This window comes from Bartonella machadoae (assembly GCF_022559585.1).
GTDB classification, from domain to species: Bacteria; Pseudomonadota; Alphaproteobacteria; order Rhizobiales; family Rhizobiaceae; genus Bartonella; species Bartonella machadoae.
In genome coordinates this window covers 2,280,858-2,338,528 of sequence record NZ_CP087114.1, presented here as the reverse complement: position 1 = coordinate 2,338,528, position 57,671 = coordinate 2,280,858, and the positions used below count along the sequence as shown (strand labels likewise).

Below are 57,671 nucleotides of genomic sequence, written 5' to 3'. Positions count from 1 at the left end.
GGCAGACAAATGAGATTGTCTCTCATTTTTATCTTCTGAAAACGTCGTATCTTCGTAAAGGTACAATGGGAAACATTGACTAGCAACCAACGCATTAATATCGGACAAACTGTTAATCATAAGAGCATAAAATCCACTGTTTGCTCCCGTTCCGGGAACTTGTATCACCTTATTTTCAACCACTTTTCCCATAGGGAAGATACGTGGCATTTGATACACCATTTCATTAAAGGTGCGATTATAATAGAGCCACTGTCGTGTAAAAGGGCGATAAAGACTCTGAGTAAGACATGTATCTTCAAATTCAAAAACTTTCCTTTTTGCTAATTCTTGTTTGATAGAACGGCTCCAACTGATTTTTTTTGCATCTGAATTGACGAAATTATTTACGGCATTACCTCGTGTCTTGCGGTCAGCATGTGGATAGGTACCATTAAAACGTTTTACTTCACTATTATAGAAGGCAATCATATTCTTCATATTTTTTGCTAAAACTTCACGGCTTGAATTATAGACCCATGCATCACGATTGGTGACAATACCGAGTGAAAAATTTTTAAAGAGCTTTTTATCACTGCCTTTTTTATCTCCTATGGCTAGGAATTTTTCAAAATCACTGTTGCGCTGCTCCAGCCAATCACCATGGTCATCTGGTGTAATCACCTGCCAGCCGTGTTCACGCTTGAGACCTCCAACACTGCGCAATCTCTGAATCTCATGAAGCTTCTCTTTTGTGGTAAGATTATCGCCAATGTCATGATAGTAAATTTTACAAGGTTCCAAAACATGAGGATTTTTAACAAACAATGTCACGGTAATTCCTGTCATGCTACCACTACCAAAAATATTTTGCCCTTCTTGAGCTTGTCCTTTGCTCATCATATTTTTGCGAATATCCCCCCGCAAATTGAGGACATAAATACTGGAAAATTCTTTGGTTAAAGCTTTTCGTAATCCATCTGTAGAATATCCATTGATAAAACCTGCATTTGTGACAAAACCAATAATACCACAGTCTTTTATACGATCACTTGCCCAGCGAATGGCACGAATATAACTATCATAAAGTCCATTAAAATTGCTCGCTTTAGATTGAGCAGCATAGGTTTCACGGATGCGGCGATCCAATTTAGGATACTCAATATTTTTCGCATTGTCGTTTTCACTTTTTTGTCCAGAAGAATAAGGGGGGTTGCCAACAATAACACGGATATCCAGTTCTTTCTGGCGTGACCGACGCGTGCTGTTATCCACCAGCAAATCACTGATTAGGTCTTTTTCTTTCTCATAAAGCTGAAATGTATCGGTCAGACAAATTCCCTCGAACGGAACATAATCTCCTCCCATAAGACTATGATATATTGTCTCAATATTAATGGCTGCAATATAATAGGCTAACAGCACGATTTCATTGGCATGAATTTCATGACATAATTTGTGCTTCATTTCTTCTGATGTAATCAAGCCTGATTGTAAAAGCAGTGTGATAAAAGTCCCCGTTCCAGTAAAGGGGTCCATGATATGAACACCGGACGAGCCAAGTGTTTGACCAAATTCATCCTGTAAGATATCATTGACAGAGTGCAAAATAAAATCCACAATCTCAACGGGCGTATAAACAATCCCGAGTTTTTCTACAGTGCGCGGAAAGGCATAACGAAAAAATTTATCATAAAGCTCGACAATCAACTTCTGCTTTGCTTTTGGATCAGTAATTCCACTTGCTCGTAATTTCACACTTGCATAGAAATTCGTCAGATCTTTGGATTCCTTCTCAAGATTTGCCTCATCAAGCACATCAAGCATAGATTGCATTGCACGCGATACAGGGTTCTCACGCGTGAACTGATACCCTTCAAATAACACCTGAAAGACCGGACGCGTAATAATATGCTGCGCCAACATCTCAATGGCATCACTCTCTGTAATCGTATCATTTAAATCATCACGCAGTTCTGTCACAAACCTCTCAAAGGCTTGACGTGCTTTGCTATCTGGCGCAGCAAGAATACCTGTTAAACGTGTGATATGATTTTTAGCAATCTGCGCAATGTTGCTCGCCCAATCCTCCCAATAATCACGGGTACCGCACTTCTTGACAATCTTTGCCATAATGGCGCAAGAAAGTTCATCAACAGGGAAAGAAAGTTCCCCTTGTGGTGCATCTGTAAGAGTATAATTATATTCCGGCGTTCCAATTCCTGAGAGGGCAGGTTGCGAGGGTAGAGGAAGATTTTCAACAACAGTCGTCACTGCCTGTAACTCAGAACTATGTGTAACACCAATGATCTCAATCATATTGCTGACATCTTGCCCTAGCGATGCCTTATTAATCGTAGCATCAAAACGATCATCATGGGCACGCAAAGCATTCAAAATTTGCCAAACAACCTGATATTTTTCATTTTCGTTTAAAGCCTGTTCCACAGGTTTGCCCGGCGGAATCCCAATCGGCAAAATGACATAGCCCATCTTTTTGCCCTCATAGCGACGCATCACTCGCCCAACCGATTGAACAACTTCAATCTGACTCTTGCGTGGATTTAAAAACATGATTGCATCTAAAGCCGGCACATCCACGCCTTCAGACAAACACCGTGCATTGGTCAAAATACGGCAAACATCCTCACCGGCATCAGCTTTCAGCCAATCGAGCAAGACACCGCGATCCTTCGCATTGAAAGCACCATCAACATGTTCAATTTCACACTTTAGAAATGGCTGATTTTGGGTATAATCAAGATATTCTCCCATAACCGCTGAAAATTCATCACGAACCAGTTTAGAAGTTCGAAGATTTTTACAAAACGCTAAAGCACGATGCATAGGATAGGGATCAGCACCAATATCCGCCTTCATATTTTGTTTTGTAAGCGCCTTATAACATCCGATAATCTTGGTTGCATCATCAAGAATAAGTTCAGACTGACAATCACTCAAGCGCTTTTGCACAGCTGAACTGACCAATTGTTCGTCCATGACTAAGACAATAACCTTATAATCCGTTAAAAGATCATTTTGGACGGCCCATGAAAAACCCCGATAAAAAAGTGTTTTACCAAAAAGTTTCTCATCATCCATCGAAGCAAGAACGACATTTGCTTGCTGTGCGCGATTTTTCGCGTTATCACCAAAAATGCGTGGTGTCGCTGTCATATAAAGACGCTTTTTGGCCCGAATAACATCATTGGAATGCACCTTAACAAAATGCGACTCATCCTCTCCAACCAGCGTTGCGCCTGTGGTACGATGTGCTTCATCACAAATGATTAGATCAAATGTTGGCAGACCATAATTTTTCTGAGCATCCGCAACAACCTGAATAGATTGATAGGTTGCAAACACCACCGTCATCTTATCTAAAACAACATCGCCCACACCTTCAGCAAGTTGAGCTGCATTGGTTGTGGTTGGAAAAGCAAGATCAAAAACTTCAATTTCAGCAATATCATCACTGCTTTTACGACGCTTTCCAACCTGTATATCTGAACATACAGCAAAAGATCGTAATCCAATTTTTGTATCCGTTGTCCATTCACGTACCACCTGTGACATCAAAGCCAAGGAGGGCACAAGAAACAAGACAAGCTTTCCTTCACCTGCTAAATCCTCAGCAATTTTAAGACTGGTAAATGTCTTACCGGTCCCACAAGCCATAATCAGCTTACCACGATCTGTTTTAGTAAGCCCAGCACACACACAATGTAATGCATCACGCTGATGTGGATGCAGTTCCTTTTTATCTTCCAGCACAACTTTACCGGTGGCGGCAAAAGTTTTCCAATGAATTGGACTTTGTTGCAAATCGGCAAGACCAATTCGTATAACAGGAATATCCTGCCCCCGTATCATTGTTTCCGCATTTTCGCTCCAAGCACCTTCAGTACTGTCTATCACCACACGCCGCTTAAACGGAGCTTTCCCTGATGCCGCAATAAAACTATCAATATCTGCTTTTTTTATCCGATAGGCTGCATCATAAAATTTACATTGGATTGCTGCAAAACCATCTTCATTACGAATCTTTGCTACAAGATCAATACCGGTATCGCGGCCATCCCAACCATTCTCATGCGCCCAATCTTTAAAGTTTTGAACCTTTTCATACTGTTCAGATTGAAGAGGATCATGCATGAGATAAGCAACAGCAAAATGCTCAAAATATGTCCCCTTATCTCGCTCGGTACGCGCTTCATTACGATATGTCTGTAAAAGCGATTGCAACGTCATGCTTTTCCCCCCTTAAAAACATTTTTAGTTATCGAATCGAGACAAAGTGATTCATGTCTACTCTTCTACCCAAAATTAGATTATTTGCTTTACCCAATGAACGAATTCTTTACAATGGAATATTAATTGCAACAAAATGGTAGAATCTGCTCTTCTCCCCAACCATGATCAAGAGCATCATTATAACCCATTAAATATAAAGATTTATTTTATTATTTTTTTGAACTTCTTTTTAACATGCATCTCTTGAAAAAATCCATGTTCCTATTCAAGAGGTGATATATAAAGTCATGACTTATAAAGATAACCCATTGTTTTGTCTTTTAAATGAGAGCCAAAAACATTGTCAGATTCTTTCATTGCAAACCTTCTCATCTTGGATCAAGTCAAATCACGTGCCTACATGAAACAAGCAGCACTGATATATGGATAAAAACGAGCAAGAAAAGGATAAAGTGCCTGTTATAAAGCATCTTAATGCAAATCTGTCGCAACATTGGGGGCGGAAAATATGATGATCGTGTAGCCTTGCTCCTTGATAAGCGTAAAGACAGCGCAAAATGATTGCCTATGAATATTTTAAATTCCACTGTCATAGAACCAATGGATTACGACCAAAACCCTTATCGTTTTTTATCACGCTGGTTACAATCAAACCTGATGAATGCACTTGAAAAAGCCAAAACGCAATGTCTCAGTGAGGTTGCATAAAAAATCTTGTCACATAAGGACAGACAAGGCTTTTTCAAATGATCACGAATTGAAGAGTGCAGAATCCATCCTATGACACAATGTCTAAGGATGAGAAATATGTATAATTCTAGAAATACTCAGGGCATTACAAAATTAACTATTGTAAAAAATTCAACACTCATGTTTTCGCTTCACGTGCTTTTTTAGTATTCATGTATTGCAGTGTCGGTCGGTGTACAGGTTCCCTTGAGAGCCCCATTAGCAGTGTAACAGCGGTTTAGTATTTTAGCATAGAGTAATAAGTGCGTAAAAACATATCAATAGAGCACACCACGAACGTAAGCATTACAAACTCTCGTTGAAAGATTTGAATATAGGTATATCATGGCAGGTAACAACTACTAAATCATGGAGAATTTATGAGTAATATCCCTTCTTATCCAATTACCCCAAACCTACAGTTGGTATACGTATCAAACATGGAGTATTCTACCGCTTTTTACAAATTCATCTTTAAGAAAGAGCCTGTATTCGTTTCGCCACGCTATGTTGCATTTTCTTCTTCAGGTGATGCACTCTTTGCTCTCTGGTCTGGGGGCGATGCGCCTGAGGAAAATATACCTCGTTTTTCAGAAATCGGCATTATGTTGCCTCATGGGGAGGATGTAGATAAGCTCTATGCAGAATGGCAAGAGCAAAATACCGTTGAAATAAATGTCTTGAAGGAACCGTATACTGATGTTTTTGGACGTACCTTCCTCATCAAAGATCCCGACGGTCATATTATTCGTGTTTGCCCACTGGATTAAAAAAACTTAGACCAGATCTTTAATCGCCTAAATTCTCTTTGTCTGTTTTCGAAACCTATAAAGCTATGGACAAGAGAGGCTTACTTACGACACATAGCTTATCCGTTTAGTCCTGTATTAAAATTCTCTACGCCTTTAACGATCAATATTAAGCTGCACAAAGTGCTTTTTTTGCTGCAGAACATTGTAATAAAAAAACATTTATAGATTGAGCGATATCATAAAGAACGCATAAAAAGCTGCTTATTTTGAGGAACAATGGAGCTGGTAAATCAACTTTTCTGCAGCTTCTTGCGAGGTTGATTGTGTCTTATGCGAACACACTTTATAAAGCTCGGCAAATTTGCTGTAAATTACTTGCGCAAGATATAAGCTTTTCAAATCTTCAAGCGCCACCGCGCTTTCTATATGAGCAGAATACCAATAACAGCGTGCCCTTACTTACTGAACTCTTGGCTTTTATTATTACCCAGCCGTCGCGTATGCCGCTTTTAGATGAATCAACCCAATCACCTGTTATTAAATTTGGTTGAGAAACGAGAAGATACTTTCCAGCTTAGTACGGGGGCGATGATTATTGCTTTGCATGATCGCTGGTTGCAGCATCAATAGCAAGGTAAAAGCTTAAAATTATCTCATAGAGATTTTTAGATACAAATTCTACCAAGCTAAGCTCTTTTACATCTCCCAATAACACAAAATAATCGTAACCGTTAATGACTAAAAAGGCTAAATTAAATGCATAATACTCTCAGTATATTTTAAATGGCGTTTTACGTATTTTGCGTGCGCTTCACACAAGGAAAAAATTTCCTTAACCAATTGTATTTTGATCTATTTGTATAAAAGCGCTCTTTAAACGCTTTTTGACGCTTTGCTGCAAAATAACATGACAATTTGTTTCTTACTTTTTCAAGCTTCATAGGGATCTGTTTCGGCTTTTCACCAGTACGGCAAGCTTTACGCCTTGATCCTGTTGTTGCTCTCTCGCGTGGTTAGGCATCAACCATTGAGGTGAATATGGCTTTTTCCTGTGTTCTGTTCATACTGTATGAATATGTTTGTGAAAAGAGGGATATTGATGAGGAAAATAATGTTCACATGAAATATCTAAACAGGATGGTGAGCGGTTGGATGAAGTATATACTTTTTCTGTTTCTCTTTGAGAATGGTGATAAGAAGCGCGCTGAGTGATCTTCACAAGGTTTCTAAGACTTTATTTTTAATGGTGAATATTTATTATAGATTCTCTTTGATGAAAAAGCTTTTGTTATGAGATATTTTCCCAATGGTTTTAGCAACTGAACATGGAAAACTGTTATTATAGCTTAATTTGCACAAGATGTCGTAAACAAAATTTATGCAAGAAACAGCATTTGTGTTTTATGCAGTAGTTTTTTAATTTCTTAGAATTATATCTATAATTAGATAATTGGAATTGATTACTTTTTGGTTCTTCTCTGATTTCCCCACTTTATCATTGTAAGTAAAGTTGTATCCTTTTAAAAGTGTGGTTATAACAGGATTTATGACTATTTTAGTAATGAACACTTGCGAAAGTATGTTAATGAATTTATAATTCATTATAATACGATTTGTAAATCTTGATGGACACTTCGGGTATCTATTTAAAATAACTGTAGGTTGAAAAATCCAATACTCGGAGCTGGTAGTATGAGAAAAATAACAATTCAGAAAGAGCAAATAGAAGATTCTTTTGAAAACCTAGTATTAACGTCTTTAGAAAAAAAAAATCTTATTGACAAACCTATCATAAAGTCTCCTCTTCGTTATCCAGGTGGGAAAAGCCGTGCTGTTCCTATGATTATTGATAACTATATAAGGGAACAAAAAACTTTATGTTCTCCTTTTATAGGTGGTGGTTCAATTGAGTTAACTTTAGCAAAAAGAGGAACAAGGGTTTATGCTTATGATGCTTTTAAGCCGCTCGTTATCTTTTGGCAAATGCTCTTGAAAGATGCTTCAGTTCTTGCAGAAAAAGTTAGAGAATATGAGGATATGAATCCTACAATATTTTATAATCTTCAAAAAAATTTTGGAAATATTAGAAATCAATTAGAGATTGCTGCTGCTTTTTTTGCTCTCAATCGCTCCTCTTTTTCTGGCACAACACTTTCCGGCGGTATGTCTCCAGGGCATCCCAGATTTAATCGGCGTTCCATTGAACGACTTAGAGATTTTGAGATTGAAAATTTTACAGTGGAACATTTAGATTTTAAAGAAAGTATCCCTAGGCATTCTAACGATTTTCTTTATTGTGATCCTCCGTACCTGATTAATCAAAAACTTTATGGTGAAAAAGGCGATAAACATAATTCTTTTGATCATAAAGCTCTTGCTGAACTTTTAAAAAATCGTCAAGGGTGGGTCTTATCCTATAATGATTGTGTAGAAGTTAGAGAACTTTATAAGGGGCATACAATACTTAATCCTGAATGGACCTACGGTATGGGAAACAATAAGAAGTCAAATGAACTTTTAATTTTGAGTAGGGATTTTTTGGGAATTGTATGAATCAGGTAGAAAATGGGAAAGCTTTTGAATATGCTTTAGCTATGGGGTTTAAAAAGGTAACAAAAGCTCCTATAAAGTTTAATTCATCCTTTCAAATAGCGGAATCTTTTTATAATTTACTTAATGATAGTAAAAAAAGACTTTTGGATCTTGCTTCTATAGAAGCAGCTGTTTTCCTACAGTTACATGATAAGAATATTAGGGGTACTAAAACTATTATCCTTCAAGAAGATTCTGTTGGTATTAAAGGAGATGTCCGTGATATTATTTTAGAAACTCCTGAAAACCCTGTTGGTGTTTCTGCAAAACATAATCATAATGCTATAAAGCATCCTCGTCTTTCCAATAAAATAGACTTTGGTAAAGAATGGACGAGATATCCTTGTAGTAGTCTTTATTTCAATGAAACTAAACCCATTTTTGATTATTTAGCAGAACTTAGAAATAAGAAAATGCTTTTTAGAGATATAGATGATAAAGAGAATAGGATTTACCTTCCAATCTTAAAAGCTTTCTCTAAAGAACTTCAAAGACTTTGTTTCGATTATCAAGATAAGTTTGTGAAATCATTGTTTCAGTATATTATAGGTTCTTATGATTTTTATAAAGTTATAGTAGATACAAAATCTAAACAAAAACAGGTTATTATTCAGTCTTTTAATTTGAATGGTACTCTAGGATATGGCCGTAAATGGAGAATTCCAAGCAGAATCTTATCTTTAGAAATAAAACCGGAAAGCAAAAACAAGCTCATTATAATTTTTGAAGATGGATGGAGCATTTCTTTTAGAATTCATAGTGCATCTAGTAAGGTGGAATCTTCATTAAAATTTGATATTCAATTTGTAGGATTGTCTTCTCAGGTAATTAGTCACCAAATTCCAGTTGTCTAGTTAACTATATAATATCTAATTTTTACATAAAACTAGATTTCAGAAAAGAATTTTATCTCAAAAAGGTGGTATCGATAGTTAAAGTGGAAGAGATTTCAGAAATCGAAATGCTAAACGGTGAGTGTTGTATAAGTGTCTGTCATGCCTATAATCTCAAATGCTATATAAATATGTCTTATGGCGTGAAGAGCCTTGAAAGATTTTGAGAAAACCAATATGAAAAAATTAAACGATGGTTCTGATATAGACCTCAAGTGTTTTGATATATTGGAATATAAGAATGCGTATGTGTTTGATCTGTTGTGTTGTACTTTCATGGTCGTTCTTTTTAACGGGATAAGCAATAAAATTGACTTCAGGCATTAAATGCCTAAGTTCACGTAAAGAACGCCACATGTGGTAGTCATGGGTGACAATATAAACTGTTTGATAATGGTGTTTTTTGATCCAAGTCGCACTTTCTTCAGCGTTTCCTGTTGTGTTCATTGCTTTATGACCAATATCAACACAACAGGTAAAGAGCTGTGGGGTGATATGCGTGCTGTGCATAAAACTTTTCAGATTGGTTGAGGCGTTGACTCCACTGATTAAAAGCCGCGAACCAAGCCCTTGCTGTAAGAGATCCAATCCGGTCTCTATTCGGTTTTTTCCCCCAGTAAAAACGATGAGAGCATCTGCTTTTGGCAATGGATTGGGCGGTTGAAGTCGTTCGGTTTTTTCAGAAAAAATAACAAAACCAACACAAAAGAGCACAGTGATTATTAAAAGAGAAAATGCGGTTGGTGGCACAGAGCGAAACAAATAGCGCAGAGAGCTTAGAATGCCTCTGGGATGCTTTTTTAGGGAATGCTCTTGATTGTCTGGCATCGGTGATTGAGAATTATATGCTTTGTGGGTCATAAAATTAAAACAAGCCGTTTTCGCATTGATCAATTTTTTTCAGTTGCGCTAAAATAGTCATGCGGTTTGTAAACACAGTCAGAAAAGAAACGAAAAAAATAAGACCGATGATTTTTCCATAAGGAATGGAACTTATGGAAAGATGCCCAAATAAAGCAGTGACTTGGCTGGCTTCTACTCTCCCTATGTTATAATTTGTCCAAAAGCTAAAAGCAGCAAATAACAATGCGCTTGTGGTACCACCATAGAATGCACCGCGCAAGGCGGTTTTAAAAAAATGCCAATCAAATTGTCGTGCAATGAAAACGGTTTCAGTCCCGAGAAAGTATAAGACATTAATAATATGCGCATTCTCTGCTAAGGCATTGCGTGCGGCAAAAATAACTGTGAGAATTAATGAACCTAAGACCAATATTAAAATTGCAAAACCAATAAAAACAGTTGTATGCGCCATTGTTGTCAAACGATTTACCCAAACATGGTGGTCGTCAAATTGACCTCCTGGAATTTGTGTTTTTATGGACTGACTTATGGCACGAAAGTCAATTTCTTCTTTTTCATTTAATGTTACGATGATAAGGCGGGGAAGAGGCAGTTCCTTTAAGCTTAAACCTGTGCCAAGCCATGGTTCAAGCAGTTTTTCAGTCGCTGTTTGGTCAACAATGGTGGCATCTTGCACACCATGAAATGTTTTAACCAGTTTAACCGCATCATGAAGGGCTTTTTCGATGTTCACATTTTCAATGGGACGTATTTGAATGGTTGCTTCATAGCTAATTTGATTACTCCAGCTGTGAGCGGCACGTTGTACAAGATCAACACCAATTAATGTGAGACTGGAGAGAAATGTCATAATAGCAACGACTGCAACCAGTGCTTGTCCGGAAATATTGCTACTTGGAATAATCGCCGTGCTGTTTTTTTGACCGCTTGTAAAAAGGGAGAAAAATTTATTCATGAATTGTCATCCGTCCATTATGGAGCAGCATGCGTCGTGCCGCAACCTGTTCCATCAGTGCGATATCATGCGTGGCAATGATGACAGCTGTTCCAAAACGATTTAATTCAATAAACAAGCGGAGCAGACGTTTTGCTAAAGGGGGGTCAACATTTCCTGTTGGTTCATCCGCTAAAAGAATTTCAGGTTGGTCAATAAGTGCGCGGGCAATTGCTACCCTTTGTTTTTCTCCACCAGAAAGAACGGGGGGTAATACATGAATATGATCTCCAAGACCTACCCAACAAAGAAGATCTTCGACCTCACTGCGATAGGTTGCTTCTTCTTGTCCTTTAATGCGTAAAGGTAAAGAGACATTTTCATAAGTGGTCATGTGATCAAGCAGACGAAAGTCTTGAAAGACGACACCAATACGTTGCCGCAGTGCTGGAAGCTCTTGTCGTTTGAGTAATGCTGTATCGTTGCCAAACAGATCAATATGACCACGTGTTGGCTTGAGCGCTAAAAACATCAGGCGCATCAACGATGTCTTTCCTGCTCCAGAGGCACCAGTGAGAAATTGGAAAGATCCAGGAGGAATATGAAAGCTGATATCACGAAGGACCTCTGGGCCCATTCCATAGCGCAAACCAACATTTTCAAAATGAATCACTTTTCGTTACCACTTCGTTGTTATAGTGCATCATTCTAAGAGTTTTTTCTTTCATTGCTTTAGGTTCTTGGTCGTTTTTATAGGATATTGTTTTTAATATTTTCTTCCACCTTTTCTTGTTTGTTATTGAAAAACATTGTTTGTAAGAATATAATTCTTTTCTTGAATTTCCTCTTTAATTTATGATTTTAACAGGAATTCCAAGGTGTTGCTAGCAGAAACATAAAAGAAAGCGGGCTCGTTTTTACTCAGCAACCGTCTTTTCTGTTTGATGGTTGTGTGATTACTTTGCTTCTCTCTTTTAGATTTTCTTAAAATTGATACTCCTTGGGATGTTTTTTCAATCCGTTTGTGTTGGCATTGAAAAAGACTTTCTGTTTTTAGAGCGTTTGAATGACTCCATAGAATGTTTTTTCCTTTACTGGTGACTTTAGAATGTCGAGATCATTTTGACAGGAAAGATAAAGTCACCATTCTTGTTTGATATTAAGCTGCGGACTCTCTGTTTTGCCGGTTGGCAATCAGATCTTCAACCACTTGTGGTTCAGCAAGGGTTGAAATGTCTCCCAAATTGTCAAAATTATTTTCAGCGATTTTTCGCAAAATACGCCGCATAATTTTTCCGGACCGTGTTTTCGGCAGTTGAGGGGCAAATTGCACTTTATCCAAAATGGCAATGGAGCCAATTTCCTTTCTAACATGCTGAATAAGATCTTTTTGCAACTCTTCACTTGGGGATGTTCCTTCCATTAAGGTGATAAAACTGTAAATACCTTGCCCTTTAATGGGATGAGGATAACCAACAATCGCAGCTTCTGAAACGGAGGGATGAGAAACAAGTGCTGATTCAATTTCGGCTGTTCCTAGCCTGTGTCCAGAGACATTGAGAATATCATCAACCCGTCCTGTAATCCAATAATAGTCATCGCTATCGCGTCTACAGCCATCACCTGTAAAATATTTGCCTTTATATATAGAAAAATAGGTTTCAATGAAGCGCTCATGATCATTGTAGAGGGTACGCATTTGACCTGGCCATGAGTCAATAATACAGAGATTGCCTTCTGCTTTGCCTTCTAAAATATTTCCTTGCTCGTCGACAATTTGCGGTTGAACACCGAAGAATGGGCGTGTAGCTGATCCTGCTTTGAGTGGTATTGCACCAGGTAAGGGGGTGATCATATGCCCTCCTGTTTCCGTTTGCCACCATGTATCGAGAATGGGACAGCGGTCATCGCCAACGGTATGATAAAACCATTCCCATGCTTCTGGATTAATCGGTTCACCTACCGTACCTAAAAGCCGCAAGGATGTTCTTTTCGAGCGTTCGACAAAGGAATTACCCGCACCCATTAAGGCGCGGATAGCTGTTGGTGCGGTGTAGAGCGTATTCACTTGGTGTTTATCGACAATTTCCCAAAATCTGCCTTTGTCAGGAAAGGTTGGGGTTCCTTCAAACATCAAAGTGGTCGCACCGTTGCACAGAGGCCCATAAATCATATAAGAATGACCAGTGATCCAGCCAATATCAGCCGTGCACCAGTAAATTTCTCCAGGATGATAATCAAAAACATATTGATGTGTCATTGATGCATAGACAAGATAGCCTGCTGTTGTATGCAACACACCCTTTGGCTTTCCTGTCGAACCGGAGGTATAGAGAATAAAAAGGGCATCTTCAGCATTCATTGGTTCTGCTGGACAATCCGTCTTAGCATTGGAAACTTCCTCATGGTACCAAAAATCACGCTCCTCTACCCAATTGATTGCTTTACTGGTGCGTCGTATAACCATCACTTGATTTACATTGACGTGTTGGCGTGCTGCAATCTCAATGGCATGATCAACATTGTCTTTTAAGTTAATCTGTTTGCCTCCACGCAAGCCTTGATCCGCGGTGATGATGAAAGTCGATTGGCAATCAACAATCCGTCCTGCTATTGCTTCAGCAGAAAAACCAGCAAAAATAACTGAATGAACGGCACCAATGCGCGCACAAGCAAGCATGGCGTAGGCGGCTTCCGGAATCATCGGCAAGTAAATGGTAACCTTGTCGCCTTTTTTGATACCATGGTTCTTTAAAATATTGGCAAAGCGACAGACATGTTCATAAAGTGCGTTATAGGTTATTTTTTTATCATGGTAAGGATTATCCCCTTCCCAAATCAATGCAATTTCCTCTCCATGGTTTTTTAAGTGACGGTCAATGCAGTTATAGGTAACATTTGTTATACCATCTTCATACCATCGGATGGGGACATCTCCATTAAAGGACGTATTTTTTACTTTTGTATAAGGTTTAAACCATTCAATGCGTTGACCATGTTTTGCCCAGAAGCTTTCTGGATCATGGATACTTTCCTGATACCATTGTTGATAGGTCTCTTCATCAATCAAAGCATTTTTTTGATATTCTCTGGTATTGGATGGATTTTTTCAAACATGGGTTCCCTCTCTTTATAATTTATTCTTTGGAAAAATCAGCGGTTGTATTGTTGTGTTTTTGGCAGGATTTTCCCAAAAGTCTTTTCTTAAATGAAAAGTCTCTTTTGGGGATTAGACTAAATTAAAAAGATTAGTATAGTCAATTTTAAAATCTGAGGCGTTTTTATTAAAGAGATGTCTTAAACAGAGACTCTTTTTACACTGTTTTACGGGGCTTAAATACAGCAAAGCATATTATAAATATTGTAAAAATACGTATTGTTATGGATGGTTTTTTATAAGCGCATCAAGAAATGAACGTTTGAAGAAATTTCATATAAAGTGTTGTACGTCGATGGGATGTGGGTGATAGATTATCGACAGCATTTGTAAAGTCATTTACGAAAGGCAAATATTACGATGGTAGAGATTTGTTCTTTGCGTAAATGTAAAAATGTGTTCTTTAGTGCTTTGTGTTATAGTGTTTACAAATAATTCTAGGGGGGTGATGCTGGGAGATGGGGAAAAAGAGACATGTTTCTTAAAGATTTCGATAAGTGAGCAATGCATTGAAAATAGGAATATTAACATCTTTTTTTGTTTTTTACGACAAAAAAATCAAATGAACTCTTTGACGGTGCACGCCCTAAAATATCCTCTTTTAAAGTAGAGATATATGCTGGATAATGTATCGATTTGTATGTTCTTTGTGTTGCTGTGTTGTCTTATAAAAGAAAATTTTATTAAGACTTAATATAAATTGAAATATCTCCGTAAAAAATCAATACTAAAGCATATAACACTTAAAAATAAAGAAGATCTGATAGATGACTTCCGATTGTACCTAAAATTTTTCTATAAAAAATAAAAAAAACAGAGGGAAATATAATTATTGCGAAAAACAAATTTGCGATTTCATAATGGATATTCATTATAACAAAACCCTGATTACACTGTATGAGACAGAATAGATATCCTTGAAATTAAATTTGTTTATCTTTAGGACAATTTATTTATAACGTTATAAATTGAAATATTTATGCAAAAATACTATAATAATTCATAGAATACCTAGTAACAAAAATAATATTATAGGTAAGCTATAGCTATAAAGCAAATTTTTACTGAAAAATAATAAAAATAGAAATATATAATTAATACATAGAATACTTTTGGTTATTTAATGCATTTATATAAAAATATAAGCGTAAAAACTGTTGTTAACATAACTAATAAGTACATTATACGCTTTTTAATATTGTATCCTTTCAATTTCAGCACAATTATAAATATTATTCCAACTAAAATTGTTTGAAATAATGCTTCCAATAATTTATGATAAATATCCATTATAATTTAAACTCAATATAAAATACATCTATTATAAAATATCTATCTCTAAAGTATTATTCATTCATAATGAACAGTTATTTCTATATTTATTAAATGCGTGTTTATCATGTTATTAACTTTAGAGATAGCTTTCTTAGTTTTATAAATTAAATTAACGCTCTTTGAGCTTATTTACGGCATCCTTTGACTGTGCTAGAAAAACCTGCAAGCGCTCCTGTTCCATAGCCTGTTGCTGCAGCTACTTCTAACGGTACTGTAAATTCCGGAAATAGAACATTTGACAGTACGGTACCTCCTATTAGTGCACCGCTGGTTAAGAGTGCTGTTTCACTTGTATTCGCAATATAATCACCAATATTACACTCTCCCCAAAAACCTGTTGCACCATGCTTATCATTTTTCTTTTTAAGATATCAAATATAATTTTATTATAGAACAAAGCATATCTGCAAATAATTAAATATATTTTTGTATAAAAATACATACACATTGTGTAATAAATGATATTTTTATTTATAATATTTTAAAATATTTTATATATTAATATAATATTCTTTTTGTAAATTAATAAAAGCAAATAGAACATTTTGAAAATTAATATTCTTGGTGAAGATGTTTAAAAGAGCGCGAAGAAAGGGATGTGCATATCGAGCGCAGTCTCGTTTCTCTTGTTTTGTGTGTATGTGCGGGGTAATCGTTTTATTTTTTTGATTGATTATTTGTCGCCTTTTATTCTGTCATGTATGGAAAGTCTCTCTTTTTTTGTTGTTTTTACGGATTGTTGTCAGGCTGTTATATGGCTTTTGGTGTTTAATGGGGTTCTTTAGAGGCTAACCAATGGGTTTGCATAAGAATTGGTGTCGTCTTAAAGCACCCGCCCACAAGCTCATTTCACGACGCTACCTGTGGATGATGATGATAGAGCGTACAAGTCATTGAACACCACCATCTTTACGCTTATGAAGGTAAAGCTGGCGCCATCATACTCTTCGCCAGCCCCCAATGTTGCGACAGCTCGTGGTCTTTAGACGATTCATAACAGGTATTTTTATCCCTTTTTTAGAGTTTTTTATCCACACACCAGCTCCGCTTGTGATGTGTCAGCAAGTGCTTCAGTTGAATCAAAATGAAATGATTTAAGATAGGACAATCTTTCAAGCTTCGGGGCTATGATACAAGTTGAAAATGAATATTTATCTTTATAAATCAATGTGTTGTTTTGTATCTACGTTTTAAGACTTTTTCTGCTTACTTTGCTTGGTTGTTCTTTTTACAGGTAATTACTACCTGTTATTCTTTTTAGTGAGTAGAAAATTTTTATGCTATGCTGTCCGTATGATTGCTTCATGGTTTTATTCATATAGTTGTTAAAATTCTCTCGAGTATTGAGGGGCTTATTGAGCTAATTGGTTTACATGAGAATTTGGGTGTCGTATTTACGTCCATATTAAGTCTGTTTTTACTTGTCTTACGTCATTGGCAAGGAGTACGCCGTTTTTTTCGATTGGAGTGGTTGATGGCATTGGTGGTTTTTTAAAACGGGAATCTTCGCAATAACTATATGCAATGGTTTTGCCATGGTTTATCGCGTTTTTGCTATTGTTTATCGTGTGGTTTCTTTTTTCCATTCATGTGGAGCGCATCTGTATTATTCTATCATAACAAATGGGTTCTTTATTGCAGCATTTTTTGTTTTATAGCACTTTTAGTAAAGATGCATTAAACAGGGCGTTGTCCAAATAAAGCAGAGCCAATGCGAACGACGTTAGAGCCAAATTGTAGAGCGGTTTTAAAGTCATTGGACATGCCCATCGAAAGCTTTGCAAGATTGGCTTTCTTGGCTAATTTTGCTAACAGTGCGAAATAGGGGCCAGGGTTTTCTTGCACGGGGGGAATTGCCATAAGGCCGATAATATCAAGTCCGTATTGATTTTTGCATTGGGTAACGAAAGGGACGACTTCCTCTGGTGTAATACCACTTTTTTGCGGCTCTAAACCAATATTAACTTGGACATAGCAGGGGAGGTGTTTGTTCTGTTTTTGCATTTCTTCTGCTAAGCTTCTGGCTATTTTTTCACGATCAACGGTTTGAATGACATCAAAAATTTTAACAGCTTCTGCTGTTTTATTGGATTGCAAAGGACCGATGAGGTGAAGTTCAATCCTTTCAAATTGTTGACGCAGGCGGGGCCATTTTTCAGCAGCTTCTTGTACACGGTTTTCTGCGAAAAGACGCTGTCCTGCTTGCAAAATGGGGCGAATATTCTCTGCTTGGACAGTTTTTGAAACAGCAATAAGTTGGACTTCTTCTGGGGAGCGGTTATAGCTTTGACATGTTGCTGCAATGTCCTTTTGAAGATTTTTCCACGCTTCAATGGAGGAATTGGAGGAGGAATGAGGTGAGGGGTTGTTTTCTGTGTGCATAAATGTACTCTTTTTCTTTTTATTAAAGGATTGAACAATGATTTATAGCAATTGCTTATAAATGTTTTGTAAGATACTTAATAAAATAGTGATTGAAAATATTGACGATGAGGTTAATCCATGGTCAAGCATAAAAACAAGTTTTTAGTTCAATTTTATAAAGAGTATCATGACAATGGCAATTGAACATTCTCATTTAGGCGAACGCTATAATCCACGTGCCCGCGAACAAAGGTGGCAAGCAATTTGGGATGAAAAGAAGATTTTTCAGACCGTTCAAGAGGACCACCGTGAAAAATATTATGTTTTAGAGATGTTTCCTTATCCTTCTGGGCGCATTCACATGGGGCATGTGCGCAATTATGCCATGGGGGATGTTGTTGCGCGCTATAAACGTGCAAAGGGGTTTAATGTGCTTCACCCCATGGGATGGGATGCTTTTGGGATGCCAGCTGAAAATGCTGCTATGCAGAATAAAGTGCATCCAAAGGCGTGGACCTATCAAAATATCGCGGTGATGCGGGGGCAATTAAAGCAATTAGGGCTTTCAGTGGATTGGTCACGTGAGTTTGCTACTTGTGATGTGGATTATTACCATCGCCAACAAATGTTGTTTCTTGATCTTTATCAGAAAGGTTTTGTTGCACGCAAAGTGGCTAAGGTGAATTGGGATCCGGTTGATCACACTGTGTTGGCAAATGAACAGGTGATTGATGGGCGGGGATGGCGTTCTGGTGCGTTGGTCGAACAGCGTGAATTGACGCAATGGTTTTTCAAAATTAGTGATTTTAGTGAAGATCTTTTGGCGGGTCTTGAAAAGCTTGAACAGTGGCCGGAAAAAGTGCGCACTATGCAAAAAAATTGGATTGGTAAGTCACAAGGCTTACTCATTCGTTGGGCTTTAAAGTCAACAGAGCCTGATGATGCAGTTTGTGAGGCATTCAATGAAGTTGTCTGTTATTCAACGCGGCCTGATACGCTTTTTGGCGCTTCTTTTTTGGCGTTGGCTGTTGATCATCCTCTTGCAAAGGCACTTGCGCAAAAAGATAAGGCGCTGGAGGCTTTTATTGAAGAATGTCGTTGTGGTGGAACAACAACTGTCGCTCTTGAAACTGCTGAAAAACAAGGGTTTCGTACATCACTTTTGGCTGTTCATCCCTTTGATTCAACGGTGCATGTTCCCGTTTATATCGCCAATTTTGTATTGATGGATTATGGAACAGGGGTTGTTTTTGGTTGTCCTGCCCATGATCAGAGAGATTTTGATTTTGCACGTAAATATGATCTTCCCATAAAACCGGTGGTTTTGCCAAAAGGGGTTGAGAGAGACAATTTTATGATTGGAGAAACGCCTTATACTGGTGATGGCGTGATGATCAATTCAAGTTTTTTGGATGGTTTAACACCACAGCAAGCTTTTGAAGAAGCAGCGAAAAGGCTTGAGGGGCAAATGCTTCATGGGCAGCCTCAGGGGCAAAAAACCGTGCAATTTCGATTGCGTGATTGGGGAATTTCGCGTCAACGTTATTGGGGATGTCCGATTCCAATGATCCATTGTCCGTCTTGTGGAGTGGTACCGGTGCCACACGCTGATTTGCCCGTGGTGTTACCTGATGATGTGGCTTTTGATCAACCGGGCAACCCTCTTGATCGCCATAAAACATGGCAGAGTGTTGCTTGTCCTACCTGTGGTCAGCAGGCACGACGTGAAACCGATACCATGGATACATTTGTTGACTCTTCCTGGTATTATGCACGATTTACTGCGCCCTTTGCACAAGAACCCGTCGACAGAAAAGCAGCAACAGAATGGTTGCCTGTGCAACAATATATTGGTGGAATTGAACATGCCATTTTACACCTCCTTTATGCGCGCTTTTTTATGCGGGTTATGAAAATAATGGGTTATGTGACGGTTGATGAGCCATTTAAGGGGCTTTTTACCCAAGGGATGGTGGTTCATGAAACCTATCGGGATGATCAGGGGTGGGTTTCACCAGAGGAAATTTCAATTGTTGAAAAAGATGGAAAACGTCAGGCTTATAAATTGTCCGATAAAAGTGAAGTGACAATTGGTTTGATTGAAAAAATGTCAAAATCAAAAAGGAATGTTGTTGATCCTGATGATATTATCGCATCCTATGGAGCCGATACTGTACGCTGGTTTGTGTTGTCAGATTCTCCTCCTGAACGCGATGTTATCTGGACGGAATCTGGTGTTGAGGGTGCACACCGCTTTGTACAACGTGTTTGGCGCTGTGTGGCTGTGAGCGCTCCAGTGTTAAAGGACGTTACACCATGCGCAGGGCAGCAGGGAGCAGCTTTGGAACTCTCGAAAACAGCACATCGTATCCTTTGTGCTGTCGAAGATGATTTGGAAAAATTTGCCTTTAATCGTGCCATTGCACGCCTTTATGAGTTCTTGAATATTATGGCACCTTTATTAAATAATGTAGAGAATATTGAAAGTGACATGAAGGCTGCTTTGCGGCAAGCGCTGGGTTTTTTTCTTGCACTGATTGCGCCTATTATGCCTCATTTGGCGGAGGAATGTCATGCTGCTTTAGGTGAGAAATCTTTGATTTCTGAGCTTGCGTGGCCTGTTTATGACCCCGCATTAATCGTTGAAGAATGCTATACTTTACCGGTACAGATTAATGGTAAAAAACGTGGTGAAGTGCAAGTAGCAGCAACAGCAAATGAAGCAATGATTGAAGAAGCTGTTTTAAATCTTGATTTTGTAAAAGCGCAGCTTGTTGAAAAATCGGTCAAGAAAATGATTATTGTTCCAAAAAGGATTGTCAATGTCGTTGTTTAGGAAATTTCTTTTTGTCGGCTTAGCTGGTTTTCTTACGCTGTTGTGTGGGTGCAAAATTGAACCGCTTTATCAGCAGGGATCGCAGATTTCGACAACAATGGGTTCTGTAAATTCTGTTTTTGATGATTCATCTGCAAAGCAAAGATCTTTGAGCCTTTCGGAAAAATTGGCTTCTATTATCGTTGCAGAACCGTCAGATCGCTTTAGTCAAATGGTACGCAATCATTTGCTGTTTCTTCTTTATGGAAATGGGGGTAAACCTTTGACCCCAGCTTATCAATTGGCATTGAAAACATCCACCTTTACACGAGATTCTGTAGAGATAGAGGTGAATTACGATAGGAAAAGAGAGAGGCGTCCTTCTGTTGGAACGGTGATGGGTAAAGTTTCCTATGTTTTGCGAGATATGCAAGATGTTCTTCTTACTGAGAGTACGGTCAGTATGAGCGCGTCTTTTGAACGACTTCGCCAAGAATATGCAACTTTGCAAGCCGAAGAAGATGCGCAAAGGCGTGTGGCGGAAGAATTAGCCGAAGAGATTTTACTAATGCTTTCAAAAGATCTTGCCAATCATTAAGCGATGTTTTGTCCGGTTTTTTGCCAATCTTTTGAGAAGATTTGTAGATCTTTATCGGTTAGGGGGTGTTTGACCAGCGCTTTTAAGATTGCTGGTGGAACAGTTGCGACATCTGCGCCGCTTAGCGCTGCTTCTTTGACATGGTTAACGGTGTTGCAATATTTGCGGGAGCGGTGATGGATAAAGTTTCCTCTGTTTTGCAAAATATGAAAGATGTGCTTCTCTTGAGAGTACGGTTAGTATGCGCGCGTCTTTTGCACGACTTCGCCAAGAAGTTGCGACTTTGCAAGCCGAGTAAGATGCGCAAAGGCGTGTGGCGGAAGAATTAGCCGAAGAGATTTTACTGATGCTTTCCAAAGATCTAGCAAATCATTAGGCAATGTTTTGTCCGGTTTTTTTCCAATCTTTTGGGGTGATTTGTAGACCTTTATCGGTTAGGGGGTGTTTGACCAGCGCTTTTAAGATTGCTGGTGGAACAGTTGCGACATCCGCGCTGCTTAGTGCCGTTTCTTTGATATGGTTAACGGTGTTGCAATATTCGCGGGAACGTGATGGGTAAAGTTTCCTCTGTTTTGTAAGATATGAAAGATGTGCTTCTCTTGAGAGTACGGTCAGTATGCGCGCGTCTTTTGCACGACTTTGCCAAGAAGTTGCAACTTTGCAAGCAGAAGAAGATGCGCAAAGGTCGTGTGGCGGAAGAATGAGCCGAAGAGATTTTACTGATGCTTTGAAAAGATCTAGCAAATCATTAAGCGATGTTTTGTCCGGTTTTTTTCCAATCTTCTAGGAAGATTTGTAGACCTTTATCGGTTAGGGGATGTTTGACCAGCGCTTTTAAGATTGCTGGTGGAACAGTTGCAACATCTGCGCCGCTTAGCGCCGCTTCTTTGACATGGTTAACGGTGCGAATTGAGGCTGCTAAAATTTGTGTGGCAAAGCCGTAGTTATCGTAGATTGTGCGAATTTCATGAAGCAGTTCAGTGCCGTCTATGGAACAATCATCGAGCCTGCCGATAAAAGGTGAGACAAATGTGGCTCCTGCTTTGGCGGCTAAGAGAGCTTGAGTGGCTGAAAAACAAAGGGTAAGATTTGTTTTTAATCCCTGTGAGGTAAGGGCTTTACAAGCTTTTAATCCATCAAGTGTTAGGGGAAGTTTGATGCAAATATTATCAGCAATTTTTGCTAAAACAGCGGCTTCTTGCATCATGTTTTCAAATTGTGTTGCTGTCACTTCAGCAGAAACAGGCCCATCAATGAGGCAACAAATTTCTTTTGTGACTTCAAGAATATTGCGTCCTGATTTGAGAATAAGGGAGGGATTTGTGGTGACACCATCAACGAGGCTTAAATTTTGTAATTCTCGGATCTCTTCAATATTAGCACTGTCCACAAAAAATTTCATATCAAATTTCCTCGTTTTTTAGCTCGTGACTTCAAAGTCTCTCATTTTTTACCCTGTTTTTTGTTATGCGCTATTGTTGATAGTAAAAGCAAGAGGAAGAATTATTCTCTCATAGGTCATGATATAAATTTGCAAAGAGAGCAAAATTGAGGAGAGAATTGTTTATATTGTCAATTCTTAAGGCATTCTTATTCATGCTAAGACTGATCAAACTTTGTTTTTATGAAGGGAGGCGTTTTTGTTTATTTTCAATAGGGGTGGGCGAATGTTTATTGTAGAAAAGATGTTTTCGCTAAAAAGAGGGTAGTAAAAGAGACTACAGGCTTTCTACAAAGCTCCTACAAGAAAAGCTCCTATAAGACAAGTGATGTAAATATTATAAAGTGTGAATATTAAAATTAAATATGCAAATATCAAATACGCGCATACCGATTACGCGCATACGGATTAAAAGGGCTCGTGTGAAGTTGCTGTAGACAACGATGCTTTTGGTGAGGAGGGAAGAGTAAAGCAGGTAAATGGTTTTCCGCAATGCTGTTACAGGGAAAGCAGTATGAGGGTGAAATACGCGCATACCGATTAAAAGGACTCGTGTGAAACTGCTGTAGACAATGATGCTTTTGGTAAGGAGAGAAGAGTAAAGCGGGTAAAAAATGGTTTTCCGCAGTGCAGTTATAGGGAAAGCAGTATGGAGATGAAACACGCGCATACGAATTAAAAGAGTTCGTATACAGTTTCTAGAGAAAATGATGGAACATGGAACAGAGGAATTGTTCCTCTTTTGGTGTTTCTTTTTGCTGTGTATGTTTATCGTTATTGGTGTGTATCTGCTATGGGGAAGAGGGGACTGTTTTTTGTGGTTTAGCGATGGTTGGTGCATTGGTGAGGTGTTGTAGAGGGAAGGGTAAGTTCCACAAAGGATGTTTTACTAACGGATGTTAGAAAATAAGGGCGCAGCCTTGTATAAGAGGTTGGATAAAATTTGAAGCAAAAAATGAAGGCAAATATGACAGAAGCCGTGCGGGAGAGGAAGATTGTTTCGGTATTGGTGCCTCTGCCTGTTGATCAGGCTTATAGTTATGAGGTTCCGCCTTCTATGGAGGTTGAAATTGGCTGTTTTGTTCGTGTTCCAGTGATGGGGCGCCAAGTTTGTGGTGTTGTGGTGGAGGTTGGAGAGCAGACGGTCAAAAATGGGCAAAGCGCTGCATCTTGTATTGAGAGGTTGGATAAAATTTGAGACAAAAGATGAAGGCAGATGTGACAGAAGATGTGCGGGAGAGGAAGATTGTTTCGGTGTTGGTGCCTCTGCCTGTTGATCAGGCTTATAGTTATGAGGTTCCGCCTTCTATGGAGGTTGAAATTGGCTGTTTTGTGCGTGTTCCGGTGATGGGGCGCCAAGTTTGTGGTATTGTGGTGGAGGTTGGAGAGCAGACGGTCAAAAATGGGCAAGGTGCTTCTGTGGCGGGGAGAAAACTCCGTTCTCTTCTTCGTGTTTTTGATTGCCCACCATTAAAGGCGGAGATGATCACATTTTTGCGTTTTGTAAGCCGTTATACGATGACTCCTATTGGACTGGTTGCACGATTGGTTTTGTGTGTGCCGGCGGCTTTAGAACCTGAAGCACAAATGCTGGGTTTGCGGTATTGTGGAGGAGATGTGGAGCGTCTTACACCAGCGCGATTGCGGGTTTTGCAGTTGGTGTGCGATGGTGGAATTTGGACACGTTCTGGTCTTGCGCATGCGGCGGGAACTTCTGTTTCTGTTGTTGAGGGGTTAAAGGCGCTGGGAATTTTTGAGGAGGTTGTGATGCCGCCTCCTGCTCTTGTCGGGATGCCTGATGCTGATTTTTGCCCCCCTCAGTTGGAGGGAGAACAAAAGGAGGCAGCACGGCTTTTGCGAGAAGCTGTTTTGTCTTCTCAATTTCAAGTTTTTTTGCTTGATGGGGTGACAGGGTCAGGAAAGACAGAAGTCTATTTTGAAGCCGTTGCACAGGCGCTTATGGGCGGTAAGCAGGTTTTGATTCTCTTGCCGGAAATTGCTCTAACACAACAATTCTTAGATCGTTTTTATGCGCGTTTTGGCGCTGCTGCTGCTGAGTGGCATTCCGATTTGGCACCACGGCGCCGCGAACGTGTGTGGCGGCAAGTGGCAGAAGGGCGGGTGCGGGTTGTGGCGGGAGCACGCTCGGCACTTTTTCTTCCCTTTTCAGAGCTTGGTTTGATTGTTGTTGATGAAGAACATGATGGTGCTTATAAACAAGAAGAGCGCATTTTTTATCATGCACGTGATATGGCGGTGGCACGGGGCTCTTTCGAGCATTTTCTTGTTATTTTATCTTCAGCAACACCGTCGATTGAAAGTCAGGCAAATGTTTTGTCAGGACGTTATCAAAAGGTGCATTTGCCTTCACGCTTTAAAGCGGCGGCACTTCCAAAGTTGCGGGTGGTGGATATGCGCAAAGGGGGGGTGCAAAAGGGGCGTTTTATTTCTTCTCTTCTTGAAGAGGCTTTGACACAAACTCTTGAGAAGGGGGAGCAGGCACTGCTTTTTCTCAATCGGCGTGGTTATGCACCTTTAACTTTGTGCCGGATTTGTGGGCATCGGTTTCATTGTAGCGATTGTTCAAGTTGGTTGGTGGAGCATCGTTTACAAGGGCAACTTAAGTGTCATCATTGTGGATATCATCAACCGATTCCAGAAGCGTGTCCTGAATGTGGGACTTTAGATCATTTGGTTGCTTGCGGTCCGGGGGTGGAGAGAATTGCTGAGGAGACACGAGAGCTTTTTCCACAAGCGCGGTTGTTGATTCTTTCAACGGATCTTAAAGGTGGGGTTGGTCAGTTGCGACGCGAATTGGAAACAATTGCCAAGGGTGATGTGGATGTTATTATTGGCACGCAACTGGTTGCTAAGGGACACCATTTTCCTGGGTTATCACTGGTTGGGGTGATTGATGCTGATCTTGGTCTTGCCAATGGTGATTTGCGTGCAGCAGAGCGTACCTTTCAACTTTTGTCTCAGGTGACAGGAAGAGCAGGGCGTATGGGGATAGAAAGTTTGGGATTGTTGCAAACCTATCAACCGGATCATCCCGTCATAAAGGCTTTGCTTTGCCAACAATGTGAGGATTTTTATCGGCATGAGATTGCTGTACGGCAGCATTATCATCTTCCACCTTATGGGCGGCTGGCTTCTTTGATTGTGTCTTCACAACAACGTCAAGCAGCAGAGCATTATGCACGCATATTGCGCCAAGTGGCACCACGGGAGAAAAATCTCTCGGTCATGGGACCAGCAGAAGCGCCATTGGCTCTGATTCGTGGGCGTTATCGTTTTCGGCTTTTATTACAGGGGCACCGTTCCTTTGATATACAAGGTTTTATTCGTGCAATGCTTGCAAATGCACCCAAAATGCCTTCTTCTGTTCGGGTGCAAATTGATATTGATCCGCAAAGTTTTCTCTAGAAATACGGGAGTATGATAAGGTCATGGGGCAATTTATTGGGAAGGGCTGTTGAAGAAACAGAATAACAAGAGCCCTTTCCTGTTTTTTGCAGGGAATAGAGAGTGTTTATTGTTTGCATATCAGTTTGACAGGGTACCTTTTTTAAGAAGCGATAGCTTTTTTGGTGAAAGAGTGTCTCATAGAAAGAAAGATTTTTATCTTTGCTGTTAGAATGTGTGTGGAACACGGAAAGAGACTTGAAAAATCTCTCAGAAGATGCCAAAGAGAGATGTTAAGAAAAACGATGGTTCTTACCTGCATATTCTGAAAAATTGTTTTTAAAAAATATTTTGAATATTTTATTGAAAATTTTCAAAAAGCATCGATTTGAAGTGTTGCGAGTCGGTTATGTCTATGCTAGAAACCCAAAAGTTTTTTGTTCTAGGTTTTAAGGAGAAGATTCTTAAAATTTGGAGTGTCTGATTTATTTCATCTGATAGTTATCAGAGAGTCGCTCAAGGGAAAGAGGCGGTATTTCGTGTCGGATTCATTTTCTCTTATACCGCTGCCGTTGGTAGATCAACGCTATGCGCAAGCGCTTTTTGATTTTGTTCAAGAAGCAGGGGTTGTTGAAAAGGTTGAAAAGGCAGTGGCATCTTTTTTACTCGTTTTAGATGAAAATGAGGACTTAAAGCATTTTGTGCAAAGCCCATTTTTTTCAGCAAAAGAGCAAGTGAAAGCGATGGGTGCTGTCGTGCGGTCTCTCAAGTTTGATGATGAGCGCGCTGGTCAGATTTTTGGTGATTTTTTACGCGTTATCGCAATGAACCGTCGGCTTGCTGCCTTGTCTGGTATTTTACATGCTTTTCAACGTCGTGTTGCACTCTTTCGTAAGGAATTTTCGGCGCAGATTGTTTCTGCTTGTCCGTTGAGTTCTCAACAGGAACAAGAGTTGCGGGTGGCTTTGGAAGGTGTCGTTGGGGGAAAGGTTTTGCACCACACTGTTGTGGATCCAGCAATCCTTGGTGGATTGATCATTCGTGTGGGGTCGTCTCAGATTGATACGTCTCTTGCAACAAAATTATCTTCGCTTAAGCTTGCATTGAAAAAAGAGGTCAGCTGATGGATATTAGACCATCTGAAATTTCAAAAATTCTCAAAGAGCAGATCAGAAACTTTGACCAAAAGGCTGAAGTTTCAGAGATTGGTTGGGTTCTCTCTGTAGGGGATGGTATCGCCCGCGTTTACGGTTTGGATAATGTCCAAGCAGGGGAGATGGTATCCTTTCCCAATGGTGTGCGCGGAATGGCACTGAATTTGGAAGTCGATAATGTCGGGGTAGTGATTTTCGGGTCAGATCGCGATATTCGTGAAGGTGATACCGTTAAGCGGTTAGGCACTATTGTCGATGTTCCTGTTGGTCCGGCTCTGCTTGGGCGTGTCGTTGATGCATTGGGAAACCCTATAGATGGTAAGGGACCCATTAAAGAAACGGAACGTCGTCGTGTTGATGTCAAGGCGCCAGGAATTATTCCCCGTCAGTCCGTACATGAACCAATGTCAACCGGATTGAAAGCTATTGATGCCCTCATTCCCATTGGACGGGGACAGCGTGAATTGGTGATTGGTGATCGTCAAACAGGAAAAACGGCGATTTTGCTTGATGCATTTTTAAATCAGAAACCGTTCCATGAAAAAGGTGCAGGGCACGACAAAGATAAAATCTATTGTATTTATGTTGCTATTGGACAAAAACGTTCAACTGTGGCACAGTTTGTTAAGGTTTTAGAAGAGCGGGGAGCCCTTGAATATTCCATTATTGTTGCGGCGACTGCTTCTGATTCTGCTCCGCTGCAATTTCTCGCTCCTCTTGCTGGTTGTGCAATGGGTGAATATTTCCGTGACAATGGTCAACATGCTTTAATCGGTTATGATGATCTTTCCAAACAGGCGGTGGCTTATCGACAGATGTCTCTTTTGCTGCGTCGTCCACCCGGTCGTGAAGCTTATCCTGGTGATGTGTTCTATCTTCATTCCCGCCTTTTGGAACGGGCGGCAAAGCTCAATGCGGAAAATGGTTCCGGGTCTTTGACCGCTTTGCCCGTTATTGAAACGCAGGCAAATGACGTTTCTGCTTATATTCCTACCAATGTTATTTCCATTACCGATGGACAAATTTTCTTGGAGACCAATTTGTTCTATCAGGGAATTCGTCCGGCTGTAAATGTTGGTCTTTCTGTCTCACGTGTTGGTTCTGCTGCGCAAATTAAGGCGATGAAGCAGGTTGCTGGTTCCATCAAAGGTGAATTGGCGCAATATCGTGAAATGGCGGCCTTTGCGCAATTCGGTTCCGATTTGGATGCTTCAACGCAGCGTCTTTTAAACCGTGGAGCGCGTTTGACAGAATTGTTGAAACAGCCGCAGTTTTCTCCTCTGAAAACAGAAGAGCAGGTTGCTGTCATTTTTGCTGGGGTAAATGGTTATCTTGATCCTTTGGCTGTTAGTGATGTCGCGCGGTTTGAACAGGGGCTTTTAACCCTTCTGCGGGGTGATCACCAAGATCTCTTGCAGGAAATTGCTGACCAAAAACAATTAACCGATGAACTTAAGGATAAGTTACTCGCTGTTCTTAAGTCTTATGCGAAAAATTTTTCGTGATGAATTGATGGAATGCTCGAATGGCGTCGTTGAAGGATCTTAGAGACCGTATCGCCTCGGTTAAGGCAACCCAGAAGATTACCAAAGCCATGCAAATGGTTGCGGCAGCAAGGTTGCACCGTGCACAAGAGGCAGCGCATTGTGCACGCCCTTATGCGCAGCGAATGGCTGCTATTTTGGCAAATGTTGCTGCTGATGTCGATGCGGTTGATGCGCCCCCCCTTATGCGCGGGACTGGTCGGGATGATGTACATCTTTTGGTGGTGTGTACCGCTGAACGGGGATTGTGTGGTGCTTTTAATGTGCAAATCGCGCGGCGTGCCCGTGAACAGATTAAAGCACTGCTTGCTGCTGGTAAAATCGTTAAAATTTTGACCGTCGGTAAAAAGGGTGCCGATATCTTAGCGCGTGACTATAAAGCCTTGATGATTGATCATATCGATTTGCATTTTGTCAAACGGATTGGTTTTGCTGAAGCAGCGGTGATTAGCCAGCGGATTATTGATTTGTTCAATGAGGAAGCTTTTGATGTCTGTACGCTGTTTTATTCTGAATTTGTTTCAGTGATTAATCAGCGACCAACGGCTTTTCGTCTGATCCCAATGGCTTGTGCGGAAGAGACTATGGGGACACGAGGAAGTGTTGAGAAAAAAGAGGAAAGCCAAAATCTACGGGCGATGGTTTATGATTATGAGCCCGATGCGGCTTCTCTCTTAGAGGCGCTGGTACCGCGCAATATTTCCGTGCAAATCTTTCGGGCTTTGCTTGAAAATGTTGCGGGTGAAATGGGTGCGAAGATGACGGCTATGGACAATGCATCACGCAATGCAGGTGAGATGATTAATAAATTGACGGTGGCTTATAATCGTCAGCGTCAGGCACAAATTACGACAGAATTGATCGAAATTATTGCAGGCGCTGAAGCGCTTTAAATAGAAAAGGTAAAGATTGATGGTAAAAGCAGTGACGTCAAGCAAGGGAGCAGAAAAAGTTGAGAAAAAGAAAACAGCTGCTCGTTCAGGCGTGAAAAAAGCCGCCGCAAAATCTCCAACGAATGTTAAGGATTCTTCAGATCTCAAGCGTCCTTCTTCGCAAAAAGATGCGCGGGCAAGTTCTCAAGAGGTCCGTGAAAAAGGTGCTGTTGGTGAAATTAAACAGGTGATTGGTGCTGTTGTTGATGTGCAGTTTGAAGGTGCGTTGCCAAATATTCTCAATGCATTGGAAACAGATAATTTAGGCAATCGACTGGTACTAGAAGTTGCGCAGCATTTGGGTGAAAATACCGTCCGTACAATTGCTATGGATACCACAGATGGGCTAAAACGGGGGCAAAAGGTCTTTGATACAGGAACGCAAATCAGTGTGCCTGTCGGAGAAGCAACACTTGGTCGTATTATGAATGTGATTGGAGAGCCCGTTGATAATGTTGGGCCCATTGTCGCAAAAAAAATGCGCTCTATTCACCAAGATGCGCCTGAATATGTGGAGCAGTCAAGCGTGTCAGAGATTCTTGTCACTGGTATTAAGGTTGTTGATTTGCTCGCACCTTATTCTAAAGGCGGGAAAGTTGGTCTGTTTGGCGGTGCTGGTGTTGGTAAAACCGTTCTTATTATGGAGCTTATCAACAATATTGCTAAAGCCCATGGAGGTTATTCCGTCTTTGCTGGTGTGGGAGAGCGTACACGTGAGGGAAATGATCTCTATTATGAAATGATCGAAAGCCATGTGAATGTGAATCCAAGAGAGAATAATGGTTCAACGGAAGGGTCAAAATGTGCCCTCGTTTACGGGCAAATGAATGAACCACCAGGAGCGCGTGCACGTGTTGCTCTTTCCGGATTAACGATTGCAGAAAGTTTCCGTGATGAAGGGCAGGATGTTCTTTTCTTCGTGGATAATATCTTCCGTTTTACGCAAGCTGGTGCTGAAGTTTCCGCGCTTTTGGGGCGTATTCCTTCTGCTGTTGGCTATCAACCAACTTTGGCAACCGATATGGGGGCTTTGCAAGAGCGTATTACCAGTACGAAGACAGGGTCTATTACTTCTGTGCAGGCTATCTATGTGCCCGCCGATGACTTGACCGATCCAGCACCGGCAACATCTTTTGCCCATTTGGATGCAACAACGGTTCTTTCACGTTCAATTGCTGAAAAGGGAATTTATCCAGCCGTTGATCCATTGGATTCTTTCTCTCGTATGTTAGATCCCATGATTGTTGGTGAAGAGCATTATACTGTCGCGTGTCAAGTGCAAACGATTTTACAACGCTATCGAGCGCTCCAAGATATTATTGCTATTCTTGGTATGGATGAACTTTCTGAAGATGATAAGTTATTGGTGGGGCGGGCACGTAAAATTGAACGTTTCCTTTCGCAACCTTTCCATGTCGCTGAAGCCTTTACAGGTTCACCTGGAAAACTGGTGCCTTTAGAAGAAACAATCAAAGGTTTTAAAGGTCTTTGTGCTGGTGATTATGATGATTTGCCAGAAGCGGCTTTCTATATGGTTGGTGCAATTGATGAAGCCATTGAAAAAGGAAAGCGTCTTATTGCAGAGGCTTCTGCTTAAGAGCATAATAGATGCTTGTTGTGAAGGGAATAAAAATTCTTTGTCTCGAGCTTCGTGGAGATTTTTGTGGAACAGAATAAAGAAGAGCATTTTTTGTTTGAACTTATATCGCCTGAGAAAATTGTCTTTTCAGAGCAGGTGGTGTCGGTTGTTCTTCCTTCAGCGTCTGGTGCTTTGACCGTTATGGCGCATCATACGCCTCTGCTAGCAAGCATTGTGTTGGGTAGTGTTCGTGTTCGTACCTCTTCAGAGGAAAAATTGTTCGCTGTTTGTGGAGGCGTTGCGAATATTACCTTTTCAGGTTGTTCTCTTTTGGTTGAGCATGTTGTGCCTGTTGAACATCTTTCTTTTGAAGCCTTGGAACAGAAGATTTTGCAAGCGCGAGCAACTTGGGGAGGGGGCGAAGGTGATATGGTAAACGGTGAGATAGAAGAGTTTTTTCATCAATTGGCAGATGGTGCTAGGATGAGAGAAGCGTAAAGGGTTATACGGGAAAAAGCGACATGGGCGGAAAAAAAAGTACGGTTGTTTCCGCTAAAAGGGGAGGAAAGCCTTTTCCACATCCAGGTCGTGTGTTCGCGGGACCCTTGCCAAAATGTTTTGTCTATATTTTTGCTTCTTTTGTTTTGCAATGGGCTTATGGTTTAGGGGCAAATATTGTTCAGTCTAATATTGTCCATCTCACTGGCGATTTCCATGCAACTCTAGCGGAAACGACATGGTTGGTTGCTGCTTATATGGCACCAAATGTTAGCGTTGCTATCATGTTGATCAAAATTCGCTACCAGTTCGGATTGCGGGCTTTTGCCGAATTATCAATTCTTGGTTTCGTTTTGGTTTGTGTTTTGCAACTGTTTGTAACCGATTTGCGTTCGGCACTGATTATTCGTTTTTTCGCTGGTATTGCTGCGGCTCCTTTGGCTTCACTTGCCCTTCTTTATATGATGGAGGCTTTTGCTCCAGCAAAAAAATATACTATTGGTCTTAGTTTGAATTATATGAATGCAGCTTTAGCTGTCCCTCTCTCTCGCTTGATTTCACCAGATTTGCTGGAAAATGGTGGGTTTTCTAGTCTTTCGGCGTTGGAAATGGGATTGGTGCTTATAAGTTTGGGCTGTATTTTTTCTCTTCCACTCACCCCCGTGGTGCGCAATAAAGTCATTCAGAAGTTAGACTGGCTGAGTTACGGTTTGATTGCCTTTGGTCTTGGTCTCAATGCGGTCGTTATGTCTGTTGGAAAATTGTATTGGTGGTATGAAGCCCCTTGGATTGGTTGGGGACTTGTGCTTGCAGTATCTTCTTTGGTCATTGCAATTATTATTGAACTGAATAGAGAAAAACCGTTGATTGATTTACGCTGGTTATTCAGTAAAGAAATTGTGCACTCTGTCCTTATTTTATTGGTCTTTCATGTTTTCTTATTAGAACGGTCAACTTTAGCAGCAGAATTTTTTAACCTTTTTGGTTTGTCAAATCGTGAAATGATGCCTATGTATCTTGCCGTGATATTGGGTGCTCTTTTAGGGGGAGTAATTTGTGTCTTCTTCTTGCGCGCAGGGTGTGAGGATTATTTCTATTTGATCTCTTTGGGCTGTCTGGCGCTTGGGACTTATTTAGATAGCCATGTGAATCAATACACGCTCCCGCAGGACATGATGTTAAGCCAAGGATTGATTAGCTTTAGTTATACACTTTTTTTGCCCGCTGCTCTTTTTAAGGGGTTTGTGATATCTGGTGAGAAAGGACCACGTTACGTTTTAAGCTTTATTACTGTTTTTTTGCTCACACAAGTGACTGGCGGATTGATGGGGTCGGCTCTTTTTGGTAGTTTGCAATTTTTTTTCGCCCATAAAAATTTTGAATTCTTGACACAAAATATTGTTATAACAGATCCAGCTCTTTCCGTTGAGACAAATGCCTTATTTTCGCCTTCTTATGGTGTTTCTGTTCCCAATTTCTTAGGAGATGGGCAAGGGGCAGCGAGGCTGATTGAAAAGTTTAAGTTAACAGCGAATATTTTTGCTTATGATGATGTTTTTCGCCTTTATTTTTGTGTTGCCGTCATTGTATTTGCTGTTTTTCTTATCAAAATATTTGTTAAATCATGCTCTTTGTATACATTCATAAAGCAGGATAATATTGGTGAGGAGGGGTGCAAAAAATGATAAAAGCATTACGGTCAAGAGCAACACTTGTTGCATTCTTCTCAGGTGTTATGGGTGTTTTGTTGATTTTATGGGCTTGGAAACTCCCTCCTTTTGTGAGTACAATCCAAGTAACTGATAATGCATCCATTAAGGGCAATGTAACTCTTGTGAGTTCACAGATCTCTGGGGTTATTGCACGGATCTATGTTCAAGATTATCAACGTGTTGAAAAGGGAATGCTGCTCTTTGAACTCGATGATGCTCTGTTTCGTCAACAGCTCGCACGAGCACAGGCTGTTCTTGATGCAAAAAATGCAAAACTTGAAAGTATCGTTTTTCAGGATAAATTTTTGCAAGGAGAGATTAATACAGCAGAAGCAGAATTGTCGCGGTCGCGCGCTTTCACCAATGTTCTTGCTGAAAACAGAAAGCTAGGTTTTGGTGAGGCTACAAATTCTGTTTCTCGTCCTCTTTCACAATTGTTGGCTGCTCTTGATACAAAACGTCAATTACAAAAACAATTAGATCTTGAACGAAAAAGTTTAGAGTCAGAACTTGCCGACGCAAAGGTGGGCGTTGAATTAGCTAAGATTAATTTGAATCATACAAAGATTCTCTCTCCTAAAACAGGATCTATTGGATTGGTTGGGGCGCGGGTAGGACAATATGTATTGCCTGGTACACAGTTGGTGTCCGTTATTTCTGATGATATTTGGGTGATTGCCAATTATAAGGAAACCCAACTTTCTCAGATGCGTGTGGGACAACCGGTTATTTTTTCTGTTGATGCATTGAACAATAAAAAATTAACTGGGCGTGTGGTTCGTTTTGCGCCTGCGACAGGTTCAGAATTTTCATTGTTAAAAACAGATACGACAATTGGTAATTTTATTAAAATTGCGCAACGTATTTCGGTGCGCATTGCTTTAGATCCTGGACAGGAAGGGGCTGAAAAGCTCATCCCTGGAATGTCTGTGGTTACTTATGTGGATACTTCACAACGTGCTCCTGGAGGGTAAGATTTTGGGTTTGGTGAGTTTGATTTTTGCGTCTTTTACTTATAGCAAGTGGGCATTTACTCTAGAAGATTTTATTTGGTTGGTTATCATCGATCTCTTTAAATTCTTATCTTTTTATAAAAGTAACTCTGATGTTTTATACGTGGTTCTTGCAGGGATGTAGAAAATGCCCAATTCAAAATGGGCATTGAAAAGTTTTACTGTCGACGTGTTGTTAATTTACGTATCAGAAAAAAGCTCGTTAAAACGACTCCTGTTGCCAATGCAATGGTTGTTTTAGGGTTTTCTTTGGTTTTTTTCTTCAATTGTATAGTGTGCTCATGGAGGTGTTGAAGCACATGACAGCCTTTTTGTTGCCATCTTTCAAGAAGATTGGAGATATTCTCAAAGTCACTGTTACGTGCATGCCAAGGGCTGATGGATATGAATTTGTTTTTTAATTGTATAATATATTTTCTTATTTTAGCATTTTTTGTAGGGGCTGAAAATAAACACATTTGTTAACTCCTTCATCTCTTACATTATTCTACGAAAATTGCTATTGTATTGGGGGTTTTGCTATAATGGCTTAAAAATTGAAAGGTTGCATTGATGGTGTTGCTTGTTGGCATGGGGTGAAAGTCAAGAGTTGGGGGTTAATGACGCAATCTCTGCATTTTTTTAGAGTGTTCTTTTAAAAATTGTCCTTTGGTGAGCCTTACCATGCATGGTGTTCGACAGATGCTAAGTTTTAATTTGAGGGCTTAATGAGCACAGTATATCCTTTGTCTAAACCTCTTGAACGTCGTCGGTCTGTCGCTGTTGCAGTTGGCGATGTGATGGTTGGTGGCAATAACCCCATTGTTGTTCAGTCCATGACCAATACCGATACGGCCGATGTTGATGCAACTGTTGCGCAAGTCGCTGCTCTTTGGCAGGCGGGTTCGCAATTGGTTCGCATCACCGTTGATCGTGATGAAGCTGCTGCTGCTGTGCCAAAAATACGGGAGAGATTAGAACGGTTAGGTTTTTTTGTACCATTGGTGGGGGATTTTCATTATATTGGACACAAGCTTTTAGCCGCACATCCTGCTTGTGCGGAGGCTCTGGCAAAATATCGCATTAATCCTGGAAATGTAGGATTTGGTGCGAAAAAAGATCAGCAATTTGCCGAAATTATCGAGATTGCCTGTCGGTATCGTAAAGCTGTTCGCATTGGTGTGAATTGGGGATCCCTTGATAATGTGTTGTTGACACGGCTTATGGATGAAAATGCTCTGCAGGAAAATCCCTTATCTGTGGCTGAAGTGATGCGGGAAACTGTTGTGCAGTCGGCTTTACTTTCAGCTGCTTTCGCTGAAGAGCTGGGATTGGGGCGTGATCACATTATTCTTTCTGCTAAAGTGAGTGATGTTCAAGATCTCATTGCGGTCTATTGTACTTTAGCAGGGCGTTGTGATTATGCGCTCCATTTGGGTTTGACTGAAGCTGGAATGGGAACAAAGGGGGTCGTTGCTTCTTCTGTGGCTCTGGGCGTTTTATTACAGCAGGGAATTGGTGATACCATCCGTATTTCATTGACACCTGAACCCGGTGGAGATCGGACACGAGAAGTGAAAGTGGGGCAAGAACTGTTGCAAGTGATGGGGTTTCGACAATTTTTGCCCGTAGTGGCGGCTTGTCCTGGTTGTGGTCGTACAACTTCGACAGTGTTTCAGCAATTGGCGCAAAAAATTGAAGCCGATTTGTACAAAAATATGCCCATTTGGCGTGAAAAATATCCTGGTGTTGAAAGCCTAAAAGTGGCTGTCATGGGATGTATCGTCAATGGACCTGGTGAATCAAAACATGCAGATATTGGTATCTCTTTGCCTGGGGTGGGAGAAAGTCCAGCGGCACCTGTTTTTATTGAGGGACAAAAGGTAAAAACTTTGCGCGGCAACCATATTGCTGAAGAATTTGAATCTCTCTTGAGTGATTATATTCAGACACGCTTTGGGCAAGGGTGAAAGAAATCGTTGAAAAAACGGGAAGAGAGAAAAACTTCTGCTTTGTCTCTTCCGCATTGCTTCACGCTCTCAATCAACACGAACCTTCACCACCGCGTTTTCAAGCACCACAGGCTACCATCACTGCGCTCTTCCCCTTCATTCTCCCAATTTTCTACCATGACGGGCTCTTATACAAGGAACTACATCATGGGGACCACATCATGAGCACACCTCAAGCTCCACATCTTTTGCAATCACCGGCACAATTCTCACACGCGAAAGAGCGCATTGCCTCTAACCTCTTTCAGTAACAGACAGACATCATTGCCAACACCATCCACGACGCTTTTGTTTGTTATGTTCTTTTAATGGGGTCACGACCCTCATGTAAAACAGAACACCATTGGGTTGCGCATTCACGATTTTTAAAGAGAGCTTTCTGAAGGCACCCAAGCCTAATTCACGATGCCATCTGTGAATGGTATAGCGGTAAAGCCATTGAGCACTACCATCTTTACGCTTATGCAGGTGCAAGCCGGCATCATCTCATACTCTTTGCTAGCCCCCAATGCTGCGATAGCTCTTGGTATTGAGATGATTCATTAAAGACATTTTTACTCCTTTTTTTAGAGTTTTTACCACATGCCAGCCTCGCTTATGACGTGCACGTAAGTGATTTTACTTGATTCAATCTTTAATGGGGTCGACGACCATCAGGTAAAACAGAACACCATTGGGTTGCGCATTCACGGTTTTTTTAAAGAGACCTTTCTTAAGGCACCCAAGCCTATTTCATGACGTCATCTGCGAATGGTATAGCGGTAAAGCCGTTGAGAACCACCATCTTTACGCTTATGAAGGTACAATATGGTACCATCATACTCTTTGCTAGCCCCCAATGCTGCGGCAGCCCTTGGTATTGAGACGATTCATTAAAGGTATTTCACTCCTTTCTTTAGGGGTTTTTACCACACGCTAGCCTCGCTTATGACGTGCACGTAAGTGATTTTATTTGATACAATTTTTAATGAGGTCGACGACCATCAGGTAAAATAGCATGCTAGTGGGTTGCGCATTCACGGTTTTTTAAAGAGAGCTTTCTTAAGGCACCCAAGCCTAATTCACGACGTCATCTGCGAATGGTATAGCGGTAAAGCCATTGAGCATCACCATCTTTACGCTTATGAAGGTGCAAGCCGGCATCATCTCATACTCTTTGCTAGCCCCCAATGCTGCGACAGCCCTTGGTATTAAGACGATTCACTAAAGGAATTTTTACTCCTTAGAGTTTTTATTACACACACCAACTCCGCTTGTGACGTGCAAACACATGATTTTACTTAACTTAATAGAAAAAGATTTGAGGTGAGAAAATCTTACAATATTCAGGGGGAGAACATTCCGTATGCAAAACAATAGATTATCATTATAACAATGTATTGTAGCACAACAATTCCAGTTCTAACCATTCCTCTTCCTTTTGCGCACAAGCTATGCACCCATCGCATAAAGAATGGTGTAAAAACAAACACGCAGCCAAGCCTATAAAAATCTTCGCAAAAAATTAACGCTAAAGCGTGTTATAGCTTCTCACTCTCGATGTCTTCGCGCAACAATTCAAGTTCCAACCATTCTTCTTCTTTTTGCGCGCAAGCATTTTTCTTCTCTTCCAGTGCTGTTGACAAACGCTCGAAATGCTCTTTATCATTGCAATAGAGTGCTGGATCAGAGAGTTCTTGTTCAATTGTTTTTATTTCCTTTTGCAAAGCATCAATTTGCTCAGGCAATTTTTCCAGCGCATAAACCTGTTTATAAGAGAGTTTACGCACTGTTGTTTTCTCTCGCCCTATAACGCTACGACTTGTCGACGAGATGTGTTTTTCCTGCTCCAATGCCCAAGGATTTGCGAGCATCTTATTATGCTGTGATAATTTTTTATCTTTGCGCTCTAACAGTGCAGCGTGCTTGTTTTGCGCGATCATATCACTATAACCACCGGCATATAAAATCCACTGACCATCCCCTTGAGGCGCCAACATATGCGTTACAGTTCGATCTAAGAAATCTCTGTCATGACTAACCAGCAACACTGTTCCAGAAAAATCGGCAATAAACTCTTGCAACAAATCCAAAGTTTCCATAACCAAATCATTGGTAAGTCCATCGAGAATTAAAAAATTTGCTGGTCGTGAAAGAAGACGGGCAAGAATAAGGCGGGCTCTTTCTCCGCCAGATAATTCTTTTATTGGTGTGCGTGCTTGTTCGGGTAAAAACAAAAAGTCCTTCATATAAGAAACAACATGGCGTTCTTGGCCATTAATCACAAGGGTATCCCCTCTGCCATCGATTAGATAATGTGCTAACGTTGCTTCTTCATAATAGTACAAGATATTGATTTATAATGATAATTTATCATTTTTCCTGTTGGATTAGACTCCTGAATATCGTAAGATTCTCTCATCTCAAATCATTCCATTTTGTATCAATTAAAATCACTTACTTACACGTTATAAGCGAGGTTATCGTGTGGGGTGAAAACAGTTTAGAAAGGATAAAAATGCCTCTTATGAAGCGTTTCAATACCAAGAGCTGTTGCAACATTGGGGGCTAGCAAAGAGTATGATGGGTGCCGGCTTGCACCTTCATAGGTGTAAAGATGGTGGTGCTCAATGGCTTTACCGCTATACTATTCACGGGCGCCATCGTGAGATGGACTTCTGTGCTTTAAGAAATGTCTCTTAAAAAAAAACGTGAAGCGTAATCCAATGGCGTTCTGTTTTGCATGAGGGGTGTGACCCCATTTACAGTACACTGTTAACACTGTGCTATTGGTAAAGCAGAGGCGTTTTTAATTTTTTCGTGTTGCGCTAAAGCGTGCTGCTTGTTGGAGTGGTTTTGCTTTTTCACCAAAAGGGTGTAAAAGTGCTTGTGCTTTCGTGATCAGTTCATCACGTTTTTTTTGTGTTTCTTCAATGCCATAAAGACGAACAAAGGTGGCTTTTTGCGCCGTTTCATCTTTCCCCGCGGTTTTGCCTAGAACTTCACTGTTGGCTGTGACATCGAGAAGATCATCCGTTAATTGAAAGGCTAAACCAAGAGAGGTTCCAAAAGAAGCAAGTTGTTCTACCAATTCTTTTGCTGCATTGCCGATGATTGCTCCTGCTTGACAGGCAAAGCTGATAAGGGCGGCTGTTTTCATGCGTTGGAGCGTTATGATGTTGCTGCTCTCTTGCGGTTTTTTTTCTGCTTCAAGATCAAGCATTTGTCCCCCTACCATACCACCAAGTCCTGCGGATTGGGCAAGAGCCGTGATCAGTTTTATTCTGCTTTCCAAAGAGAGTGCGCAGGCTTTATCGGCTATGATTTCAAAGGCAAATGTCAACAGAGCATTGCCTGCGAGAATCGCTGTTGCTTCGTCAAATGCTTTGTGGACAGTGGGTTGTCCACGTCGGAGTATATCATTATCCATAGCGGGAAGATCATCATGAATGAGCGAATAACAGTGGACACATTCTAAAGCACAGGCAACATCAACAGCTTGTTCAGGAGGGATATCAAAAAGTGCCGCACTTTGTATCACAAGAAAGGGACGTAGCCGTTTGCCACCATTTAAGACACCATAACGCATCGCTTTGAGAAGAATTTCAGGGCGAGCAATTTCACCATTTTGCACTTGATCATTTAACAGTATGTCGAGCCGATTTTCAATGCTGTGACCATGTTTTGCAAGAAGGGTGGTAAATTCGTGCATTCTTGCTTCCTTTATGTTTTTGCAAAATGAGATCAAAAGAGAAAGGTTGTCGTTTTTTCTTATTTGAGGCAATTTGCATGAGATTTTTTACGAAAAAATCAATTTCTCTTTTAAGCTTTCAAACATACTGTATGTCGGAGTTGTGTTAAAGCCAAATAAAAAATAAAGTGAAAATCTCATGAAAAGGCTTTCATAAAGAGAGAAAACTGTTGTTTCTGGGAAGAGTATTCCCATTTTTGACGTTGCCTCTTCTTTCTTATCAGTGTATAAGGATCTCAAATATCGAGTTTATGATTTTTGAGAAAGGCTCTGTCATTTTGGCATTGCCTCTTCTTTTTAGTGGATTTGGAGTGTCTCTTTATGGCTGTACCTAAACGAAAAACCTCTCCCTCAAAGCGGGGTATGCGCCGTTCGGCTGATGCCTTGAAGGCGCCAACTTATATCGAGGATAAAAATTCTGGTGAGTTGCGTCGCCCTCATCATATTGATTTGAAGACAGGCATGTATCGTGGACGTGTCGTTTTGCCTGCGAAAGACTGAAATTCTTCTCATCATTAGCAATAAGATTTCTTTCATTCACGCAGAAGGTTCCTTGCGTAATAGTGCTTGCTTTTGGGCTTTCCTTTTAAATGGTGTTGTGAGGAGGATAGCCTTTTGCTTGTGTGGGGGATTGTCTGATAGCTTTTTTGTTTTCTTGCGTGATGATACAATCACTGTCTATGCGTTTTGTCGCCGTGTGTGACTCAAGTTATATAGACTTTGTTTTATTTTGTTTTCCATTTCGAAGAACAAAACGCCATTGGGTTGCACATTATACGTGCTTGTTTTAAAGAGGCATTTCTTAAAGCACAGAAGTCCATCTCACGACGATGCCTGTGGATGCTATAGCGTAAAAGCTATGGAGCACCACTATCTTTACGCTTATGAAGGTGAAGCAGCACCATCATACTCTTTGTCAGCCCCCAATGTTGCGACATCTCTTGGTATTGAGACGATTCATTAAAGGAGTTTTTGCTCCTTTCTTTAGGGTTTTTACTCACACGATAACCCCGCTTATGACGTGCAAATAAATGATTATGATTGATTGAATATAAGAGGATTTGAGATGAGAGAATCTTACAATATTCGGGGGGCTCATTCAACAGGAAAAAAGATGAATTATCTTTATAAATCAATATCTTGTACGAACATCGTGCGTTCTAGGAGTTTTGTTGTTTTTATCAGTGTTCATGAAGCAGAGGCTCTTTTCGGCTAATGCCTTGAAGGCGCCAACTTATATCGAGGATAAAAATTCTGGTGCGTTGCGTCGCCCTCATCCTATTGATTTGAAGACAGGCATGTATCGCGGACGTGTTGTTTTGCCTGCAAAAGATTGAAATTCTTCTCATCATTAGCAATAAGATTTCTTTCATTCACGCAGAGGCTGTCACTCAGGTGAAGAGTGTTTTTGGGCTATTCTTTTCAATAGTGTTTTGAGGAGGATAGCCTTTTGCTTGTGTGGGGGATTGTCTGATAGCTTGTTTGTTTTCTTGCGTGATGATACAATCACTGTCTATGCGCTTTGTCGCCGTGTGTAACGCAGTTAAAGTACATATACTTTGTTTTATTTTGTTTCCGTCCCCTATATTGAACGCTCGAGGAGCACTGTTTTTCTTATAAGTCATTTATAAAGCTAAGGCTCTTTGTTTTTAGCGAGATGATGTGACGATACTCATCCATTGTCGTATATGCTTTAGGAGTTTGGTAAAAGAGTTCTCGATCGTTTGTGATGAAATCAAAGGGGTGATGGAATTGTTTTTTCAATCACAAAGGTGCTTTTAGAGTGACAAAAGAAAGATGAAGAGATCAATTTTGTTAAGGAATACTGACTTTGTTGAGAAATACCGGCAGCGATAGACGCACATTGCATGAATTGCATCAACAGATATTGAAGGGCAATGCTTAACCCTCTTTCCCTTGAAATGCTCTTTTGTCACTAAAAGCTTTCAGAACGCAAAAATAAAATCAGCAAAAGACAGACTTTATTCTATGATCACTATTGACTAGGCAGCATAAACAGCTTTGTCAGTTGCGTTTGTTTGCTCTTTCTTGGTTTTAAATTCACGCTTTGGTTTGCTCGAGAGATGCATCTCGATAAGATTGATCGCTTCTGTTTCAGAAAGATTATTAATAACAGCAATTTCACGGGCCATTCTTTCAAGCGCAACGGTATAAAGTTGGCGTTCAGAATAAGATTGTTCAGGTTGTAGGTTGGAACGGAAAAGATCACGCACCACTTCAGCGATACAAATAAGATCTCCCGAATTGATTTTCGCATCATATTCTTGAGCACGCCGTGACCACATGGTCCGTTTAACCCGTGCTTTTCCATAGAGGACTTTTAAGGCGCGATCAACAGAATCACCGGCAGATAATTTGCGCATTCCAACAGCAAGAGCTTTTGCAATTGGAACTTTGACATCCATTTTATCCTTCGCAAAATGAATAACAAAAAGTTTTAATTTATGTCCTGCAACTTCTTGATCTTCAATTGCTATAATCTGCCCTACGCCATGGGTAGGGTAGACAATATATTCAGAAGTTGCAAATCCTTTAGCATTAGAGGGTGTTCCGTGTTGGGATGCCATATTTTAGTTTACTCCCTTTATGACCAACAAATTTACCGGAAAACAGGTTATAGACCTGAACGCTGAAGTTCTTTAACCAAGTATATTATATTAATTCTGTGAGCATAAAAGCCGCGTACTTTTAAATCCAACAAAAATACATTGCTTTACAACAGAAAAGCAATGAAAAATACTTAGAAAGATGATCATGTTAAGGAAACACTAACATTAAAGTGCAAAAGAATCAATCATTTCACTTGAGAATTTTTGCTTTTGTCAAAGAATGTTCTCAATTTGCAAAGGGAAGGGGGATTTAGTCTTGTTATTCTTCACCGCTGCCTGGATTTTCTGAAAAATACTTTTCTAATTTATTTGGAACGCCATCCATTTCTTTTGCTTGTGGAAGAGGATCTTTTTTAGTCGTTAAATTAGGCCATTTGTTCGCATAATGAAGATTAAGCTCTAACCACTGTTCAAGTCCCGGTTCCGTATCAGGTATAATGGCTTCCGCGGGGCATTCGGGCACGCAGACACCACAATCGATACATTCATCAGGATGAATAACAAGCATATTCTCACCTTCATAAAAACAGTCAACAGGGCAAACCTCAACACAATCCGTATATTTACAATGAATACAATTGTCGGTTACTACATGAGTCAAGATCGCACTCCATTTTTATTTTAATGCTCTTTGGAAGAAACTGTCTGTGTGTTCTTATTGTTCGTAAGTTGATCGCGGAGTACTGCTAATTTTGCAAAAGGTGAATCAGAATCAGAGCGTTTTCCTTTTTGAAAGGGTTTACTCTTCATAGGTTTACTATGGGGAGCGTTAGATTTGTAGGAATGTTTCTTCGGTGATATCGTTTCTTGAGGAGCCTTTCCATCTGTGTTTTCCCCTTTCTTAAACGTTTTTTTCGGTTTGTTTTGCCATTTATGTCCTGATTTTTCACGCTTCTTGTGGGAAGGGTGAGGCAATGGGGGATGGTAGTGCCATAGTAAAACAACTTGATCTTCTTCTATAGATAGGTTTTGTTTGGCAAAATCACCAATAGGTTCAGCTGCCGGTAAGCAATCTGTTGTATTGGGTTGTGTTTTAAGACAAGGAGACAAAGTGTTTTTTGTTTCTTCTATGGTCTCTAAGGTTTTCATGTTTTGCCATTGATCACCAACACATTCTGCCTCTGGAACAGCTTGTGTTGTTTTATATGTATGAGAAGACGCTTGGTCGGCAAGGAGATGTTGTTGAAAATCAGCTTTGCTCATGGGATGAGACTGATAGCCAAGCGCTTTGAGAATTTCCTCCATATCGGTTCCATTGGCACCAAGAATAGACATCATGGCCGTTGTGACAAAAAAACTTTTGCCATCATAGGCACCTTCGGGTTTGGGAGCATCGCCTTGTTTCCAATGAAGAGCGGGGCGGATGAGATTGGCAAGACGTTCTAGCATATCAACCCGTACAGCACGTTGTCCTAAGATTCGGTAACCGGCTAATTGATAAAATTTGCGGTTATAGCGAGAATCAACAACCAAGGAGGTGCGTCCAGCCGAGAGTGCGGCAAAAATTTCACCCATACCCGTTTGATCTTGTCCTTCATTTTGAAGGTTCCATAACAGCGTAATGGCTTGCACGGATGCAGGCTTAATCATGGCGGCAACATAAATATGAAAAGCGCCAAAACGCACACCTAGTTGCCGCAGAACAGCACGTGATTCTTGATTAAGGCTTTTGACAATCGTAGAAACTTCTCGACGCGGTAATATTCCTAAGCTGTCGGCAAGTTTTAAGGCAAGAGCCCTCATGGAATCCGTTAAGTTATCGGCATTGCGTAAATCAAAAAGTGGTTTTAAAGCAGTTTCAAAATGAAACGTGACAAAACGCTCTAATCGTTTTGTTACATTATCACGTGCTTCCCCCATTAATTGCGTATCGGCTAAAACAAGCAGTTTGGGTTTAAAAAAATCTTCTGTTGCAACAAGTTGCCCTACCGGTTGACCAATCCAGCGGACAATGCCATCACAACTCAGTGTAAAATCTCCATTAGAACAGGCGCAAAAACGGGTCGCACGTTTGGAAAAGGCAAGAATCAAAGCTTCATTATCTGCTAAGTTGTGCGTTCCAATGGAGGGATCGCTGTTGTTTGTGTTGGCATAAAAACGAAACCCTTCAAACTTACCCTTTCCATGTTTTTCAATAAAAATATCATCTTGAAGAATATCATTCTGTTGAATAATCTTGCTGTCCATGATTATTTTCTTTCTCAGTTTTACACCGGTAAAAACCCTATTCTCGACAATCCCATCATGTTGATCCTTTAACATGTTTGTCGTGGTTGCTTCAATCATTCTTGTGACTTTTTGACGCTTTAATTTTAAGTCTTTCTTTTTTCTTTGTGTCTGTTGCTTATGATTCATTACACCTATTGGTTGTATCGTGAAGTTAGAAGAATAAAATGAATTTTTTATGAAAAAGGAAAGGATGTCAAAATTTAGACACAATCGTATCTATTTTAGCCACAAGTATTTATTTTAGCCATCCTTTTTATTTTTTTCTAATTTGTTACAAAAATATTACAAAGAAAGCTTTAATATTACTAAAGAGGGCTTTCTTGTGTATTTTTGTTGGTGATGGGCATAACTTCTACCGCCGTTTTGTTCATGAATTCCTATTTTTTATGGGAAGTTTTACCATGATGATAAAAAAACAATTGCGATTATAAAAATACACGCTAAAGTAGCAGCCATACAAAAAACAACTTTTAAGTTCTTTTTTGAGGAAGAACGATGATGTCGTTGCCAAATCAATTTTGATAATTTTAATCGCAAGGGGTTATTATGGGTCATCTTTCAAATGCTGTATATAAAAACAGCAAAAATTATAGTGATGCAGACAAAAGTTTGGGACGTAATATGATGCGTTCTGCTATGCAAGCACCTTATCTTGAACGACAAAAAGAGCATGATTTGGCTCTGCGATGGAAAGACAAACACGATGATGAAGCTATGCATCAAATTGCGGCTGCTCATATGCGTTTGGTGATTGCAATTGCTAACCGTTTTAAACGTTTCAAAATGCCTTTGGGGGATTTGGTGCAAGAAGGGTATGTCGGGCTCTTAGAGGCTGCGGCCCGTTTCGAACCTGATCGGGAAGTGCGTTTTTCAACTTATGCAACTTGGTGGATACGTGCTTCTATTCAAGATTACATTTTACGCAATTGGTCTATTGTTCGAGGGGGAACAAGTTCTTCGCAAAAAGCACTCTTTTTTAATCTTCGACGTTTGCGGGCAAAATTGGTACAGGATGATAGCGCTCTTTCAAAACAAGATATCTTTCGTACAATTGCTGAAAAACTTGGTGTTTCCGTGCGTGATGTTGAAACAATGGATTTTCGTTTTTCGAGTTCTGATAACTCCTTGAGTGTTTCGGTTTCTGAAAATAGCGATAATTCCGTTGCCAAAATGGATGCTCTTGTCGACGATAGTCCGCTTCCTGATGCTCTCATTGAACAGGTGATTGACGGGCAACGGCGGACACAATGGCTTTATGAGGCATTGCAAATTCTCAATGAAAGGGAGCTGGAAATTATTCGTTTTCGTCGCCTCAATGAAGAGGGGGCGACATTGGAAGTTTTAGGTGAAAAGTTAGGAATTTCAAAAGAGCGGGTGCGTCAAATTGAAGCCAGAGCTTTGCAAAAGTTACGCTCTGCACTGCTGACAGTCAATCCAGCAGAGGCTTATGATGTATAAGAAAGAGGCTTATGATGTATAAGAATTTGAGGATCTTTCGACAAAATTGGTATTGGGTGTGAGACATTGGGGGAAAGGGAGAACAGGATGAAGCTGGAGTTAACAGCTATCAGAGTGTTGTGGAGGGGCGACAGTGTCAAGGGAGAAAAATGCCAAGGAATAAGCAAGAGGCGAGAAGGGAAGCAAAGGTCAAGAAAAGAGTGAAGAAGTTTCTCTCTATTGTGTGACAAGCTTAACCTTTGACTCTCCATTTAAAGTTTGGGTTGGTGAGAGCCCATTGAGGATGCGAAAGAGGTGTTCTTTATGCGGGACACTGGCCATTTGATTGGCAAGGCTTGCAACGCTTTCTCCTTGTTTTACGCTTACAACATGAATCCTTAAAGGCTTTAGTTTTCTTAACTGTGATGATGACAGCGGATGAAAACTTTCTATTGTTTTTTCAACAACTGCTGCAAAATTTTGCGAATCATGGGGAGCCGCTGTGAGAAAACGAAAGAAGTGATTGTTGTGTAAAATGACAGTGATATCAAATTGCCATTGCCGATTGGTCGCGCGGGCACGTGCTCCGGAAAAACCTTGAATCATAATGGGGTGGACAGACGATTCGTCTAACCCTGCAATCCATCCGCTTTTTAAATAATCGCTTGCTGACATTCTGGGAGAATGGGGTACAGCATCAAAACGAAGGGCAATATTCTCTGGTCCGCTGGCTAAAACCGTATCTATTGAATTTTCTATCGTGAAATCGTTTGGAACGGAAAAAGTTATGCGCAATTGTGGGTGAATAAATTGGTTCCCTCGGACAAAACCTGTATGAAAATTGCCTCCAAAAATCATACCATCAAGGCTTTTAAGAAACAAATCACGATCCGTGTTTCCCTTGTATACTGTAGAGATTTTACGCGCTTTCTCTCTGGCAAGGCGAATGCGTCGTGGCGTGGTGGGATGGCTGGCGAAAAAATCTAACGAAGCATTTTGTGCCCCTGAAATATTACGAAAAGTACTATAGGCCTCCATTGATTGGAGAAAGCGTGGAAAAGCAAACGGGTTATATCCTGCTTGTGTGAGATTTTCTAGGGCAAGCGAATCGGCTTCTAATTCTTGATTGCGTGAGAACTGCGCAAGTTGTTGCTGGTTATCAAGAGGACTGTAAGAATTGCCCTCAGAAGGGGAAAGAGAGCGTGGTGACAGGCTGCTTGCCATTTTCAATTCGGCTTGTTTTTTGAGGCGTAAAATGCCGTGATGGGCAGTAATATGGGCTATTTCATGGGCTAAAATGCCCGCAACCTGTGAAGAATCATTGGCCAATGCCAGCATGCCACGCGTGATATAAATGAAACCGCTTGGCAGGGCAAAGGCGTTGACACTGTCTGAGTCTAAAATTGTTATAGAATAGCTTTGCTGAGAATCGTGCGACACAGCAGTGAGTTTATGGACAATATCCGCCAACATACGTTCAAGTTTTACATTATGATAGGCTCCACCATAGATTTTTAAAATACGCGTGTGTTGTAGAGCGCTTAATGTGACATAGATATTGTGTTTGCTGGTATGTTTGCGTGTTCCAGAAGAACCTGAAGAAGAAAGCGTATCGTTTTTGGAAAGATGCGTATGACAAGCAGAAAGGAGAAGCATGAGGCTTATGAGAGGTGCTTTATAAAGTCGGGTGCAAAAAAGAAAATTTCGTTGAAAAAGAGGGTGCCAAAAAAGGGAGCGTCTTTGGCAGTTATGCACTGTGTTTTCTGAGTGTCTTTTGGAAAAATTCATTTGGATGTGGTGTGTATTTGACAATAAAGGGACTTTTTAGAGTGAGGATCGTTTCGCCTATAGCACGGTTATTGTTTATACAAAATGGCTATTTTTATAAAAATGTTATAAAAGGAAAGTGTACGAAAGGCAAAGCATGGGATGACAACATTTACAATATTGTTAAATGGAGATGTTTGTATCACTGATCGTTTGCGTCATCAAATTCGCAACAGTCGCGTGATTGCTGCGGATGGTGGAATGCGTCATGCCGCAGCTTTAAATGTGAGACCTGAGTTGTGGATGGGCGATTTCGATTCATCTGATCAGGCTTTAATCAATCAATATAGGGATATTCCGCGTGAGGTTTTTCCCGTTGATAAAGATAGGACCGATAGTGCTCTGGCATGTGAGAGAGCGCTACAAAATGGGGCTGAGAAACTTATTTTGTGTGGTGCTTTGGGAGGTGAAAGAACCGACCATGGCCTTTCTCATATGGTGCAAGCATTGGCAATCGCCGAAAAAGGTATTTCAGTGTTGTTGACCAGTGGCCTTGAAGAAGGATGGCCTCTGTTGCCACAACCTTTTTCATGTGATTTGCCTGAAGGGTGTTTGTTTAGCATCATCGGTTTTACGGACTTACGAAAATTAACGTTAAAAGGTGTCAAATGGCCGCTTGATGATAAAAATGTGTCTTTTGGGTCATCTTTAACACTTTCTAACCGTGTTTGTGGAACCTTTTCTTGCTATTTAGGTTTTGGAAAAGCTATATTATTGGCGTCTGTACCTATTTCATAAAGCTCTTCCGGTATTTGAATAAGGCAGAGGGGGGCATCGTGATGAAGTACCGGCATGAATGATATATTTATGTAATGACCTTGAGAAGGAGAGTTTTGATATGGTGAAATCAATTTTAAAAATAGCTGTTGTTTCAGCTATTGGTCTTAGTACAGTAGCATGTACGACCAATGACGAACGCGTTGCTCGTTATGGTGTGGGAGGGGCAGCGATAGGCGCCTTGGCTGGAACGGCAATTGGTGGAAGTACACCTGGAGCAGCTTTGACAGGTGCAGCGTTTGGTGCGCTTGCTGGAACAGTAACAGGGGCTGCGGTAAATCAGCAAAAACAGCAAAAACAGGCCGCCGCTCAGCGGGTACCAATGTGTACATACCGTAATTATAGAGGGCAAATTTATCAAGTCCCTTGTACGCAGAGAGTGCGGGCGTCCCATACAACACATATGCCAAAATTGTGTGTTTATCGTGATGGTAAAGGCGTGATGTATAAGGCACCTTGTCATAGACGCGCTCGTTAATGGTGGTGCCGTTGCTGCGGCTTGACCGCATCTTCCTCACTTTTGGAACAACTCCCTTGCTTGATCAAGCTTGCTTATCGGTTGAGCAAGGGGCACGTATCGCGCTGGTGGGCCGTAATGGTTGTGGAAAATCAACGCTGTTAAAAATTGCCGCGGGAATGATTGAACCCAGTGGAGGTGAAATTTTTCGCCACCTACGCGCCACGGTGCGTTATGTTGCGCAAAACCCTGATTGTTCAGGGGGTGAAGATGTTCACACTTTTGTGAAAAAGGGGCTTGATTATGTGCCCGATGTGCAGTGGATCAATACACTGCGCACAAATCTTGGTTTTTCAGGAACTGAAAAATTAGCCATGCTTTCTGGTGGTGAAAAGCGGCGCGTTTCACTGTTGCGCGCTCTTGCGGCAAAACCCGATATTTTGCTCTTAGATGAACCAACCAACCACCTTGATCTGCCAACAATTGAATGGCTGGAGGGGGCTCTTTATGCTTTGCCTTCAGCGATTGTGGTGATTTCCCATGATCGACGCTTTTTAGAAAATGTTACACGTTCAACCGTGTGGCTTGATCGGGGGATGACCAAAAGATTGGAAATGCGTTTTTCGCAGTTTGAAAATTGGCGTGATAAGGCACTTGAAGAAGAAGCGCGAGATCAACATAAATTGGCACGGCAAATTGTGCGTGAAGAACAGTGGTTGCGCTATGGTGTAACAGCACGGCGCAAACGGAATGTGCGTCGTTTGGGGGCGTTGAAGGAATTAAGACAGCAGCATCAAACCTATAGAGGGCAACCAGGAAATGCTCTTTTGACAGCTGCCAAAAGCCATGATTCTGGTCAATTGGTGCTTGAAGCAAAGCGCATTGCAAAATCCTATGGTGATCGCGTTATTGTGAAAGATTTTTCTTTGCGCATTCAACGGGGGGATCGTATCGGTTTGATTGGTCCCAATGGCATTGGTAAAACAACATTGCTTTCTGCTCTGATCGGTAAGGAGGCGGTGGATAGTGGCACGGTAAAACATGGATATAACCTTTCCATGGCACTGCTTGATCAACAGCGTACTATAAATGAAGAAGAAACGTTAGCGCACTATCTCACCGATGGCAGAGGGGATAGCCTTGTGATTAATGGTCAAGAACGCCATGTTGTTTCTTATATGAAGGACTTTTTGTTTTTACCCGAACAAGCACGCACACCAATAAAAGAATTATCTGGCGGAGAAAGAGCCCGCCTTATTCTTGCCCGTCTTCTTTCACGACCAGCAAATTTTTTAATTCTCGATGAACCTACCAATGATTTGGATATGGAAACTTTGGATTTGTTGCAAGAGTTTATTGCCGATTTTTCTGGAACAGTGTTGCTTGTTAGTCATGACAGAGATTTCTTAGATCGGACTGTAACGCATATGTTGGCACCTCAAGGGGATGGTCAGTGGATTTTATATGCTGGTGGTTATAGTGATATGATAGCGCAAAACAAGCACGCTGCACTGTTAGAGCGCAAAGATAAAAAATTATCACAACATAAGATGCTTGCAAATCCTCATTCGAGGGAGCAGGAAAAACAGGTCTCATTGACAAATCGTAGCGTTATAGGGCGAGAGAAAACAACACTGCGTAAACTCTCTTATAAACAGGTTTATGCACTGGAAAAATTGCCTGAGCAAATTGATACTTTGCAAAAGGAAATAAAAACAATTGAACAAGAACTCTCTGATCCAGCACTCTATTGCAATGATAAAGAGCGTTTTGAGCGCTTGTCAACAGCACTGGAAGAGAAGAAAAAGGCTTGCGCGCAAAAAGAAGAAGAATGGTTGGAACTTGAATTGTTGCGCGAAGACATCGAGAGTGAGAAGCCATAACACGCTTTAACGTTAATTCTTCTTGAGAAGTTTTTATAAATTTGGTGCGTGTTTCTCTTTCACGGTATGTTGGTCTTTTTTGCATCATTCTTTATGCGATGGGGCATAGATTGGAGAAAAAGGCTTGTGCGCAAAAGGAAGAGGAATGGTTAGAACTGGAATTGTTGCGTGAAGACATTGAGTGTATGAAACCGTAAAAACGCTTTAAAGTTAATTTTTTGCGAAGATTTTTATAGGTTTGGTGCGTGTTTCTTTTTCACGGTGTGTTGGTCTTTTTTGCATCATCTTTATGCGATGGGGTGCATGAATTGGAGAAGAAGCTTGTGCGCCAAAGAGAAGAGGAATGGTTAGAACTGGAATTGTTGCACTACAATCCATTGTTATAATGATAATCTACCGTTTTGCATACTGAATGAGCCCCTTAAATACTGTAAGATTTTCTCACCTTAAATTTTTTTCTATTGAATCCAAGTAAAATCATGTGTTTGCACGTTATAAGCGGGGCTGGCGCGTGGATAAAAAAAGAAAAGAGTAAAAAGGCTTCTTATGAATCGTCTTCGTGCGAGGGCTGTTGTAACATTGGGGGCTGGCAAAGAGTATGATGGGGCCAACTTATACCTTCATAAACGTTGACACGCATAAAATGCATCTCTTCATTCACAAATCAAATGAGAAATATAAACAGAAGACCATGGCAATCATAACAAAACGAACAATTTCCACATTGATCAATGGTGACGATGCTGGTGAACTGTCTTCCTATTACCTGCGCAATGCGGACTTTCTTCGTCCTTTCGAACCACTAAAATCTGATGATTATCACACCCTAACAGCTTGGAAAGAGCGAGCAAATGTATTTGCTGATGAGAGTGGACAAGACCGAGCATACCGATATGCCGTACAATTGAAAAATGAAAGCGCAATCATCGCCGTTATTAACTTTACAAATGTTGTACGTGGTGTTTTTCAAACCTGTCATCTTTGCTTTTCTCTAAATAATCAGTACGATGGTAAGCACGCTCTACTTTACCCCCGACCATATTGACCTAGAATGGTTTCTGCGACCTTAAAAGGAGCATCCGTTGTTTCTGCTAGCCAATCGCGTAAATGAGAGCGAAAACCATGCGGACAGGCATCAAGACCAGTTTGTTTCATATAGAGTGACATACAAGTTTCACTAAGGGGACCACGACCTGTTGCAGAAAAAAGAAATCATTGCAAGAGAGAGAATGTGCTTGTTTCAAGATTTCTAATGCTTCTGATGATAAAGGCACGCGAAACTCTGTTGTAGCATCACGCCTTCCTTTCATATTCTCAGCAGGGATGGTCCATGTATCACCATCAACTTGATCTTTATGAATATGACGCAAGGGATATGTACAAACACCTGTCAGAATAAGCAGACGCAAAGCCAATTGTGTTAGGGTTTGTGTTTCGCAAAGTGTTTGAGAAAAGGCTGGTATATCTTTCCAATCCATTGCTGGTCTATTTTGCGTTTTATGATATTGTTTACCTAACAAAGTTTTTGCTTTTTCTGTTGCCTGTCAATCAACATCCAATCCCAAGATAGCAGCATGTTTAAGACAAAAATTAAGGCGGTTTAGTGCTCTATAAGCTGTTGCAGCTTTTATGCTAAATGGGAGCGAGCACATTGCGTATATCATTTTGTGTAATTTCTGAAATGGGGATGCAGCCTAATTTAGGAAGAATATAAAGATGTAAAGATGAAAACCAACGCCCATTTTTAGCATCATTTTTTAATTCTGCTTTACGCGTTTCGAAAGTGTCTAGAGCAATATCTTTTAAAGAATGGAGATTACGCATTGCTTCGCGTTTTTGTTTGTCACGTTCTTTAATGGGGGCACGCTCCTCATGCAAAACAGACCGCTCCCGCAAAACAGAATGCCATTGGGTTGCACATGCACGGGCTTTTTTAAGAGACATTTCTAAAGCACCCAAGCTCATTTCATGACAGCGCCCGTGAATGGTATAGCGATAAAGCCATTGTGCACCACCATCTTTATGGTTATGAAGGTGCAAGTCGGCACCATCATATACTTTGCCAGCCCCTAATATTGCGACAGCTCCGCATGAAGATGCTTCATAAGAGACTTTTTTATTCCTTTCTTTCTCTTTTTTATCCATACAATAATCCCACTTGTGATGTGCAAGGGGATGGTTTTGATTGATTCAACATAAGCAGCTTTGAAAGGAGAGAATCTTAGAATATTCGAGACTCTCATTCAACATGTAAAATGATGGATTATCGTTATAAATCAATATGTTATCCAATGTTGAAGATGTAGAGTGTATAAAAACGCTTTAGCGTTAATTTTTTGCGAAGATTTTTATAGATTTGACTGCGTGTTTCTTTTTCACGGTGTGTTCGTTTTTTTACACCATTCTTTATGCGATGGGTGGATAGATTGGAGAAAATTTTGTGCGCTAAAGAGAAGAATGATTGGAGTTTAAATTTTTGTGTAAGGATACGAAAAGAGACTGAATGTGCGTACAAAGTGAAAAAGAAAAGTCTTTTGAATTTTATAAAATTTCCATGGTAGCACATTTAAATCTGGTAAAAATGAACATCTGGAAAATACCTTAGTATGTTTTATTCTGATTTCTTGGTGACTTTATACGACTCATTTATTCACGAGGTGAGAATATGCTCCCTCCATTTGCCGGAAATCATCAGATAATCTTTTGCATATCCTTCTTTCTCAAAACCAAGACGCTCCAATAAAATTCTACTTCTGGTGTTTTCCGGTCTATAGTTTGCCATTACTCTATGCAGGTGAATAACATCAAAGATATGAAGTATCAGAGCAGATAAAGCTTCAAACATGAAGCCTTTGCCTTGTTGCTTTTCATCTAGAGAAAAGCCAAGATGACAGGCTTGAAACACACCACGTACAACATTTGTAAAGTTAACAACAGCGATGATTGCGCTTTCATTTTTCAATCGTACGGCATATCGGTATGCTTGGTTTTTTTACTCTCAAAAGCAAACGCATTTGCTCGCTTCTTCCAAGCTGTTAGGCTATGATAATCATCAGATTTTAGTGGTTCGAACGGACGAAGAAAGTCCGCATTGCGCAGGTAATAGGAAGACAGTTCACCAGCATCGTTACCATTGATCAATGTGGAAATTGTTCGTTTTGTTGTGATTGCCATGGTCTTCTGCTCATATTTCTCATTTGATTGGTTAATGAAGAGATTTATTCTATGTACTACCTACCCCTCCTTGCCAATTCAATTCATGGGCTTTTTAAAGAAGACATTTCTTAAAGCCCCCAAGTCCATTTCACGGCGGTGTCCGTGGATGGGATAACGAATAAAGCCATTGAGTACCACAATCTTTGCGCTTATGAAGGTATAAGTTGACCCCATCATACGCTTTGCCAACCCCCAATGTTGCAACAGCCCTCGGTATTGAGATGATTTATAAGAGGCTTTTTTACACCTTTCTTTTCTCTTTTTTATCTACACATCAATCCCACTTGTGGTGTGCAAGGGGATGGTTTTGATTGATTCAACATAAAGCAGGTTTGAAAGGAGAAAATCTGAGGATATTCGGGTCTCTCGTTCAATAGACAAAACAGTAAATTATCATTATAAATCAATATATTGATACGCTCATCCTCTTGCTCTTGAGAGGCTTTCTTTTAATGCTCAATTTGTCCGTTTACGAGAGCGTTATACGAATGGGAGCGTTCAAGGGTTGCTAAGGTATGTCAATTTATAATGCATAAATCTGTAAGGTGCAAAATGTTGGTGCTGTGTTTTGGCTTTTGATTTATAAAATACTCCATAATGAATGTCTTTGCATCCGTCTGTTTTCTTGCATCGCATCATTCAAGAGTTGATTGAAGTATAAGAACTCTTCTGGGTGTAAGGACATTGTGCGGTTTTTGGTGCCTTCAATTTTATGCTCTTGATTTTTAATGCTCTCTCAAAGATTGATGCCAAAATTGCGATTCATGATAGAATTGTTTGATGTCTTGCGGATATTCTTCTCATAAGTTGCAAAATTGCTAAAATTTTTGGTAAAAATTCATGTCCATTATTCGTTTTTTCCATTTTCTTTTCATTTTAATTTTGAGAAAAGATTTTATGTTCTCAATGGCGTTCAGTATCAACAATCTCGATAAGAATATCGCTCTTTTATAACCTCTTTATTTTTTGGGACCTCTCTTATTTCGCTTTGTCGATTGAGTTTTGCACGCCCACAAACACGACCAAAGACCTTTACAGTTCCTTACAGGCATTTTATAGAATCGAATGAATTTTTCTTCCATTCGTTGATAGGTTGCACGTTTCTGCAACGCGCGACAGCGCTGCCAAGAAAAGGAAAATTCTTGTACACAAAAAGAAAAATGGTTGGAACTTAAACTTTTCCGTGGAAAGAAACGCTTTTGCGTTAACTCATGCCAAGCGCATTTTTATAGAGTTGGATGACGGCTTCTTCTTCCATCCGTTCGTGCTCTTCTTTTTTACGCAATCTTATAATGCTGCGAACGGCTTTACTATCAAAACCAGAGCCTTTAAGTTCAGCATAAACCTCCTTAATATCATCAGAAATGGTTTTTTTCTCTTCTTCTAGCCGTTCAATACGTTCGATAAAAGCACGTAGTTGATTGACAGATATAGCATGTGTTTGATCCGTTACTGTATTATTCATTGTCTCTTTCTCCATAGTTTATGTTTTAAGTTGTTATTGCGACATATTTTAAGCGGTTGTTGCGACGATAAATTTGATTGGAAAAGCTTGAAAAACAAAAAGTGACTCAAGCTGTACAGTTTTTTTACAAATTGACTTTAAATATTTTGTAAAAGTTTAAAATATTTATATCGATAAAAAGGTGATAAAAGGCTGCCTATAAAAGGCAGAAAACAATAAAAAGGTCTTTATACACTGAAAAGGTGCTTGAAAAAGAGCAGAAAAGGAATGTATGTTTTGTCTTAAGGGCTTGCGTTATATGAGTGGTTTTGTGGTTTTTCAAAGACAGTGGTGGATCTTTCAGAGAGGGTTGAGGGTTTTTCTTTTGAGCATTTTGCTCTCGTTTTTCCTTGTTGTTTTTGCCAAGGCTGACTTTAGAGTTTGTAACACAACGCAACAGTCTGTAGGGGTTGCTCTTGGGTATCGTACGCTTTCAGGTTGGGTGAGCGAAGGGTGGTGGATGGTTCCAGTGACAGAGTGTAAAACTTTAATTGAGGGACCATTGTCTTCACGCTTTTATTATTTTTATGCAGAGGGAGAGCAGAAAAAAGGCAACTGGTCTGGTTCTGTACCCATGTGTGTGCAAGATAGCCAATTTACCATTGAAGGGGTTCATGATTGTTTCCCTAGGGGCTATCAAAAGGCTGCGTTTAAGGAAATTGATACAGGCAATCAAACCAGTTGGATGGTGCAGTTGACCGAAGAATCTTTGTTCAATGATTCGGTTGGAAATTCTCCACCTCTTTCAGGAGGTTCGCCACCGTGAAACGCGCGCGTAAAGTAAAGATTATCGCTACTCTTGGTCCTTCTTCTTTTTCCACTGCAATGATTGAAAAACTCTTTAAAGCAGGGGCGGATGTTTTTCGTTTGAATATGAGCCATACCGATTGTGAAACAATGGCTGATTTGGTGAAACGCATACGAGAGGTTGAAAAAACTGTTGGTCGACCCATTGGTATCTTAGTGGATTTACAGGGACCAAAATTGCGTATTGGCTGTTTTGCGAAGGGGCAAGAGGATTTGCGTGTAGGGCAAAGCTTTACATTGGATGATCGTGATGTCCTTGGTGATGCACAACGTGTGTTTTTTCCACATAAAGAGGTGTTTGCCGCTGTTAAGCCCGGAGATCGGCTGTTGCTCGATGATGGAAAATTGAAATTGTCTGTACAGCGGTGTGATGGTCATTCGATTGTGTGCCGTGTGGTTGCTGGAACCGGTATTTCTGATCGAAAAGGTGTTAGTTTTCCCGATACGGTTTTGCCTTTTGGTGCGATGACGCCAAAGGATGAGGTTGATCTTCAGGCGGTTTTGCAACAACCTGTTGATTGGGTGGCACTTTCTTTTATTCAACGTCCAGAAGATATTATGGCGGTGCGCCGGTTGACAAAAAGCAAAGTGTCTTTGATGGCAAAAATCGAAAAACCGCAAGCTTTAGAGCACATAGAA

The 57,671-nt window shown here is 40.4% G+C and carries 39 protein-coding genes and 11 pseudogenes (2 of these 50 cut by a window edge); 28 read left to right on the top strand and 22 right to left on the bottom strand.

Annotated features, from left to right (window positions below; all coding sequences use genetic code 11):
* On the bottom strand, positions 1 to 4,230 hold the 5' portion of the coding sequence (locus LNM86_RS11065; RefSeq protein WP_241437716.1) for a DEAD/DEAH box helicase. It extends 717 nt beyond the left edge of the window; 4,230 of the gene's 4,947 nt are visible here — the first part of the coding sequence; the start codon lies at positions 4,228 to 4,230; the stop codon falls past the left edge of the window.
* Positions 4,231 to 4,800: 570 nt separating this feature from the next.
* Here LNM86_RS11065 and LNM86_RS11060 point away from each other — a divergent pair.
* From LNM86_RS11060 to LNM86_RS11045, 4 genes are all read left to right on the top strand, one after another.
* On the top strand, positions 4,801 to 4,941 hold the full coding sequence (locus LNM86_RS11060; RefSeq protein WP_241437715.1) for a hypothetical protein: 141 nt from the start codon (positions 4,801 to 4,803) through the stop codon (positions 4,939 to 4,941).
* A gap of 401 nt (positions 4,942 to 5,342) precedes the next feature.
* Positions 5,343 to 5,732, top strand: coding sequence for a VOC family protein (locus LNM86_RS11055; protein ID WP_241437714.1), 390 nt, complete (start codon positions 5,343 to 5,345; stop codon positions 5,730 to 5,732).
* A 1,674-nt stretch (positions 5,733 to 7,406) separates the two neighbouring features.
* Positions 7,407 to 8,267 (top strand): DNA adenine methylase, encoded by an 861-nt coding sequence (locus tag LNM86_RS11050; protein WP_241437713.1) that lies wholly within the window; start codon positions 7,407 to 7,409, stop codon positions 8,265 to 8,267.
* The gene (locus LNM86_RS11045) at positions 8,264 to 9,160 is read left to right on the top strand and encodes a HaeIII family restriction endonuclease (RefSeq protein ID WP_241437712.1); all 897 of its coding nucleotides are present in this window, start codon (positions 8,264 to 8,266) and stop codon (positions 9,158 to 9,160) included. The genes LNM86_RS11050 and LNM86_RS11045 overlap by 4 nt, the downstream gene beginning before the upstream one ends.
* A gap of 225 nt (positions 9,161 to 9,385) precedes the next feature.
* Here LNM86_RS11045 and LNM86_RS11040 read toward each other — a convergent pair whose 3' ends face one another.
* The 5 genes and pseudogenes from LNM86_RS11040 to LNM86_RS11020 form a co-directional block, all read right to left on the bottom strand.
* Positions 9,386 to 10,060 (bottom strand): YdcF family protein, encoded by a 675-nt coding sequence (locus tag LNM86_RS11040; protein ID WP_241437711.1) that lies wholly within the window; start codon positions 10,058 to 10,060, stop codon positions 9,386 to 9,388.
* 4 nt (positions 10,061 to 10,064) lie between these two features.
* The gene (locus LNM86_RS11035) at positions 10,065 to 11,018 is read right to left on the bottom strand and encodes a cell division protein FtsX (RefSeq protein ID WP_241437710.1); all 954 of its coding nucleotides are present in this window, start codon (positions 11,016 to 11,018) and stop codon (positions 10,065 to 10,067) included.
* Positions 11,011 to 11,670, bottom strand: coding sequence for a cell division ATP-binding protein FtsE (gene ftsE / locus LNM86_RS11030; RefSeq protein WP_004857838.1), 660 nt, complete (start codon positions 11,668 to 11,670; stop codon positions 11,011 to 11,013). The genes LNM86_RS11035 and ftsE overlap by 8 nt, the downstream gene beginning before the upstream one ends.
* 486 nt (positions 11,671 to 12,156) lie before the next feature.
* A pseudogene (gene acs, locus LNM86_RS11025) lies at positions 12,157 to 14,114 on the bottom strand (acetate--CoA ligase).
* A 3,052-nt stretch (positions 14,115 to 17,166) separates the two neighbouring features.
* A complete protein-coding gene (locus LNM86_RS11020; RefSeq protein WP_241437709.1) occupies positions 17,167 to 17,871 on the bottom strand; it encodes a YggS family pyridoxal phosphate-dependent enzyme in 705 nt (234 codons plus the stop codon).
* A gap of 175 nt (positions 17,872 to 18,046) precedes the next feature.
* Here LNM86_RS11020 and leuS point away from each other — a divergent pair, with 175 nt between their 5' ends.
* Positions 18,047 to 20,689 carry a leucine--tRNA ligase gene (gene leuS, locus LNM86_RS11015; RefSeq protein WP_241439006.1) on the top strand — a complete coding sequence of 881 codons (2,643 nt, stop codon included), beginning with the start codon at positions 18,047 to 18,049 and terminating at the stop codon, positions 20,687 to 20,689.
* Entirely contained in the window at positions 20,676 to 21,266 is a 591-nt protein-coding gene (lptE, locus tag LNM86_RS11010; RefSeq protein WP_241437708.1) for an LPS assembly lipoprotein LptE, read from the top strand. Before leuS ends, lptE begins: the two co-directional genes overlap by 14 nt.
* Here lptE and LNM86_RS11005 read toward each other — a convergent pair.
* Positions 21,263 to 21,418: pseudogene (locus LNM86_RS11005) on the bottom strand (fructose-6-phosphate aldolase); the annotation flags it as partial. The gene lptE and the pseudogene LNM86_RS11005 sit on opposite strands and share 4 nt — an antisense overlap.
* A 15-nt stretch (positions 21,419 to 21,433) precedes the next feature.
* Between LNM86_RS11005 and LNM86_RS11000 the strand changes: the two are divergent.
* Positions 21,434 to 21,642, top strand: a pseudogene (locus LNM86_RS11000) (hypothetical protein); the annotation flags it as partial.
* Here LNM86_RS11000 and LNM86_RS10995 read toward each other — a convergent pair.
* Both LNM86_RS10995 and fsa read right to left on the bottom strand, forming a co-directional pair.
* Positions 21,639 to 21,794 (bottom strand): annotated as a pseudogene (locus LNM86_RS10995) (fructose-6-phosphate aldolase); the annotation flags it as partial. The pseudogenes LNM86_RS11000 and LNM86_RS10995 overlap by 4 nt on opposite strands.
* A 220-nt stretch (positions 21,795 to 22,014) precedes the next feature.
* Positions 22,015 to 22,668 (bottom strand): fructose-6-phosphate aldolase, encoded by a 654-nt coding sequence (gene fsa / locus LNM86_RS10990; RefSeq protein ID WP_241437707.1) that lies wholly within the window; start codon positions 22,666 to 22,668, stop codon positions 22,015 to 22,017.
* 1,006 nt (positions 22,669 to 23,674) lie between these two features.
* Between fsa and LNM86_RS10985 the strand changes: the two are divergent.
* The 9 genes and pseudogenes from LNM86_RS10985 to LNM86_RS10945 all read left to right on the top strand — a co-directional run.
* Positions 23,675 to 23,875 (top strand): annotated as a pseudogene (locus LNM86_RS10985) (primosomal protein N' family DNA-binding protein); the annotation flags it as partial.
* A 38-nt stretch (positions 23,876 to 23,913) separates the two neighbouring features.
* Positions 23,914 to 26,133, top strand: coding sequence for a primosomal protein N' (locus LNM86_RS10980; protein WP_241437705.1), 2,220 nt, complete (start codon positions 23,914 to 23,916; stop codon positions 26,131 to 26,133).
* A 518-nt stretch (positions 26,134 to 26,651) separates the two neighbouring features.
* Positions 26,652 to 27,236, top strand: a complete 585-nt coding sequence (atpH, locus tag LNM86_RS10975) for an ATP synthase F1 subunit delta (protein ID WP_241437704.1) — start codon at positions 26,652 to 26,654, stop codon at positions 27,234 to 27,236.
* Entirely contained in the window at positions 27,236 to 28,771 is a 1,536-nt protein-coding gene (atpA, locus tag LNM86_RS10970; RefSeq protein ID WP_241437703.1) for a F0F1 ATP synthase subunit alpha, read from the top strand. Before atpH ends, atpA begins: the two co-directional genes overlap by 1 nt.
* A 20-nt stretch (positions 28,772 to 28,791) precedes the next feature.
* Complete coding sequence (locus LNM86_RS10965) at positions 28,792 to 29,703, top strand: F0F1 ATP synthase subunit gamma (RefSeq protein ID WP_241437702.1); 912 nt, start codon at positions 28,792 to 28,794, stop codon at positions 29,701 to 29,703.
* A 19-nt stretch (positions 29,704 to 29,722) separates the two neighbouring features.
* On the top strand, positions 29,723 to 31,339 hold the full coding sequence (atpD, locus tag LNM86_RS10960; RefSeq protein WP_241437701.1) for a F0F1 ATP synthase subunit beta: 1,617 nt from the start codon (positions 29,723 to 29,725) through the stop codon (positions 31,337 to 31,339).
* A 66-nt stretch (positions 31,340 to 31,405) separates the two neighbouring features.
* On the top strand, positions 31,406 to 31,819 hold the full coding sequence (locus tag LNM86_RS10955; RefSeq protein WP_241437700.1) for a F0F1 ATP synthase subunit delta/epsilon: 414 nt from the start codon (positions 31,406 to 31,408) through the stop codon (positions 31,817 to 31,819).
* 23 nt (positions 31,820 to 31,842) lie between these two features.
* Positions 31,843 to 33,504, top strand: coding sequence for an MFS transporter (locus LNM86_RS10950; RefSeq protein WP_241437699.1), 1,662 nt, complete (start codon positions 31,843 to 31,845; stop codon positions 33,502 to 33,504).
* Positions 33,501 to 34,505: an HlyD family secretion protein gene (locus LNM86_RS10945; protein WP_241437698.1), complete on the top strand. Its 1,005-nt coding sequence runs from the start codon at positions 33,501 to 33,503 to the stop codon at positions 34,503 to 34,505. Before LNM86_RS10950 ends, LNM86_RS10945 begins: the two co-directional genes overlap by 4 nt.
* A 197-nt stretch (positions 34,506 to 34,702) precedes the next feature.
* On the opposite strand, the gene LNM86_RS10940 is transcribed toward LNM86_RS10945, so the two are convergent.
* Positions 34,703 to 35,002 (bottom strand): hypothetical protein, encoded by a 300-nt coding sequence (locus LNM86_RS10940; protein WP_241437697.1) that lies wholly within the window; start codon positions 35,000 to 35,002, stop codon positions 34,703 to 34,705.
* Between the two features lie 249 nt (positions 35,003 to 35,251).
* Here LNM86_RS10940 and ispG point away from each other — a divergent pair, with 249 nt between their 5' ends.
* Positions 35,252 to 36,493: a flavodoxin-dependent (E)-4-hydroxy-3-methylbut-2-enyl-diphosphate synthase gene (gene ispG, locus LNM86_RS10935; RefSeq protein ID WP_241437696.1), complete on the top strand. Its 1,242-nt coding sequence runs from the start codon at positions 35,252 to 35,254 to the stop codon at positions 36,491 to 36,493.
* A 324-nt stretch (positions 36,494 to 36,817) separates the two neighbouring features.
* On the opposite strand, the pseudogene LNM86_RS10930 reads toward ispG, so the two are convergent.
* Positions 36,818 to 37,087: pseudogene (locus tag LNM86_RS10930) on the bottom strand (Arm DNA-binding domain-containing protein); the annotation flags it as partial.
* Positions 37,088 to 38,055: 968 nt separating this feature from the next.
* Positions 38,056 to 38,850: pseudogene (locus LNM86_RS10925) on the bottom strand (ABC transporter ATP-binding protein); the annotation flags it as partial.
* A 182-nt stretch (positions 38,851 to 39,032) separates the two neighbouring features.
* On the opposite strand from LNM86_RS10925, the pseudogene LNM86_RS13035 reads away from it, so the two are divergent.
* Positions 39,033 to 39,277, top strand: a pseudogene (locus LNM86_RS13035) (Arm DNA-binding domain-containing protein); the annotation flags it as partial.
* Between the two features lie 46 nt (positions 39,278 to 39,323).
* Here LNM86_RS13035 and LNM86_RS10915 read toward each other — a convergent pair.
* A complete protein-coding gene (locus tag LNM86_RS10915) occupies positions 39,324 to 40,226 on the bottom strand; it encodes a polyprenyl synthetase family protein (RefSeq protein ID WP_241437693.1) in 903 nt (300 codons plus the stop codon).
* A 360-nt stretch (positions 40,227 to 40,586) separates the two neighbouring features.
* Between LNM86_RS10915 and rpmF (LNM86_RS10910) the strand changes: the two genes are divergently transcribed.
* Both rpmF (LNM86_RS10910) and rpmF (LNM86_RS10905) read left to right on the top strand, forming a co-directional pair.
* A complete protein-coding gene (rpmF, locus tag LNM86_RS10910; protein WP_241437692.1) occupies positions 40,587 to 40,766 on the top strand; it encodes a 50S ribosomal protein L32 in 180 nt (59 codons plus the stop codon).
* 689 nt (positions 40,767 to 41,455) lie between these two features.
* A complete protein-coding gene (gene rpmF / locus LNM86_RS10905) occupies positions 41,456 to 41,602 on the top strand; it encodes a 50S ribosomal protein L32 (protein WP_241439005.1) in 147 nt (48 codons plus the stop codon).
* 54 nt (positions 41,603 to 41,656) lie between these two features.
* Here the strand turns inward: rpmF (LNM86_RS10905) and LNM86_RS10900 are convergent, their stop codons facing one another.
* The 4 genes from LNM86_RS10900 to LNM86_RS10885 form a co-directional block, all read right to left on the bottom strand.
* Positions 41,657 to 41,890: a hypothetical protein gene (locus LNM86_RS10900; protein ID WP_241437691.1), complete on the bottom strand. Its 234-nt coding sequence runs from the start codon at positions 41,888 to 41,890 to the stop codon at positions 41,657 to 41,659.
* Positions 41,891 to 42,268: 378 nt separating this feature from the next.
* Positions 42,269 to 42,853: a CarD family transcriptional regulator gene (locus LNM86_RS10895; protein WP_241437690.1), complete on the bottom strand. Its 585-nt coding sequence runs from the start codon at positions 42,851 to 42,853 to the stop codon at positions 42,269 to 42,271.
* Between the two features lie 301 nt (positions 42,854 to 43,154).
* Positions 43,155 to 43,496 (bottom strand): ferredoxin FdxA, encoded by a 342-nt coding sequence (fdxA, locus tag LNM86_RS10890; protein WP_241437689.1) that lies wholly within the window; start codon positions 43,494 to 43,496, stop codon positions 43,155 to 43,157.
* A gap of 20 nt (positions 43,497 to 43,516) precedes the next feature.
* Positions 43,517 to 45,082: a hypothetical protein gene (locus LNM86_RS10885; protein WP_241439004.1), complete on the bottom strand. Its 1,566-nt coding sequence runs from the start codon at positions 45,080 to 45,082 to the stop codon at positions 43,517 to 43,519.
* 588 nt (positions 45,083 to 45,670) lie between these two features.
* On the opposite strand from LNM86_RS10885, the gene LNM86_RS10880 reads away from it, so the two are divergent.
* Positions 45,671 to 46,582, top strand: a complete 912-nt coding sequence (locus LNM86_RS10880) for an RNA polymerase factor sigma-32 (protein ID WP_241437688.1) — start codon at positions 45,671 to 45,673, stop codon at positions 46,580 to 46,582.
* Between the two features lie 216 nt (positions 46,583 to 46,798).
* Here LNM86_RS10880 and LNM86_RS10875 read toward each other — a convergent pair whose 3' ends face one another.
* Complete coding sequence (locus LNM86_RS10875) at positions 46,799 to 48,349, bottom strand: M48 family metalloprotease (protein ID WP_241437687.1); 1,551 nt, start codon at positions 48,347 to 48,349, stop codon at positions 46,799 to 46,801.
* A gap of 141 nt (positions 48,350 to 48,490) precedes the next feature.
* On the opposite strand from LNM86_RS10875, the gene LNM86_RS10870 reads away from it, so the two are divergent.
* The 5 genes and pseudogenes from LNM86_RS10870 to LNM86_RS10850 all read left to right on the top strand — a co-directional run.
* Positions 48,491 to 49,126: a thiamine diphosphokinase gene (locus LNM86_RS10870; protein WP_241437686.1), complete on the top strand. Its 636-nt coding sequence runs from the start codon at positions 48,491 to 48,493 to the stop codon at positions 49,124 to 49,126.
* Between the two features lie 100 nt (positions 49,127 to 49,226).
* Positions 49,227 to 49,643, top strand: a complete 417-nt coding sequence (locus LNM86_RS10865; RefSeq protein ID WP_241437685.1) for a YMGG-like glycine zipper-containing protein — start codon at positions 49,227 to 49,229, stop codon at positions 49,641 to 49,643.
* Positions 49,643 to 51,505, top strand: coding sequence for an ABC-F family ATP-binding cassette domain-containing protein (locus LNM86_RS10860; protein WP_241437684.1), 1,863 nt, complete (start codon positions 49,643 to 49,645; stop codon positions 51,503 to 51,505). The genes LNM86_RS10865 and LNM86_RS10860 overlap by 1 nt, the downstream gene beginning before the upstream one ends.
* A 44-nt stretch (positions 51,506 to 51,549) precedes the next feature.
* Positions 51,550 to 51,702 carry a hypothetical protein gene (locus LNM86_RS10855; protein WP_241437683.1) on the top strand — a complete coding sequence of 51 codons (153 nt, stop codon included), beginning with the start codon at positions 51,550 to 51,552 and terminating at the stop codon, positions 51,700 to 51,702.
* Between the two features lie 494 nt (positions 51,703 to 52,196).
* A pseudogene (locus LNM86_RS10850) lies at positions 52,197 to 52,520 on the top strand (GNAT family protein); the annotation flags it as partial.
* Here the strand turns inward: LNM86_RS10850 and LNM86_RS10845 are convergent.
* From LNM86_RS10845 to LNM86_RS10830, 4 genes and pseudogenes are all read right to left on the bottom strand, one after another.
* Positions 52,447 to 53,650, bottom strand: a pseudogene (locus LNM86_RS10845) (tyrosine-type recombinase/integrase). The pseudogenes LNM86_RS10850 and LNM86_RS10845 sit on opposite strands and share 74 nt — an antisense overlap.
* Before the next feature lie 505 nt (positions 53,651 to 54,155).
* Positions 54,156 to 54,679, bottom strand: a pseudogene (rimJ, locus tag LNM86_RS10840) (ribosomal protein S5-alanine N-acetyltransferase).
* Positions 54,680 to 54,757: 78 nt separating this feature from the next.
* On the bottom strand, positions 54,758 to 54,898 hold the full coding sequence (locus LNM86_RS10835; RefSeq protein WP_241437682.1) for a hypothetical protein: 141 nt from the start codon (positions 54,896 to 54,898) through the stop codon (positions 54,758 to 54,760).
* A 1,027-nt stretch (positions 54,899 to 55,925) separates the two neighbouring features.
* The gene (locus LNM86_RS10830; RefSeq protein ID WP_241437681.1) at positions 55,926 to 56,186 is read right to left on the bottom strand and encodes a DUF2312 domain-containing protein; all 261 of its coding nucleotides are present in this window, start codon (positions 56,184 to 56,186) and stop codon (positions 55,926 to 55,928) included.
* A 271-nt stretch (positions 56,187 to 56,457) separates the two neighbouring features.
* On the opposite strand from LNM86_RS10830, the gene LNM86_RS10825 reads away from it, so the two are divergent.
* Both LNM86_RS10825 and pyk read left to right on the top strand, forming a co-directional pair.
* Positions 56,458 to 56,991, top strand: a complete 534-nt coding sequence (locus LNM86_RS10825) for a DUF1036 domain-containing protein (RefSeq protein WP_241437680.1) — start codon at positions 56,458 to 56,460, stop codon at positions 56,989 to 56,991.
* On the top strand, positions 56,988 to 57,671 hold the 5' end (the start) of the coding sequence (gene pyk, locus LNM86_RS10820) for a pyruvate kinase (RefSeq protein ID WP_241437679.1). The gene runs 753 nt beyond the window's last position; 684 of the gene's 1,437 nt are visible here — the first part of the coding sequence; its start codon is at positions 56,988 to 56,990; the stop codon falls past the right edge of the window. The genes LNM86_RS10825 and pyk overlap by 4 nt, the downstream gene beginning before the upstream one ends.

What these genes read in the sequence shown, in the direction of transcription:
- LNM86_RS11060 (WP_241437715.1), top strand. Translation starts at nt 4,801, where the DNA reads ATGAATATTTTAAATTCCACTGTCATAGAACCAATGGATTACGACCAA.
- LNM86_RS11055 (WP_241437714.1), top strand. Translation starts at nt 5,343, where the DNA reads ATGAGTAATATCCCTTCTTATCCAATTACCCCAAACCTACAGTTGGTA.
- LNM86_RS11050 (WP_241437713.1), top strand. Translation starts at nt 7,407, where the DNA reads ATGAGAAAAATAACAATTCAGAAAGAGCAAATAGAAGATTCTTTTGAA.
- LNM86_RS11045 (WP_241437712.1), top strand. Translation starts at nt 8,264, where the DNA reads ATGAATCAGGTAGAAAATGGGAAAGCTTTTGAATATGCTTTAGCTATG.
- LNM86_RS11040 (WP_241437711.1), bottom strand. Translation starts at nt 10,060, where the DNA reads ATGACCCACAAAGCATATAATTCTCAATCACCGATGCCAGACAATCAA.
- LNM86_RS11035 (WP_241437710.1), bottom strand. Translation starts at nt 11,018, where the DNA reads ATGAATAAATTTTTCTCCCTTTTTACAAGCGGTCAAAAAAACAGCACG.
- LNM86_RS11020 (WP_241437709.1), bottom strand. Translation starts at nt 17,871, where the DNA reads ATGCACACAGAAAACAACCCCTCACCTCATTCCTCCTCCAATTCCTCC.
- leuS (WP_241439006.1), top strand. Translation starts at nt 18,047, where the DNA reads ATGGCAATTGAACATTCTCATTTAGGCGAACGCTATAATCCACGTGCC.
- lptE (WP_241437708.1), top strand. Translation starts at nt 20,676, where the DNA reads ATGTCGTTGTTTAGGAAATTTCTTTTTGTCGGCTTAGCTGGTTTTCTT.
- fsa (WP_241437707.1), bottom strand. Translation starts at nt 22,668, where the DNA reads ATGAAATTTTTTGTGGACAGTGCTAATATTGAAGAGATCCGAGAATTA.
- LNM86_RS10980 (WP_241437705.1), top strand. Translation starts at nt 23,914, where the DNA reads ATGAAGGCAGATGTGACAGAAGATGTGCGGGAGAGGAAGATTGTTTCG.
- atpA (WP_241437703.1), top strand. Translation starts at nt 27,236, where the DNA reads ATGGATATTAGACCATCTGAAATTTCAAAAATTCTCAAAGAGCAGATC.
- LNM86_RS10965 (WP_241437702.1), top strand. Translation starts at nt 28,792, where the DNA reads ATGGCGTCGTTGAAGGATCTTAGAGACCGTATCGCCTCGGTTAAGGCA.
- atpD (WP_241437701.1), top strand. Translation starts at nt 29,723, where the DNA reads ATGGTAAAAGCAGTGACGTCAAGCAAGGGAGCAGAAAAAGTTGAGAAA.
- LNM86_RS10950 (WP_241437699.1), top strand. Translation starts at nt 31,843, where the DNA reads ATGGGCGGAAAAAAAAGTACGGTTGTTTCCGCTAAAAGGGGAGGAAAG.
- LNM86_RS10945 (WP_241437698.1), top strand. Translation starts at nt 33,501, where the DNA reads ATGATAAAAGCATTACGGTCAAGAGCAACACTTGTTGCATTCTTCTCA.
- LNM86_RS10940 (WP_241437697.1), bottom strand. Translation starts at nt 35,002, where the DNA reads ATGTGTTTATTTTCAGCCCCTACAAAAAATGCTAAAATAAGAAAATAT.
- ispG (WP_241437696.1), top strand. Translation starts at nt 35,252, where the DNA reads ATGAGCACAGTATATCCTTTGTCTAAACCTCTTGAACGTCGTCGGTCT.
- LNM86_RS10915 (WP_241437693.1), bottom strand. Translation starts at nt 40,226, where the DNA reads ATGCACGAATTTACCACCCTTCTTGCAAAACATGGTCACAGCATTGAA.
- rpmF (WP_241437692.1), top strand. Translation starts at nt 40,587, where the DNA reads ATGGCTGTACCTAAACGAAAAACCTCTCCCTCAAAGCGGGGTATGCGC.
- rpmF (WP_241439005.1), top strand. Translation starts at nt 41,456, where the DNA reads ATGAAGCAGAGGCTCTTTTCGGCTAATGCCTTGAAGGCGCCAACTTAT.
- LNM86_RS10900 (WP_241437691.1), bottom strand. Translation starts at nt 41,890, where the DNA reads ATGACTTATAAGAAAAACAGTGCTCCTCGAGCGTTCAATATAGGGGAC.
- LNM86_RS10895 (WP_241437690.1), bottom strand. Translation starts at nt 42,853, where the DNA reads ATGGCATCCCAACACGGAACACCCTCTAATGCTAAAGGATTTGCAACT.
- LNM86_RS10885 (WP_241439004.1), bottom strand. Translation starts at nt 45,082, where the DNA reads ATGGACAGCAAGATTATTCAACAGAATGATATTCTTCAAGATGATATT.
- LNM86_RS10880 (WP_241437688.1), top strand. Translation starts at nt 45,671, where the DNA reads ATGGGTCATCTTTCAAATGCTGTATATAAAAACAGCAAAAATTATAGT.
- LNM86_RS10875 (WP_241437687.1), bottom strand. Translation starts at nt 48,349, where the DNA reads ATGAATTTTTCCAAAAGACACTCAGAAAACACAGTGCATAACTGCCAA.
- LNM86_RS10870 (WP_241437686.1), top strand. Translation starts at nt 48,491, where the DNA reads ATGACAACATTTACAATATTGTTAAATGGAGATGTTTGTATCACTGAT.
- LNM86_RS10865 (WP_241437685.1), top strand. Translation starts at nt 49,227, where the DNA reads ATGGTGAAATCAATTTTAAAAATAGCTGTTGTTTCAGCTATTGGTCTT.
- LNM86_RS10860 (WP_241437684.1), top strand. Translation starts at nt 49,643, where the DNA reads ATGGTGGTGCCGTTGCTGCGGCTTGACCGCATCTTCCTCACTTTTGGA.
- LNM86_RS10835 (WP_241437682.1), bottom strand. Translation starts at nt 54,898, where the DNA reads ATGATGGGGTCAACTTATACCTTCATAAGCGCAAAGATTGTGGTACTC.
- LNM86_RS10830 (WP_241437681.1), bottom strand. Translation starts at nt 56,186, where the DNA reads ATGAATAATACAGTAACGGATCAAACACATGCTATATCTGTCAATCAA.
- LNM86_RS10825 (WP_241437680.1), top strand. Translation starts at nt 56,458, where the DNA reads ATGTTTTGTCTTAAGGGCTTGCGTTATATGAGTGGTTTTGTGGTTTTT.